The organism is Cupriavidus sp. FW305-26 (assembly GCF_058787975.1).
On the sequence record NZ_JBYTAH010000041.1, the window covers coordinates 1 to 54,845 of the forward strand.

The 54,845-nt window shown below is 66.7% G+C and carries 56 protein-coding genes (1 of these 56 running past the window's edge); 30 read left to right on the plus strand and 26 right to left on the minus strand.

Features of this window, described 5'->3' with window-relative positions; genetic code table 11:
• Positions 1-146: 146 nt before the first annotated feature.
• The 8 genes from ccmC to selB form a co-directional block, all read right to left on the minus strand.
• Positions 147-884 (minus strand): heme ABC transporter permease CcmC, encoded by a 738-nt coding sequence (gene ccmC / locus AC3WQZ_RS21175; protein WP_010809673.1) that lies wholly within the window; start codon positions 882-884, stop codon positions 147-149.
• Positions 884-1,555: a heme exporter protein CcmB gene (ccmB, locus tag AC3WQZ_RS21180; protein WP_010809672.1), complete on the minus strand. Its 672-nt coding sequence runs from the start codon at positions 1,553-1,555 to the stop codon at positions 884-886. The genes ccmC and ccmB overlap by 1 nt, the downstream gene beginning before the upstream one ends.
• Entirely contained in the window at positions 1,537-2,193 is a 657-nt protein-coding gene (gene ccmA / locus AC3WQZ_RS21185) for a cytochrome c biogenesis heme-transporting ATPase CcmA (RefSeq protein ID WP_010809671.1), read from the minus strand. The genes ccmB and ccmA overlap by 19 nt, the downstream gene beginning before the upstream one ends.
• A gap of 18 nt (positions 2,194-2,211) precedes the next feature.
• Positions 2,212-2,628: a globin family protein gene (locus AC3WQZ_RS21190; RefSeq protein WP_010809670.1), complete on the minus strand. Its 417-nt coding sequence runs from the start codon at positions 2,626-2,628 to the stop codon at positions 2,212-2,214.
• An 80-nt stretch (positions 2,629-2,708) separates the two neighbouring features.
• Positions 2,709-3,284 carry a Tll0287-like domain-containing protein gene (locus tag AC3WQZ_RS21195; RefSeq protein WP_011616907.1) on the minus strand — a complete coding sequence of 192 codons (576 nt, stop codon included), beginning with the start codon at positions 3,282-3,284 and terminating at the stop codon, positions 2,709-2,711.
• Positions 3,285-3,338: 54 nt separating this feature from the next.
• A complete protein-coding gene (locus tag AC3WQZ_RS21200; protein ID WP_492301221.1) occupies positions 3,339-4,703 on the minus strand; it encodes an ammonia-forming cytochrome c nitrite reductase subunit c552 in 1,365 nt (454 codons plus the stop codon).
• Between the two features lie 69 nt (positions 4,704-4,772).
• Complete coding sequence (locus AC3WQZ_RS21205; RefSeq protein ID WP_492301195.1) at positions 4,773-6,743, minus strand: FAD-dependent oxidoreductase; 1,971 nt, start codon at positions 6,741-6,743, stop codon at positions 4,773-4,775.
• A gap of 583 nt (positions 6,744-7,326) precedes the next feature.
• Positions 7,327-9,237 carry a selenocysteine-specific translation elongation factor gene (gene selB / locus AC3WQZ_RS21210; RefSeq protein WP_010809666.1) on the minus strand — a complete coding sequence of 637 codons (1,911 nt, stop codon included), beginning with the start codon at positions 9,235-9,237 and terminating at the stop codon, positions 7,327-7,329.
• A gap of 532 nt (positions 9,238-9,769) precedes the next feature.
• Here selB and AC3WQZ_RS21215 point away from each other — a divergent pair.
• Positions 9,770-10,726 (plus strand): Dyp-type peroxidase, encoded by a 957-nt coding sequence (locus AC3WQZ_RS21215; RefSeq protein ID WP_010809665.1) that lies wholly within the window; start codon positions 9,770-9,772, stop codon positions 10,724-10,726.
• On the opposite strand, the gene AC3WQZ_RS21220 is transcribed toward AC3WQZ_RS21215, so the two are convergent.
• Positions 10,723-12,255, minus strand: coding sequence for an FAD-dependent oxidoreductase (locus AC3WQZ_RS21220; RefSeq protein ID WP_010809664.1), 1,533 nt, complete (start codon positions 12,253-12,255; stop codon positions 10,723-10,725). The genes AC3WQZ_RS21215 and AC3WQZ_RS21220 overlap by 4 nt on opposite strands.
• Before the next feature lie 56 nt (positions 12,256-12,311).
• Between AC3WQZ_RS21220 and AC3WQZ_RS21225 the strand changes: the two genes are divergently transcribed.
• The 5 genes from AC3WQZ_RS21225 (at position 12,312) to AC3WQZ_RS21245 (ending at position 16,555) form a co-directional block, all read left to right on the plus strand.
• Entirely contained in the window at positions 12,312-13,064 is a 753-nt protein-coding gene (locus AC3WQZ_RS21225; protein WP_492301197.1) for a DUF1345 domain-containing protein, read from the plus strand.
• A gap of 107 nt (positions 13,065-13,171) precedes the next feature.
• Positions 13,172-13,456 carry a CppA family protein gene (locus AC3WQZ_RS21230; RefSeq protein WP_011616901.1) on the plus strand — a complete coding sequence of 95 codons (285 nt, stop codon included), beginning with the start codon at positions 13,172-13,174 and terminating at the stop codon, positions 13,454-13,456.
• A 113-nt stretch (positions 13,457-13,569) separates the two neighbouring features.
• Positions 13,570-14,673 (plus strand): malate/lactate/ureidoglycolate dehydrogenase, encoded by a 1,104-nt coding sequence (locus AC3WQZ_RS21235; RefSeq protein ID WP_058698619.1) that lies wholly within the window; start codon positions 13,570-13,572, stop codon positions 14,671-14,673.
• Positions 14,674-14,748: 75 nt separating this feature from the next.
• Positions 14,749-15,657: a 2-hydroxy-3-oxopropionate reductase gene (locus AC3WQZ_RS21240; protein ID WP_492301199.1), complete on the plus strand. Its 909-nt coding sequence runs from the start codon at positions 14,749-14,751 to the stop codon at positions 15,655-15,657.
• A 31-nt stretch (positions 15,658-15,688) separates the two neighbouring features.
• Positions 15,689-16,555: a DMT family transporter gene (locus AC3WQZ_RS21245; protein ID WP_010809659.1), complete on the plus strand. Its 867-nt coding sequence runs from the start codon at positions 15,689-15,691 to the stop codon at positions 16,553-16,555.
• Here the strand turns inward: AC3WQZ_RS21245 and AC3WQZ_RS21250 are convergent.
• Entirely contained in the window at positions 16,552-17,115 is a 564-nt protein-coding gene (locus tag AC3WQZ_RS21250) for a flavin reductase family protein (protein ID WP_010809658.1), read from the minus strand. The two genes, AC3WQZ_RS21245 and AC3WQZ_RS21250, sit on opposite strands and share 4 nt — an antisense overlap.
• A complete protein-coding gene (locus AC3WQZ_RS21255; RefSeq protein ID WP_439672583.1) occupies positions 17,112-18,290 on the minus strand; it encodes an acyl-CoA dehydrogenase family protein in 1,179 nt (392 codons plus the stop codon). Before AC3WQZ_RS21255 ends, AC3WQZ_RS21250 begins: the two co-directional genes overlap by 4 nt.
• Before the next feature lie 146 nt (positions 18,291-18,436).
• On the opposite strand from AC3WQZ_RS21255, the gene AC3WQZ_RS21260 reads away from it, so the two are divergent.
• Complete coding sequence (locus tag AC3WQZ_RS21260) at positions 18,437-19,441, plus strand: AraC family transcriptional regulator (protein WP_010809656.1); 1,005 nt, start codon at positions 18,437-18,439, stop codon at positions 19,439-19,441.
• A 76-nt stretch (positions 19,442-19,517) separates the two neighbouring features.
• On the opposite strand, the gene AC3WQZ_RS21265 is transcribed toward AC3WQZ_RS21260, so the two are convergent.
• Positions 19,518-19,661, minus strand: coding sequence for an entericidin A/B family lipoprotein (locus tag AC3WQZ_RS21265; RefSeq protein WP_010809655.1), 144 nt, complete (start codon positions 19,659-19,661; stop codon positions 19,518-19,520).
• Positions 19,662-19,930: 269 nt separating this feature from the next.
• Here AC3WQZ_RS21265 and AC3WQZ_RS21270 point away from each other — a divergent pair, with 269 nt between their 5' ends.
• The 4 genes from AC3WQZ_RS21270 (at position 19,931) to AC3WQZ_RS21285 (ending at position 23,555) form a co-directional block, all read left to right on the plus strand.
• A complete protein-coding gene (locus AC3WQZ_RS21270) occupies positions 19,931-20,203 on the plus strand; it encodes a DUF2188 domain-containing protein (protein WP_010809654.1) in 273 nt (90 codons plus the stop codon).
• A gap of 196 nt (positions 20,204-20,399) precedes the next feature.
• Entirely contained in the window at positions 20,400-20,597 is a 198-nt protein-coding gene (locus AC3WQZ_RS21275; protein WP_010809653.1) for a hypothetical protein, read from the plus strand.
• Between the two features lie 151 nt (positions 20,598-20,748).
• On the plus strand, positions 20,749-21,087 hold the full coding sequence (locus AC3WQZ_RS21280; protein ID WP_231881494.1) for a hypothetical protein: 339 nt from the start codon (positions 20,749-20,751) through the stop codon (positions 21,085-21,087).
• Positions 21,088-21,293: 206 nt separating this feature from the next.
• Positions 21,294-23,555 carry a VTT domain-containing protein gene (locus AC3WQZ_RS21285; RefSeq protein WP_492301200.1) on the plus strand — a complete coding sequence of 754 codons (2,262 nt, stop codon included), beginning with the start codon at positions 21,294-21,296 and terminating at the stop codon, positions 23,553-23,555.
• Here AC3WQZ_RS21285 and AC3WQZ_RS21290 read toward each other — a convergent pair.
• From AC3WQZ_RS21290 to AC3WQZ_RS21300, 3 genes are all read right to left on the minus strand, one after another.
• Positions 23,552-24,034: a DUF1579 domain-containing protein gene (locus tag AC3WQZ_RS21290; protein WP_010809650.1), complete on the minus strand. Its 483-nt coding sequence runs from the start codon at positions 24,032-24,034 to the stop codon at positions 23,552-23,554. The genes AC3WQZ_RS21285 and AC3WQZ_RS21290 overlap by 4 nt on opposite strands.
• Before the next feature lie 122 nt (positions 24,035-24,156).
• Positions 24,157-24,522, minus strand: coding sequence for a DUF2880 domain-containing protein (locus tag AC3WQZ_RS21295; protein ID WP_010809649.1), 366 nt, complete (start codon positions 24,520-24,522; stop codon positions 24,157-24,159).
• A 113-nt stretch (positions 24,523-24,635) separates the two neighbouring features.
• The gene (locus tag AC3WQZ_RS21300; protein ID WP_492301202.1) at positions 24,636-25,373 is read right to left on the minus strand and encodes a GntR family transcriptional regulator; all 738 of its coding nucleotides are present in this window, start codon (positions 25,371-25,373) and stop codon (positions 24,636-24,638) included.
• 140 nt (positions 25,374-25,513) lie between these two features.
• On the opposite strand from AC3WQZ_RS21300, the gene AC3WQZ_RS21305 reads away from it, so the two are divergent.
• From AC3WQZ_RS21305 to AC3WQZ_RS21325, 5 genes are read left to right on the plus strand one after another with little or no spacing between them, the layout of a single operon-like run.
• Positions 25,514-27,664 carry an acetate--CoA ligase family protein gene (locus AC3WQZ_RS21305; RefSeq protein ID WP_010809647.1) on the plus strand — a complete coding sequence of 717 codons (2,151 nt, stop codon included), beginning with the start codon at positions 25,514-25,516 and terminating at the stop codon, positions 27,662-27,664.
• A gap of 25 nt (positions 27,665-27,689) precedes the next feature.
• Positions 27,690-29,003 (plus strand): DUF1254 domain-containing protein, encoded by a 1,314-nt coding sequence (locus AC3WQZ_RS21310; protein WP_010809646.1) that lies wholly within the window; start codon positions 27,690-27,692, stop codon positions 29,001-29,003.
• An 11-nt stretch (positions 29,004-29,014) separates the two neighbouring features.
• Positions 29,015-30,331 (plus strand): DUF1254 domain-containing protein, encoded by a 1,317-nt coding sequence (locus AC3WQZ_RS21315; RefSeq protein ID WP_492301204.1) that lies wholly within the window; start codon positions 29,015-29,017, stop codon positions 30,329-30,331.
• Positions 30,328-31,308: a Bug family tripartite tricarboxylate transporter substrate binding protein gene (locus tag AC3WQZ_RS21320; RefSeq protein ID WP_011616891.1), complete on the plus strand. Its 981-nt coding sequence runs from the start codon at positions 30,328-30,330 to the stop codon at positions 31,306-31,308. The genes AC3WQZ_RS21315 and AC3WQZ_RS21320 overlap by 4 nt, the downstream gene beginning before the upstream one ends.
• 58 nt (positions 31,309-31,366) lie before the next feature.
• A complete protein-coding gene (locus AC3WQZ_RS21325) occupies positions 31,367-32,380 on the plus strand; it encodes a Bug family tripartite tricarboxylate transporter substrate binding protein (RefSeq protein ID WP_010809643.1) in 1,014 nt (337 codons plus the stop codon).
• Between the two features lie 16 nt (positions 32,381-32,396).
• On the opposite strand, the gene AC3WQZ_RS21330 is transcribed toward AC3WQZ_RS21325, so the two are convergent.
• From AC3WQZ_RS21330 to AC3WQZ_RS21340, 3 genes are all read right to left on the minus strand, one after another.
• Entirely contained in the window at positions 32,397-33,587 is a 1,191-nt protein-coding gene (locus AC3WQZ_RS21330) for a M24 family metallopeptidase (RefSeq protein ID WP_492301206.1), read from the minus strand.
• A gap of 11 nt (positions 33,588-33,598) precedes the next feature.
• Positions 33,599-34,567, minus strand: coding sequence for a Bug family tripartite tricarboxylate transporter substrate binding protein (locus AC3WQZ_RS21335; protein WP_037023981.1), 969 nt, complete (start codon positions 34,565-34,567; stop codon positions 33,599-33,601).
• Positions 34,568-34,686: 119 nt separating this feature from the next.
• A complete protein-coding gene (locus tag AC3WQZ_RS21340) occupies positions 34,687-35,292 on the minus strand; it encodes a TetR/AcrR family transcriptional regulator (RefSeq protein ID WP_492301208.1) in 606 nt (201 codons plus the stop codon).
• Positions 35,293-35,409: 117 nt separating this feature from the next.
• Here AC3WQZ_RS21340 and AC3WQZ_RS21345 point away from each other — a divergent pair, with 117 nt between their 5' ends.
• The gene (locus AC3WQZ_RS21345; protein WP_010809639.1) at positions 35,410-35,901 is read left to right on the plus strand and encodes a flavodoxin family protein; all 492 of its coding nucleotides are present in this window, start codon (positions 35,410-35,412) and stop codon (positions 35,899-35,901) included.
• A gap of 48 nt (positions 35,902-35,949) precedes the next feature.
• Here AC3WQZ_RS21345 and AC3WQZ_RS21350 read toward each other — a convergent pair whose 3' ends face one another.
• The gene (locus tag AC3WQZ_RS21350) at positions 35,950-36,159 is read right to left on the minus strand and encodes a hypothetical protein (protein WP_041688042.1); all 210 of its coding nucleotides are present in this window, start codon (positions 36,157-36,159) and stop codon (positions 35,950-35,952) included.
• A 356-nt stretch (positions 36,160-36,515) separates the two neighbouring features.
• On the opposite strand from AC3WQZ_RS21350, the gene flhC reads away from it, so the two are divergent.
• The 3 genes from flhC to AC3WQZ_RS21365 all read left to right on the plus strand — a co-directional run bounded on the left by flhC (position 36,516) and on the right by AC3WQZ_RS21365 (position 39,029).
• A complete protein-coding gene (gene flhC / locus AC3WQZ_RS21355) occupies positions 36,516-37,127 on the plus strand; it encodes a flagellar transcriptional regulator FlhC (protein ID WP_011616889.1) in 612 nt (203 codons plus the stop codon).
• A gap of 130 nt (positions 37,128-37,257) precedes the next feature.
• Positions 37,258-37,635 carry a hypothetical protein gene (locus AC3WQZ_RS21360; protein ID WP_010809636.1) on the plus strand — a complete coding sequence of 126 codons (378 nt, stop codon included), beginning with the start codon at positions 37,258-37,260 and terminating at the stop codon, positions 37,633-37,635.
• A 515-nt stretch (positions 37,636-38,150) separates the two neighbouring features.
• A complete protein-coding gene (locus AC3WQZ_RS21365) occupies positions 38,151-39,029 on the plus strand; it encodes a lipid A biosynthesis lauroyl acyltransferase (protein WP_010809635.1) in 879 nt (292 codons plus the stop codon).
• A gap of 7 nt (positions 39,030-39,036) precedes the next feature.
• Here the strand turns inward: AC3WQZ_RS21365 and AC3WQZ_RS21370 are convergent, their stop codons facing one another.
• Positions 39,037-39,873, minus strand: a complete 837-nt coding sequence (locus AC3WQZ_RS21370) for an IclR family transcriptional regulator (RefSeq protein WP_010809634.1) — start codon at positions 39,871-39,873, stop codon at positions 39,037-39,039.
• Positions 39,874-39,982: 109 nt separating this feature from the next.
• Between AC3WQZ_RS21370 and AC3WQZ_RS21375 the strand changes: the two genes are divergently transcribed.
• The 4 genes from AC3WQZ_RS21375 to AC3WQZ_RS21390 all read left to right on the plus strand — a co-directional run bounded on the left by AC3WQZ_RS21375 (position 39,983) and on the right by AC3WQZ_RS21390 (position 44,212).
• Complete coding sequence (locus AC3WQZ_RS21375; RefSeq protein ID WP_492301210.1) at positions 39,983-40,753, plus strand: enoyl-CoA hydratase/isomerase family protein; 771 nt, start codon at positions 39,983-39,985, stop codon at positions 40,751-40,753.
• A gap of 13 nt (positions 40,754-40,766) precedes the next feature.
• Positions 40,767-41,957 carry a CaiB/BaiF CoA transferase family protein gene (locus AC3WQZ_RS21380; protein ID WP_010809632.1) on the plus strand — a complete coding sequence of 397 codons (1,191 nt, stop codon included), beginning with the start codon at positions 40,767-40,769 and terminating at the stop codon, positions 41,955-41,957.
• A gap of 21 nt (positions 41,958-41,978) precedes the next feature.
• Positions 41,979-43,145 carry an acyl-CoA dehydrogenase family protein gene (locus AC3WQZ_RS21385; protein ID WP_011616886.1) on the plus strand — a complete coding sequence of 389 codons (1,167 nt, stop codon included), beginning with the start codon at positions 41,979-41,981 and terminating at the stop codon, positions 43,143-43,145.
• Positions 43,146-43,207: 62 nt separating this feature from the next.
• Positions 43,208-44,212 (plus strand): Bug family tripartite tricarboxylate transporter substrate binding protein, encoded by a 1,005-nt coding sequence (locus AC3WQZ_RS21390; protein WP_010809630.1) that lies wholly within the window; start codon positions 43,208-43,210, stop codon positions 44,210-44,212.
• A gap of 21 nt (positions 44,213-44,233) precedes the next feature.
• Here the strand turns inward: AC3WQZ_RS21390 and AC3WQZ_RS21395 are convergent, their stop codons facing one another.
• Complete coding sequence (locus AC3WQZ_RS21395) at positions 44,234-45,127, minus strand: LysR family transcriptional regulator (RefSeq protein WP_492301213.1); 894 nt, start codon at positions 45,125-45,127, stop codon at positions 44,234-44,236.
• Between the two features lie 133 nt (positions 45,128-45,260).
• Here AC3WQZ_RS21395 and AC3WQZ_RS21400 point away from each other — a divergent pair, with 133 nt between their 5' ends.
• The 5 genes from AC3WQZ_RS21400 (at position 45,261) to AC3WQZ_RS21420 (ending at position 50,850) form a co-directional block, all read left to right on the plus strand.
• On the plus strand, positions 45,261-46,814 hold the full coding sequence (locus AC3WQZ_RS21400) for an AMP-binding protein (RefSeq protein ID WP_439669828.1): 1,554 nt from the start codon (positions 45,261-45,263) through the stop codon (positions 46,812-46,814).
• Between the two features lie 11 nt (positions 46,815-46,825).
• Positions 46,826-48,010: an acyl-CoA dehydrogenase family protein gene (locus tag AC3WQZ_RS21405; RefSeq protein ID WP_011616882.1), complete on the plus strand. Its 1,185-nt coding sequence runs from the start codon at positions 46,826-46,828 to the stop codon at positions 48,008-48,010.
• 63 nt (positions 48,011-48,073) lie between these two features.
• A complete protein-coding gene (locus AC3WQZ_RS21410) occupies positions 48,074-49,066 on the plus strand; it encodes a tripartite tricarboxylate transporter substrate binding protein (protein WP_010809626.1) in 993 nt (330 codons plus the stop codon).
• 79 nt (positions 49,067-49,145) lie between these two features.
• On the plus strand, positions 49,146-50,288 hold the full coding sequence (locus AC3WQZ_RS21415) for a CaiB/BaiF CoA transferase family protein (protein WP_010809625.1): 1,143 nt from the start codon (positions 49,146-49,148) through the stop codon (positions 50,286-50,288).
• A 379-nt stretch (positions 50,289-50,667) separates the two neighbouring features.
• Entirely contained in the window at positions 50,668-50,850 is a 183-nt protein-coding gene (locus AC3WQZ_RS21420) for a DUF1484 family protein (protein WP_010809624.1), read from the plus strand.
• 219 nt (positions 50,851-51,069) lie between these two features.
• On the opposite strand, the gene AC3WQZ_RS21425 is transcribed toward AC3WQZ_RS21420, so the two are convergent.
• Both AC3WQZ_RS21425 and AC3WQZ_RS21430 read right to left on the minus strand, forming a co-directional pair.
• Positions 51,070-51,294 carry a DUF2188 domain-containing protein gene (locus AC3WQZ_RS21425; protein ID WP_011616879.1) on the minus strand — a complete coding sequence of 75 codons (225 nt, stop codon included), beginning with the start codon at positions 51,292-51,294 and terminating at the stop codon, positions 51,070-51,072.
• Positions 51,295-51,394: 100 nt separating this feature from the next.
• A complete protein-coding gene (locus tag AC3WQZ_RS21430; protein ID WP_492301223.1) occupies positions 51,395-51,661 on the minus strand; it encodes a GDCCVxC domain-containing (seleno)protein in 267 nt (88 codons plus the stop codon).
• A 151-nt stretch (positions 51,662-51,812) separates the two neighbouring features.
• Between AC3WQZ_RS21430 and AC3WQZ_RS21435 the strand changes: the two genes are divergently transcribed.
• Positions 51,813-52,253 (plus strand): MerR family transcriptional regulator, encoded by a 441-nt coding sequence (locus AC3WQZ_RS21435; protein ID WP_058698628.1) that lies wholly within the window; start codon positions 51,813-51,815, stop codon positions 52,251-52,253.
• A 150-nt stretch (positions 52,254-52,403) separates the two neighbouring features.
• Here AC3WQZ_RS21435 and AC3WQZ_RS21440 read toward each other — a convergent pair whose 3' ends face one another.
• From AC3WQZ_RS21440 to AC3WQZ_RS21450, 3 genes are all read right to left on the minus strand, one after another.
• A complete protein-coding gene (locus AC3WQZ_RS21440; protein WP_492301215.1) occupies positions 52,404-53,720 on the minus strand; it encodes an epoxide hydrolase family protein in 1,317 nt (438 codons plus the stop codon).
• A 12-nt stretch (positions 53,721-53,732) separates the two neighbouring features.
• The gene (locus tag AC3WQZ_RS21445) at positions 53,733-54,158 is read right to left on the minus strand and encodes a cupin domain-containing protein (protein ID WP_492301216.1); all 426 of its coding nucleotides are present in this window, start codon (positions 54,156-54,158) and stop codon (positions 53,733-53,735) included.
• Between the two features lie 137 nt (positions 54,159-54,295).
• On the minus strand, positions 54,296-54,845 hold the 3' portion of the coding sequence (locus tag AC3WQZ_RS21450) for an alpha/beta fold hydrolase (protein ID WP_492301217.1). It continues 407 nt past the right edge of the window; the window shows 550 of its 957 coding nt (coding positions 408-957); its start codon lies beyond the right edge, outside the window — the gene reads right to left on this strand; its stop codon occupies positions 54,296-54,298.

Here is a 54,845-nt window from a genome sequence, read left to right on the forward strand (position 1 = left end):
TCGCAACTCCAAGATAACAGTGGTGGGCTTGTTGGCCCTTTTTGTTTCTAAACGGTCACGCAGATCGGCGATGAACCAAAAAAATCCATTCAGATCCATCATTCCCTCCCTGCTGTTGAGCGCGTTGATCCGAGTGCGCGTCGGTTTCAGATGTCCTCGCCTTGCCGCCACCACCTGCGGCCGGCCTCGCTGCGCGCGATCAGGCAGCGCACCCGCGCCAGCGCGACGGCGATCGCATACATCCAGAAGGCGAAGGTCATGCCCAGCATGGCAACGATCATGATGCCGGCCATCTGCGGCGCCTTGGTCAGACTGACCGATGCCCCCTGATGCAGCGTGTTCCACCAGGTCACGGAGAAATAGATGACCGGCAGGTTGATCAATCCGACCAGCGCCAGCACCCCGCCGGCCCTGGCTGCGCGCCGTGGATCGTCGATCGCGGCCTGCAGCGCGATGAAGCCGAGATAGAGGAACAGCAGCAGCAGCTCGGAGGTCATGCGCGCGTCCCATACCCAGTAGGTGCCCCAGGTCGGCTTGCCCCAAAGTGCGCCGGTCCACAACGTGAGGAAGGTGAACAACGCACCGCTGGGCGCCAGCGCGGTTGCCATCAGCGACGACAGACGGGTGCCGAACACCAGGCCAAGCCCGGCGTAGACGGCCATCACCACGTAGATGAACATCGACATCCAGGCGGCCGCGACATGGATGAACAGGATGCGGTACACCTCGCCCTGGCGGAAATCGGGCGGCGCCACCACCAGGCCAAGGTATAGCGCCATCGCGCCAGACACTGCGGCAGCAGCGCCAAACCATGGCACCAGATGCCCGGCGAGCGGATAGAAGGCTTGGGGCGCGGCGTACTTCCAGATATTCAAGGTGGCCATCAGACAGACTCCAATCCAATCCTGAGCGCCGCGGCGGTGGCCCATGGCGCCGACGCAACGGCAGTCAGCAGGCATGCCCCCAGCAGCGAAAGATTCGCCTGCAATTCCGCCGCAGTGCTGGCGGCGGCGACGCCGCAGCCGAACACCAGTACCGGCGCTGCCAGTGGCAGCACCAGCAATGCCAGCAGCGGGCCGCCGCGCTGCAGCGACAGCGTCAGCGCGGCAGCGATTGCCGCGATCAGGCACAGCGTCGGCGTACCGAGCAGCAGCGACAGTGCCAGTTGTGCCAGCTCGCCGTCAGGCACGCCGAGCTGAACGCCAAGCAGTGGCGTCAGCAACACCAGCGGCAGGCCCGCCCCGAGCCAGAAGCCGGTCACCTTGCCGAGCACCATCAAGGTCAGGGACTGCGGCGCGAGCGCGATGACTTCCAGGCTGCCGTCGCGGAAATCGGATTCGAACAAACGCTCCATGCCCAGCAGCGTCGCCAGCAAGGCGGCGACCCAGATCACACCGGGCGCCAGCCTGGCGAGAAACATCCGCTCCGGGCCAACCGCCAGCGGAAACAGGCTGACCACCGCGACAAAAAAGGCGAGCGGTGTCAGCACCGCCGACGGGCGACGCCACGCCAGCAGCAGCTCACGCGCGATCAGTTTCAGGACCGGATCCAGCATGCCGCCTCCTGCTGCGATCGAGCGGCGATTGCCGGGATGGCAAGCTCGCGCATCCGCGCGGCCACCAGCCGCAGCGGGTAGTGGTTCGCAAACACCAGCATGCCGCCCGACTGCAGATGGTGTTCGCACAATCCCTCAAAGGCCCGGATGCTGGACTGGTCGAGTGCGGTGGTCGGCTCGTCGAGCAGCCATAGCTTCGCGCCACTGGACAGCACACGCGCCAGCGCAACCCGGCGCTGCTGCCCCTGCGACAACAGCCCGAGAGCGGTGTCGGCACCAGCGGCCAGCCCGACTTGTGCCAGCACCCGCTGCAGGTGCGCACGATCCGTGCGGCAACCGTACAGCGCGCAGGCACTGCGCAGGTTCTCCAGCGCGCTCAGCTCCGCTTTCAGGCCGTTGCGGTGACCGAGGTATGCGGAATCGGGCAGCGGCCGGCTCGCCGCCACCGCACACCCGTTCCATCGGATCTCGCCCGATTCCGGGCGCAGCAGGCCAGCCAGGATTCGCAGCAGGGTAGTCTTGCCGCTGCCGTTGGCGCCTGTGACATGCACCGCTTGCCCGGGCTCCACGCGCAGCCCCAGCCTGATGAAAATCGGCCGGTCGCCGCGCGCGGCGGTCAGTGACACTGCTTCCAGCATGGCCTCATTCCTCCTGAGTCAGTCCCAGGCGGTCGCGGCGGCGTCTTTCATGGCCCCGGCCAGGATCACGTAGGCGCTGGTCCAGGCGCCCTTCACCTCATCGGTAAAGGCGTCCCCGAGGCCGGCACCCAGTGTCCACAGCAGGGCGCCGGCCACGGTGTCGTAGTCCTCGTCCTTGACGCCATAGGCGACGTGGCGCCGGCCGAGTTCCTGTACAGCGGGAACGATGTCGTCGAGCTGGTCCAGTTTCGTGACGACGGTATTGATCATCGCCATCAGCTTGCGCCCCTGTTCGACGGTGTCGCCCTTGAACAGTGGCCTCAGCGAGGGATCCATTTCGAACAGCTTGCCGTAGAACAGCTCGGCGGCCTTTTCCTTGATCGGCACCACCTTCTGCCAGGAGCTTTGTACCAGGGTGATCTCTTGCGGTGTCATGGAATATTCCTTTACTTGACAATTGCGATCATGTAATCCGCTACAGCCTTCACGTCGTCATCGCTCAGCTTTTCGCTGGCTCAATTGCTGACAGGGATGCGCAGCACCACGCCACCCATCACGTCGCCAATCTTGAAATTGGTGCGCGGGCTGTCCTTATGGCCGTTGTGGCAAGTGACGCAGGCCGGCGCGATCGCCGTGTCGGCGTACACGGCGGTGAAATAGGTCTTCTTGCCGAGAGTCTCTTCCTTGTAGAAGTTCTTTCCGGGGTTCTTGGCGACGAAGTCCAGCCCTTCCTTCTCCACTGGGGTTTTCGCAGCGTTCTGCTTATTCAGCGGCCACAGGGACAACAGCGAATAGCTGAAATTCGGCTTGCTCTTGGCTACCTCCTCCGCGCCGAAGCGAAACATCTGCGCCGGCAGCACCAATGTCTTCTCATCCTTCCAGTGCTCAGTCGCCTTGATCACCTTCTCTTCGTTCTGCAGGCGGTTGACGATCAGGCGGGTATACACGGTCCGGTCGGCCGCCATCACGGCGTGCAGGGCATCCGCCATTTCCTTTGGACTGATGCCGGATGCGTGTGCGGGAAAGGCGCTAACGGCCAGCGCCGCGCCCATTGCCAGACTGCTTGCCTGCAAGTTCGCATATCGTTTCATTTCTCTCTCCTTCACTGTTGAAAAGAAGCCCGCAAGCGCCAGAACGACGCGCAGCTACGGCGTGCTTCGCTTGCTGCGCGTTTCTGCATCCTTGGCCACAGCCATGTCGATACTCTTCACGTGCCGGGCCGGCATGCCTTTGAAGTTGTTGTCGATCAACGTCTTGTCGGCCAGCGCGTCGATCGAGAAGCCGAGCCCGTGGCAGCTTATGCACGTGGTCCGTATCATTTTTTCGTTCGGCCGCAGGGTATCGTTCTGGTTGTGCTGAACCACGATGCGCGAGCCTTCGTCGGTGGACATCCGCACCCGCGGCATGTGGCAGCTGGCGCATGTCACGCCAGAACCGGGCGGCGCCTGTCCGGCGGTCTCCTTTTGCCACAGCGCGTAGTGCGGCGAACTCTTGTAGGCCAGGGTGTGTTTGTCGTCATGGCAACTCATGCATGACTCCACCGCCGCTGTCCTGGCATCGAAGCGATGGGCAGAATGGCAGGAAGTACAACCAAGTTCCGTGTGGGCAGCCGCTTCCTTCATTGGCAGACGGGCGTCGCCGGGCGTCATCGGCGTCAGGCCTTGCGCCAGTCGCATGCCGTGCTTTCCCGCCAGGAACCCCTTGGCCTCGGCCGCATGGCATCCTTCGCACGCTGCTGGGCTGCCTGGGTGGTCACTCCATTTCGTGGAGCCGTCCTTGCCCTTCGATGCATGGCAACCGGTGCAATTGACGCCAGCCCTGGCATGCGCGGTGCCGAGCCAGTCGGCCTGCAACGCCATACTGCCGCGCTTGCCGTGCGGCGCATCCTGCTCGGCTGCCGAGAGTGTCCGGAACGGATACTTCGCCGCCGGGTAGCCGCTCATCTCACGCACCGCTACGGCAAAATCGCGCTGCGGCAGCAGCGGCTTTTCGTTCAGCTTGCCGCCCTGCGCATGCTTTAGCAGGAAATCTTCGTACAGCGCGCGATTGTCGTGATAGTTATGGCAGCCGGCCGCGGTGCAGCTGTCGAACTTGAAGTCCTTGTGGTCCGACGGCATCTCGTCCGGACCGGCATGACAGTGGTAGCAGACGTCCTGCGGCTGCGTTACGCCCATGGCAAGCGTCGTGCGCGGCTTGTGCTCGGCATGGCAGGTGACGCATGCCTGCGCATCGATCTTTCCCAGCCGCTCGGCATTGCGCGGATCGTCGAACTTGCTGGCCGGATGCGAATCTCTGGCTTCCTTCAGCTCATTCTCATGGCATTTGACGCATGCCTCCTGGATGGCCTCCTGGCCGGCGAACGGCTTGCTGTGGCAGCTCTCGCACGCCAGTTCGATCTGGTAGTGGCCGTGGCTGGTCTGACCCGGCAGGAATGCCATGCGCGCGGATACCAGGAGCGGATGCCTCGCCGCCTCCTTGTAGAACAGCCCAATCGAGAAATATGCCAGCATCGCCACGCTCAACACACCCCAGTAGACCCACAGAACTCTGCGGCTTTTGCTTGCCATCGCTGGTAGGCTCTAGAAATAGTAAGTTTTGAGAATGTGGAACCCGAGCAGCACGGGTACCGGCCAGAACAGCAAGATGTGCACCCAGGTGCTGTTGTCGCGCCAGCGCCGAACCAGTGCCACTGGCAGGCGATGCCCTTGCGCGATCATCAGCCCCGACATGCTGCCCGCCAGAATCAGGCCGGTGAAACTCGCCATCAACAGGAAATTCAGCTGGCTGCCAAGCCTGCCTCCCGTATGCGCATAGAGTCCCGCCAGCACACCCAATCCGAGCACCACATGCAGCACGCGCCAGACGGCAAAATCGCCATAGCCAAGGCGCGACCAGCGCTTCCGGAATGAGAGAAGCAGGGCAAGTACGCTCAACCCGAGAATGGAAAATCCGCTGACCTGCTTATACAAACTCACCAGCCATAGCTCGTCCCAGCGCCACTGCAGCTGCACCGTCTTCGCAAAGGGGATGGCAGGCGCAACGAGTGCCAGCAAGGCGAGCGCCAGTGCCGCCGCGGCCGCGCCCTGGAGCGGACGATGCGCGCGCACCGGTTCTCGCATCACCGTGCCACCGGCCAGCTCAGCCAGCAACGGCTTGCACGAACCGCATACCGTAGAGGCACGCGTGCACGCTGCGAGTTGCTCGATCGAACGGCACCCGGCAGCCGCCGCTTCGCCAAGCTGACCGCGGGTAACGCCGGTGCAGTTGCAGACGACCGCGCTTGCCGGCCAGTTGACGACGCTGGCTTCGCCCTCCTGCCACAGCGAGCCGGTCCTGCGAAACCGCCAAAGCTGCCATGGCAGTATCCGGTGATTGCCGCTGACCGCGTCCTGCAGCCGACGCAGGTCTGCGCCTTCGCCGACCGCCATCGCGCCAATCAGACGACCGCGCTCGACCAGCACCTTGCGGTAGATGCCAGCTTTCCTGTCTTCATAAGCTGCCGTGCTCGCCGAGCCGATACCGTCATGCTCGCCGACGCGGCCCACGCTGAACACCGGCATATCGAGCACTTTCAGGCGCGTTGCCTGTAGCGAACCGGCATAGCTGGCGTCGCCGCCGCATATTGCATGCACGACGACTGCCGCCTGTTCCAGGCCAGGGGCGACGATCCCGTACACTTGTTCGCGATGTTCCGCGCATTCGCCAACGGCGTAGATATGTGGATCGGACGTCTGCATGCGGTCGCTGACGCGAATGCCGCGCCCCACATTCAGGCCGGCCTGCAGGGCCAGGTCGGTGTTCGGCTTGATGCCGGCGGCAATCACGACGGTATCGCATTCGATGACATCGCCGGTGCGCAGGGTGATGCCGGTAACCGCTCCTTCACCATGCACGCGTTTCACTGCGGCGCCCGTCAATACCTGGATTCCGGCCGCCTCGACATGGGCGCGCAGCAGATCCGCGGCGGCCTGGTCCAATTGCTGCATCATCAGCCGGTCGTTGTTCTCGATGACCAGCACCTCGGTGTTGAAGCGCTGCATTGCGCGCGCCGCTTCCAGACCCAGCAGCCCCCCGCCCAGCACCACCGTACGGCGGCTGCGGATACGGCGTGCGAGCAGCCGCTGGGTATCGTTCATGTCACGGAAAACGTAGACATTGGCCTGGCCGATGCCCGGCACGTCCGGGATCCGCGGACGTGATCCGGTGGCCAGCACTAAGTGGGAATAGCGTTGCGTGCGCCCGGCCGAGTCTTCAATCTCCTGCGCGCCGCGATCGACATGCACCACTGCGCAATTGAGCCGCGCTGCGATCGCGGGTCCCTGCGGCAGTGCAAGCCCCTGCGTGAGCGTGGCCCAGCTCGCATCGCCGGCAAGAAAGGAAGACAGGCGCACGCGGTTGTATGGCTCCCATGGTTCGTTGCCGTAGATCACCAGCGGAATGGAAGGATCGCGACGATGCAAGTCCTGCGCAAGCCGCACGCCCACCGGCCCGGTGCCGATCACGACGACCGGCGCTTGGACAGCCTTTGTGTTTGGTATCGATTGCAGCATCACTGACACCCCTGACTCCCCCTGTGCACCACGTACAGACAAAAAAAATGCATCCGGCCCAGCGAGCACCGCTCGCCTGACTCGGACGCCTTTGTCCCGGAATCACGACCACCGTTGGTCGTAACTACTAGTTAATGTTGCGCCGCCGTTGGCGCCTGGACATACCTAGCGCAAGTAGCATGCCAGCACCAAATGCCGTATTCGGGCGATATTCGCTGAATTCTTTTTAAATTCACGCACAGTTTTCGTGCAGTGCATTAAAAATGGGAAAATGATGACTAATCGATGTATTTCAAATTTCAAATGAGCATGATCTTTATATCCAATTTAATTATGATATTTATCTCCTATTCCATCGAAGCCGCGGACGCACGCGCATCGCGTCTGCTGGCGCACAGGATGCCGATTCCGGGATCGCGTGGTGGAGGCTCGTTACGAAAGTGCGAATCGTCGTATTGCTGTCACCGCGATACGGCTTCGAATTTGTGGATAAGGATGTAGTGTGGGGAGGAGGGAGGAGTGGAGAGCCCCGCAACGCTTGAGAATTCCCAGGAATCTCAATGGCGGAAGGCGGTTTTCCCTGTCAGAGCAACTCCAGCCAACGACTGTCCGTGCGCACCAGATGGCGGCCACGGTCGAAGCGCGTATAGCCAACACGGTCAAAAAACTCCAGGACCTGAACCGCACGCTTTCGTCCGAGTCCGGTGGCATTGCGAAATGCCCCGGCGACGACCGTACCGGCGTTCTTGCTGGCGTCGACAGCGGCGAGCAAGGCCAGCTCGCGAATAGCCTCCGGATCATAGAACAGGTCATGCACGACCTGAAACGTCTCGCCATGACGCGCGAGCTTGCGCATCAGTTGCCGCACCTTGTCCTCCGGCACGCCATGCGCGCTCGCCAGCTCGCGCACCCATGGCGGATCGAAGCGCCCCGCTTTCATGTCCTGCTGCAGCGTCGCGGCGAGCGTGCGATCCGCGTCGTCGAGCGTCACGGTGTGCTCAGGCAGGTGCAGCCAGGGGCCGGTCCGGACGATCTCGCCGCGCGCGCAGGCGTCATCGACGAGCGCGCACCACAACGCGTCTTGCGCCAGCGGTGCAGCGATCCTGCGCAAGCGCGCCACCTCCGGGCCAAGCACATCCGGCGAGCGTTGGTGGAATTGCCGGAGCGCAGTGGTCAATCGCCCCGTCAGCGCCCGCCACGCCGCGCCGGACACCAGCAAGGCATCGTTGCCCGGAAGTTCGATCACGCGCGTGTCACACGGCAGCTCGATGGCCGCCGCCGGCATGCCGCTCAGGCGTTCCAGCAATGCGCGCGACAGCCCGTGTGGCGCCTGCTCGAGCAATGCCCCGACCGATCCGGTGTCAAGCATGGCCTGCATCGCGTCGAGCCAAGCCAGCCGCGCCGGGGAACGGCGCTTGCGCGCGGGCGCGAACGGATCCAGTACATCGCCGCCGCCGATGGTGCGGCTGGCCTGCGCGTTCCTCACGACAAAGGGATCGCCAGGCAGCGCGCATACCGGCCGCTCGAACACAAGCTGCACGCGCGCGCGCTGGCCGGGCGCAAGCGTCGGGCCATCGAGCAGCGCGACATGCGCCACCTGGTGCTGCGTGCCCAGGTGAACATGCATGGGCGCCCAGTGCTCCAGCGCAGGGGCGTCCGGCAACAGGGTCAGCATCACATCGATGCGCTCCGACGCCTGCGCCAGGCGCACATCGACCACCCAGTCACCGCGCTCGATCGCGCCCTTGTCGATGCCGGCCAGGTTCAGCGCGCAGCGCTGCCCCGCCCGCCCGACAGCAGCAGGACGATTCTGCGCATGGATGCCGCTCACGCGCACAGACTCGTTCTTCGGCGCGAGCAACACCCTGTCGCCGACATGGATGCGCCCGGACACCACGGTTCCCGTCACGATCGTCCCCTGCCCGGCAAGCGTGAAGACCCGGTCAACCGCAAGGCGGAACAGCCCGTCGTCGCGCTTCGTTCGCGACGCGGCCGCCGCCGCATGCAGGTGCCGCTTCAACGCGCTCACACCCGGGTCGTCGGCGCGCATTGCACAGGTTTCAAAAACCGGTGCGTCTTCCAGCATGCTGCCGCGCCGGAAAGACGCGATCTCCTCACGCACCTGCCGTAGCCGCACGTCATTCACGCGATCTACCTTGGTCAACGCGATCGCGCCGCGCCGGATGCCGAGCAGTTGCACAATGGCCAGGTGCTCGCGCGTTTGCGGCATCACGCCGTCATCGGCGGCGACCACGAGCAGCGCGAAGTCGATGCCGCATGCGCCCGCGGCCATGGTGTGAATCAGCTTTTGATGGCCCGGGACATCGACCAGGCCGAGCACGTCGCCGTTCTCGAGCGGCACGTACGCATAGCCAAGCTCGATCGAGAAGCCGCGCGCCTTCCTTTCCTCCAGTCGGTCGGTATCCATGCCCGACAGCGCCCTGACCAGGCAGGTCTTGCCATGATCGATATGTCCTGCCGTGCCGACGATCATGGCTGCGTCAGGTAGCCCGGCAGACTGACGTGACGGAGACCATCAGGGATGGTCGCCGGGGTATCCTCGTCGTGATCATGCATGGTCTCCCCTATCCTTGTTTGAATGGCCGATGAGGCTTGCTGAAGCGTGCTTCGATGCCGCTTTGCTTAGTGTTCCTGCATCGTTGGAGACAAGATAATTGCCTGGCCACTTAAGGTAAATTCAGCGATTCTTTGCGTGCCTATAAGCGATGCCTTATGTGACAACGGAATGGACAAAATGACCCGCGAGACCTGGCTCAGCATGGACATTTTGTCCGTCGCGGAGGCCGCGCAGCGCTTGCCGCGTGCCCGAACCGCCTGACTACCCAAGGATGCCGTCACAGGCACAGGCCTTGCTCCAGCTGCCTGGATTGACAACTGCAACTGACACTGCCTGGTCAGGAGAAAATGAAAGGTCAGAGGCGCCACTCAATTCGTGTAGGCTTATGCGTTGAATTCTCTTCCGTCAGCCCGCAAACCGAATCGGTATAACCAACATGAAGAGTCCGATGCCTACAAAGATCCCCGAACCACAGGCCGTTTCCGGCACAGTCACCCGCAGCGCCATATTCATCGTTGCGACGCTCACCGACGGCGACGACCACGCCGGCACCGTCCGCGCTTGGTGTGCCGACGTTGCCGCCGTCGTGCGCGCGGTCGGCCATCGTGTGCCGTCAGGCAACCTGTCCTGTGTCTGCGGCTTCGGCGCCGACGCGTGGGACAGGCTGTTCGGCAAGCCCCGTCCCGCGGCGCTGCACCCGTTCCGGGAGTTCGGCACCGGCGATCGCGTCGCCATCGCCACGCCGGGTGACCTGCTGTTGCACATCCGTGCCGAATCGATGGACCTCTGCTTTGAGCTTGCCACGCAACTGCTCGGCAAGCTCGGCGATGCGATCCAGGTTGTCGACGAGGTGCACGGCTTCCGCAACTTCGACATGCGGGCGATGATCGGCTTTGTCGATGGCACGGAGAATCCGGCCGGACGCGAGGCGGTCGATTTCACGGTGATCGGCGACGAGGATGCCGAGTTTGCCGGTGGCAGCTACGTCATCGTGCAGAAGTATCTGCACAATATGACCGCGTGGAACGCCCTTCCCGTGGAGACACAGGAACTGATCATCGGGCGCAAGAAACTGTCCGACATCGAACTGGACGAAGAGGTCAAGCCATCGTCATCGCACAGTTCGCTGACTACGCTGGTCGAGAACGGGCAGGAAGTGAAGATCCTGCGTGACAACATGCCGTTCGGCCGCCCTGGCGCGGGCGAGTTCGGCACCTACTTCATCGGCTACGCCCGTTCGCCCGCGCCGATCGAGAAGATGCTCGAGAACATGTTCGTCGGATTGCCGCCCGGCAATTACGACCGGCTGCTTGACTTCAGCAAGGCGGTCACCGGCAGCCTGTTCTTTGTCCCGTCGGCCGACCTGCTTGAAGGGCTTGCGGACCGCGCACTCGCCCCTGCCTAGTGTCCTGTCGTCTCCTGCTCGAACGCCACCTCCGCGCGAAGGCTCGCCAGGTCGCGCCCGACCGTGGCAACCGCAAGCCTTTTATCCTTGCCCCAATAGGTCACAGTACAGTCATGCGCGGCGGGATCGCCGTCGACATCGAAACGATCCCATTGCTCCGCGTGGCCTACGTAGTTGATGGCCACATCATAGTGCTGGGTCCAGAAGAATGGCACGGCCGCAAAGCGTTGCCGCTGTCCCAGGATATTTCGCGCTGCCACCACGCCCTGGCGCTCGGCGACCACCCAGTGTTCGACGCGGATACGCTGGCCCGTTCCCGGGTCGGGCCAGCGCGCAATATCGCCCGCGGCATAGATGTCAGGTTCGCTGGTCTGGAGGAATTCATCGACCGCCACGCCCTTGTCCAGTGCGAGGCCGGCGTCCTGCGCCAAGGCCACGTCGGGGCGAACGCCGATCCCGGTCACGACCAGGTCGGCGGCCAGCTCCGCGCCGGTCGACAATCTCACCCGATCCGGCTGAATCTCTGCCACCGTGGCCCCGAGATGGAACGTTACCCCGTGCGATTCGTGAAGCGCCTTGATCATGTCGCCGAGCGTCGCGCCCAGGACCCGCTCCATCGGATGCGCTTCGGGCGCGACAACATGCACTTCCAGTCCTCGCGTTCGCAGCGCTGCCGCGACTTCCATCCCGATAAAGCTTGCGCCCACCACGACGCATCGGCGTGCCGTGCCGAGACGCGCGATCAGGGCGTCGCAGTCGGCCAGCGTGCGGAGCACGCTCACGTGCGGCAAGGTTGCGCCAGGAACGTCCAGCCGTATCGGCACGGCACCGACGGCAAGCAGAAGCGCGCCGTAGCTCACGTTGCTGCCGTCCGAGAGCGTGACGGATTTTTGCTCGGGGCTGAGCTTGACGACACGGCTGTCGGAGCGCACGTCGATGTCGTGATCCGCGTAGAACGTCGGTGGCCGCATTGGCAGCCAGTCCGCGTTTGCTGTCCCGGCGAGGTAGTCTTTCGACAGATTCGGCCGATCGTACGGCAATGAGCGATCGGCACTCAGCAGCGTGACGGGGCCGCTATAGCCTTCGCGCCGCAGGGTTTCGACCGCGGCAGTCCCGGCGGCGCCGCCGCCGATGATCACCACTGATTCAGGGAGCCGGGCCGAGGCAAGCCTCGGTGGCCGCACCGCCGGCAGCGCTTCGCGGACGAAGGCCTTCCCGTCTTGCTGTTCCACGCGCCAGCATTTCAGATCGTCCTGGGCGGGCGGCCCGAGGACCTCGCCGGTGCGAAGACTGAAGCAGGCGTGATGCCACGGACATCGGATCGTATCGCCGACCAGCAGGCCGTCCGCCAGTGGCCCGCCATAGTGGGTACAGGTCGCACCGATGGCAAACAGTTCATCAGCCCGACGCACAAGCAAGACCGGTTTGCCGCCAACCTGGCCTGTGACCGTGCCGCCGTCAGCAAGGTCAGCCAGCGGCACGCCTTGGGTGAGATCGGGCTTATCCGTGGAGGAAGAGCTTTTGGTCATGGCGTCTCTCCTTGCCGGTCATGGCACAGGGCCATTATCGACCTCGAGGCCGCCAAATGAAAGGCGCATGCAGCGTAACAAACTGCGCGACGGCACGGATATTATTCACGCATGGCCAGCCTCCTTTCCTGACGAAGGGTCATCCGGATGAATACCCCATGAACAGACCCGCCCGCTTCGCTATCGGCAAGCGCATCGCACCCACACGCTTTCTGCTGTGCGGCGCCATATTGATCGTTGCGACCTTTGCCGCGGGTGCGCTCGGCGCAGAGCCACGCATCGCCCTGCTGATCGGCTTCGATCTCGCGGCCCTTGTCTTCCTTGGCGCCGCGCTGCCGCTGTTGCGCGCCGATGCTGCGGCCATGCGGCGCACGGCGGAACACAACGATGCCAACCGCACAGCGCTGCTCACGATCACCGTGCTGCTCTCGATGGTGATCCTGGTCGCAATCGGCACGCTGATCGCGCGCCCCGAGACACCGCACTGGGCCGACATCGCGCTGATCGTCGCCACGCTTATCCTTTCCTGGCTTTTTGCCAACACCGTTTTCACGCTGCACTATGCGCATCTCTACTACCTCCAGACCGCCACCGGCGACCAGGGCGGGCTGCAGGTGCCGGGCGTGCAGCACCCCAGCTATTGGGACTTCCTCTATTTCAGCTTCACGCTGGGCATGACTTTTCAGACTTCTGACGTGACCATCGCCGGCGCACACATGCGCAGGGTGGTCCTGGGCCACTGCGTGGCCGCGTTCCTTTTCAACATGGGGATTCTGGCGTTCACCGTGAACGCCCTGGGTGGCTTGTAGCCAACTTGGCCTTTCGCCCGAAGTGTTCCTGGACAAACTCCTTGCATCCCTCTGGATACTGTATATATTTACAGTACCTGTATGGATGAACAGTAGGAGTCCCGTCCATGGAACACCTGATCCGTGTGCAAAACGACTATGACCGCCAGGTGCTTGCCTGGCTGCGCGGTCGCATCGGCGATGCCGCGCTACAGACCGCGGCGCTGCGCCTGGGCGGCCAGCGCAAGCCTTATCTGTCAACGATCTGCCGCAGCCTGGGCATCCGCCCGCCCAGCCGGCGCCAGTTCGCGGCCGAGGCGGCGCGCATGCACCGCGCGGTGGGCGATACCTACCTGGCCCGTATCCGCGAAATCCTTGGCCAGTCACCTGCCGAAGCTGCGCTGCGCCAGTAAGCAGTAGCCGATCACCGGCCATGCCGGCGCCACCAAGCTCGCGCCGGCCGTATCATGAAGCCCCGTTGCCGTCACACGGCACGGGGCTTTTTTCATCCCTAGCCAAGGCCGATATGAGCGAGCACCGCATCCCTACCGCCGCCCTGCACCAGTGGGTGGCCGATCTCTGGCTTGCCGCGGGCAGCAGCGCGCAAGAGGCGCGCCTGACGGCCGACCACCTGGTCGGCGCCAACCTGAGCGGGCATGACTCGCACGGCGTCGGCATGATCCCGCGCTATGTGCTGGCCTGGCAGGCCGACGAGCTGCAGCTGAACCAGCAGGTCAGCGTGCTGCACGATGCCGGCAGCATGCTGAGCCTGGACGGCAACCGCGGCATGGGCCAGGCGGTGACGGCGCAGGCCATGAACATGGCCATCGGCCGCGCGCGCGAGCATGGCGTCTGCGTGATGGGCCTGCGGCAGTCGCACCACCTGGGGCGCGTGGGCCACTGGGCCGAGCAGGCCACCGCCGCCGGCATGATCTCGATCCATTTCGTCAACGTGCTGTCCAAGCCCATCGTGGCGCCGCACGGCGGCTACGACGCGCGCTACGGCACCAACCCGTTCACCATCGGCGTGCCGGTGGCGGGCGAGCCGCCGCTGGTGCTGGACTTCGCCACCAGCGCGATTGCGCTGGGCAAGGTGCGTGTGGCCCACAACAAGGGCGTGCCGGTGGCGCCCGGCTGCCTGCTGGACGCGCATGGCGAGCCCAGCGCCGATCCTGCCGTGATGTACCCCGCCGACGGCGCGCCGCAAGGCGCGCTGCGGCCCTTTGGCGAACACAAGGGCCATGTGCTGGCCGTGATGTGCGAGTTGCTGGGTGCCGCGGTCACCGGCGGCCACACCATCCGCCCCGAAACGCTGCGGCATGAGCACGCGGTCTGGAACAACATGCTGGCGATCGTGTTCGATCCCGCGCGCCTGGGCAACAGCACGTCTTTCGGGCATGAGGTGGCGGCGTTCGCCGACTGGATGAAGGCCTCGCGGGTGCAGCCGGGGCAGGATGGCATCCGCCTGCCGGGCGAGCCCGAACGGGCCTGGCGCGCCGCCCGCGCCACTCATATGCCGGTCGACGCCGGCACGCTGGCGCAGCTGGACGACGCCGCGGCGCGGGTGGCGGCCGCGCGCGCCGGCGCGCAGCCTGCGCCGGGGCCGCTGTCTGCGCTGGCGTGCGACTGACTATCATCAGAGATGAACCCGGCGTCGTGCGCGACGCACGGCCGGCCTGGCGCCTGACCACTACCGGACACTGACATGAGCAAGATCGGCTTTATCGGACTTGGCGTGATGGGCAAGCCCATGGTGCAGCACCTTGTCGACGGCGGGCATACCGTGTTCGCCCATACGCGCAGCGGCGTGCCGCAGGACCTTCAGGATGCCGGCGTGAAAGCCTGCGCCAGCGCCGAGGAGGTGGCGAAGCAGTCGGAAACCATCATCCTGATGCTGCCTGACACGCCCGACGTGGAGCGGGTGCTGTTTGGCGAGAAGGGGGTCGCTGACGGCCTTGCCGACACGGCAGGCGGCATTACCGTGATCGACATGAGCTCGATCTCGCCGATCGCCACGCGCGAGTTCGCGCGCTGCATCGAAGCGCTCGGGGTCGACTATATCGATGCGCCGGTCTCCGGCGGCGAGGTCGGGGCCAAGGCGGGCACGCTGTCGATCATGGCCGGCGGCAAGCAGGAAGTATTCGACCGCGTGCTGCCGATCCTGCAGCTGATGGGCAAGAACATCACGCGCGTGGGCGAGGCCGGCGACGGCCAGGTGGCCAAGGTGGCCAACCAGGTGATCGTGGCGCTGACCATCGAGGCGGTCTGCGAAGCGCTGGTGCTGGCCGCCCGCGCCGGCGCCGATCCCGCGCGCGTGCGCGAGGCGCTGATGGGCGGCTTTGCCAGCTCGCGCATCCTGGAAGTGCATGGCGAACGCATGATCAAGCGCACCTTCGACCCGGGCTTCCGCATCGCGCTGCACCAGAAGGACCTGGAACTGGCGCTGTCCACCGCGCGCCAGCTCGGCGTGGGCCTGCCCAACACGGCGTCGTGCCAGCAGCTGTTCAATGTCTGCAGCGGGCTGGGCGGCGCGGGCTGGGATCATTCCGGACTGGTCAGGGCGATCGAGCACCTGTCCTCGTTCGCCATCGGCGACGAACCGCCCGCAGCCTGAACCACGCGGCGCCCACCGCCCACCCCGCCGCATGCCGCGCGCGAACACCGTGGTGCTGACCGCACTGGCGATGCTCGCCTTTGCCGGCAATTCACTGCTGTGCCGGCTCGCGCTGAAGGGCACCACCATCGACGCGGCCAGCTTTACGCTGGCCCGCGTCGCCGCGGCGGCGCTGGTGCTGTGGGTCATCGTCGTGGCGCGGCACCAGTTGGTGCGCACGGTCGTGGCGCAACGGCTGCCGCCGGTGGAAGGCAACTGGATTTCCGCGCTTGCACTGTTCTGCTATGCCGCGGCCTTTTCCTTTGCCTATGTGCGCCTCACCGCGGGGACCGGCGCGCTGCTGCTGTTCGCGGCGGTGCAGGCCACCATGACCGGCTATGGCCTCTATGCCGGCGAGCCCATGCGCCTGCAGCAATGGATTGGCCTGGCCCTGGCGCTGGCCGGGCTGGTGTGGCTGTTGCTGCCAGGGCTGGCCACGCCGCCGCTGCCGTCCTCGCTGCTGATGATCGCGGCCGGCATCGCATGGGGCGTTTATTCGCTGCGCGGCAGGCGCGCCGCGGATCCCGCTTCCACCACCGCGGGCAACTTCCTGCGCGCGGTGCCGATGGCGCTGGCGCTGGGTGCGGTGATGCAGGCGCAGCGTTCACTGGACGGCGCGGGGCTGGCCTATGCGCTGTTGTCCGGCGCCATCACCTCCGGGCTGGGCTATGTCATCTGGTATGCCGTGGTGCCGCAGCTGAAGGCCGCCATCGCCGCCACCGTGCAACTGAGCGTGCCGGTCATTACGGCGGCAGGCGGCATCGCGCTGCTCGGTGAAGCCCTGAGCCTGCGGCTGGCATTGAGCGCGGCCGCGGTGCTGGGCGGCATTGCGCTGGTGATCGCGGGCAAGCGCGGCTAAGGCGCTGGTACCTCAAACCCGCCTGCGTGGAACACCAGCGGCGCGCCCGGCGTCGATCCATAGGCCACCACCTCCACGACAAAGATCACGTGGTCGCCCACCACGCGCACCGAGTGGTGCCGGCAGATAAAGTACGCCAGCGTGCCGCCGATCAGCACCGTGCCAAACGGCCCGGGGCGGCAATCGACGCCCGCGAAGCGGTCAGCACCGCGCGCGGCGAAGCGCCGGCACAAGGCCTGCTGCCCGCTCCCCAGCACATTGATCGCGTGGCACGGCGCCGCACGCAGCGCCGCCAGGCTGCCGGAGCTGCGTGCCAGGCACCACAACAGCAACGGCGGTGCGAGCGACACCGAGGTAAAGGCATTGATCGTGACGCCGACCGGCTGGCCGTCGGCGTCCGCGGCCGTGACGATGGTAACGCCCGTGGCAAACTGCCCCAGCGCATCGCGCAAGGCCCGCCGTGCCGCGCCATCGTGGCTGATGGCGCGGGCCGGGTCGTCCTGGCCGCTGTCGTTGCAGGCTTGCGTGTCATACGGCAGCGGCGCCAGGGCGGGGATCATTGCGCGGCAGGCCGCACCTCGCCGGGCGGCGCATCGAGATCCAGCCCCAGTGCCATGCGCCCTGCGTACTCCTGCTGGGCACCGGCCTGCAGCGGATGGAAGCGCGCGCCCTGCGCATCGCGAAAGCGCCGCTCCAGCCCGGCATCGCGATAGAAGCCCGCGCCGCCGGCCAGGTCCATCGCCGCCTCGACCGTCGCCAGCACCGCGCGCGCGGCCAGCGTGCGGGCGCACATGATGCGGTTGGTGGTGACCGCGCCCGGCGCCTGCCCCGATGCCGCCGCGAACATCGCATCCAGCGCCAGCTGCGCGGCATCGGCCTCGTTGCACAGGCGCCCGGCGGCTTCCACCGCATGTGCGCTCAGGCGCCGCTGGCGCGCCAGCTGCAGCGCGATATCGCGCGCGGCCTCGGCCACGCCGACGTAGACCGCATAGATCAGCGGCAGCGCGATCATCGCCACCGTATGCATCATCGGATGCCACACGCCTTGGGGGCGGCGGGCGGCAATGGCGGTATCCGGAACCAGCACGCCTTCAAGCAGCACATCATGCGAGCCGGTGCCGCGCATACCCAGCGTGTGCCAGTTCGACAGCACGCGTACGCCCGGCGACTTCATCGGCAGCGCGAAATGCAGCACCGTGGGCCCGCTCTCCGGATCGTCATGGACGGCGCAGGTCATGAACAGGTCCGCCGCCGGCGCGCCGCTGGCGAAGATCTTGCGCGCATCCACGCGAAAGCCGCCATCCACGCGCGTAGCCTTGCCGCTGCCCTGCAGCCAGTCCGAACCGCCGCTGCCCAGCAGCACCATCTGCTCGCCCGCCACGCGCTTGAGCAGCCCCTCCACCGGCGCTTGCTGATTGCGCCAGCGCCACGCGGCCGTGGCCACCGGGTGGGTGTGCATGGCAAAGGCCAGCGCGGTCGATCCGCAGTACTTGCCCAGCTCGCGCAGCACCGCGCCCAGCTCCTGGTGCGACAGCCCGGCGCCGCCAAGTTCCTGCGGCACGGCCGCGGCAAAGAAGCGGTGCGCGCGCAGGTCGTCGTAGTTGGCGCTGACGAACTGCCCGCTGGCATCGATCTCTGGCGCGCGTGCGTCGAAGGTGCGGCCCAGGGTCGCGGCCAGGCCGAGCCAGTCGGCCTGTGCGCCTGCGCTGGCATCCGCTGCGGAAAGGGTTTCCATGGTGTTGTCTCCGGCTAGTCTGATACGTGCGCTGCGGCGTTGTATGGCGCCAGGCACGGTGCTAGTATCGGAGCCCGGTCCCCTTGCCCGTATGATCGGGCGTCCGGCTTTCTTGCGCGAAACACCGGATCTGGAGGAATGTGACCATGGATGCCTTGTCCGACCTCTTGCGCGCCGTGCAGCTCAGCGGTGCCGTGTTCCTGAACGGCGAGTTCAAGTCGCCGTGGTGCCTGATCAGTGAAGCGGATGCTGAATTGCGCGCCGCCTTCCTGCCCCGCGCCGACCGCGTCGTCTCCTACCACCTGATTACCGAAGGCGTCTGCTGGGCGCGCCTGGTCGACGGCACCGGCCCGGGCCTGCGGGTCGACACCGGCGAACTGCTGGTGGTGCCGCAGGGCGAGCCGCACGTGCTGGGCAGCGACCTGCGTCTGCAGCCGCTGCCGTCCGCTCCGCTGGTGTACGACATGCTGCGCAACAGTCCGGGCGAGGTCATGCGCGTTTCCTACGGCGGCGGCGGCGAGACCACGCGCATGGTGTGCGGCTTCCTGGGGTTCGACGACACCATGGGCAACCCCTTGCTGACGTCGCTGCCGCGGCTGTTCAAGGTAGGGCTGGGCAGCGGGCTGGAATCGGCATGGCTGGCGTCGGCGCTGGCCTTTGCCACGTCTGAAGCGGCGGAACCGCGTGCGGGCACCGCCACGGTGCTGGCCAAGCTGTCTGAGCTGCTGTTCGTGCAGGCAGTGCGGCGCTGCATCGACACCCTGCCTGACAATGAAAGCGGCTGGCTTGCCGCCCTGCGCGACCGCTATGTGGGGCGGGCGCTGTCGCGCATGCACGCGCGGCCCGCCTACCCGTGGACGGTCGATGAGCTGGCGGGCAACGTGGGCCTGTCGCGCTCGGCGCTGGCGCAGCGCTTTACCGACCTGCTGGGGCAGCCACCGATGCAGTACCTGGCGCACTGGCGGCTGCGCTCCGCGGCCGCCGAACTGCGCAGCGGCAACCGTTCCATCAGCGAGGTCGCGGGCGCGGTCGGCTACGATTCCGAGGCCGCGTTCAGCCGCGCGTTCAAGCGCGAGTTCGGCCTGCCGCCCGCCAGCTGGCGCCGCAACCACATCGATGCGGCGCAGGCGCCGGCGGCGGCCGCACATTGAATTCGCCGTGACAAAGACAACGGCCCGCGTCACCAGACGCGGGCCTTAGCAATGCCAGGGCGGCAGGCAGCGGGACTTACATCTTCTGCTTGGTGCTTTCCGCCGCGCCTTGTACCTTCTCGCCGCCGCGCTCGATATCCTTGCCTGCGCCGGCCATGGTATTGCAACCCGTGACCAGCATCACGCCAGCGAGGGCAAACAGTGCAAATAGCTTTCTCATGACGATCTCCTTGCTTCGTGTGGATGCGACATGCGCCGCCAGGATGGAGTGGATCGGAATGGCTTGGGACCGGGCAGCCGCTTGCCCGACCGGCAATTGGATCGTAGCAACGCACCGCAGCGCAAAAAGTCGGCTTTCGTCCTACCGGGATGTCAGCCGACGGCGCGACCGGCCGTCACCGCGTGCGCGCTTGTAGGACATCGACGGATACCCGCGGCGGCGCCGTCGCTTAAAAATCAAATGTCAGCGCACGCCCTCCGGAGAACACCATGACGTCACGCAGCATCCACGTGCTTCCCGCCGCAACCGACAACGCCGAATACGCCGGCGACGGCGGATGGGCACTCACCATCGAAGGCCTGGAGAACGGTGGCGACGACACCGCGCTGCATTTCCCGACCCAGGAAGCCGCGATCGCGGCCGGCTGGATGCGCGCGCGCGCGGATGGCCTGCCGTTGTGCATCCACGGCCGCGATGGCCTGGTGCGCGAACGCAAGATCTATTGCCGGGACGCACGCGGCACCGCCCGCGTCGGCTACTGACCACCCCGGCCACCGTCAACCGCCGGTTCCCCCTGCATCCCCCGGGCCCGCGGCGAACGCGGGCCACAACAATCCATTGCGGGAAACACATTGAGTGAAATCAATGTGTTACGTCTGCGCTCGTGAAAGCTACGGGTCTGTCACCGATACTGGAATCAAGGCAGCACGCCATTATCCAGGACCAACCGAGACCCCCATGCGCCTGTTCCTCAGGTATCGCCCGCTGGACATCTATCCCGACCCGATCGACGCCAGGGTTGCCGAACTGCACGAACTTGCCGAAGACATCCATGCCAGGCACGCGCGCAAGTGGCGCCGGCATGGCACGATGCTGACCCCGCGCGACCGCGCGGATCGCAGATTTCCGACCGGCGACCCGGAAACGCGGCATTAGCCTAGGGACGATTCCTCTCTCTGCGCTAGGAAATGTGAACAAGTGTCATATCCGGTTGGCAAGGATATGACCCCTGCGAAAGAATGGGTACCGTACGCGGCAGGCTCGATTGGCGAGCCCACCGCTGTACCCTTTTTCCTGACGCAGCGAAATGAATCGAACCACCCGGGAATGCGTGATGGCGTTGATTTCCAGCCTGCGTGCCAAGGGGCCCATGCCCCGGCACCAGCTTGCCGCCGCCAGCCGCCTGAACGCCGCGGAACTGACGCGCGCGCTGAAGTCCGCCCGCCAGATGGGCGTAGTGGCCTACGCCGGCGAGCCTGAATCGCCGGCAGAGGCCGATACCCCGCTAGTGCTGACCGGCCGGCCTTTGCCGCCGCCGCGCCGCGTGGCGCCGGCACCGCGCGAAAGCAAACCGCATTTCGAGCCGCTACTGGATGTCTGGGGCATTGCGCGCCCCACGGCGCTGCGGCGCGGCCATCCGTCGTAGCGTCTTCGCCGCATGCCGGGTCTTCCGACCCGCCCGCGCCGGCATGCCGTTCTTACAAAGGGCAGGTAAAGCGCACACGCGCCTGAGCCGCCCACGGCTGGCCCTTATCCCCCGGGGCATTGCCTGCACGCCTGGACCAGCCCGCTTGGCGCACCGGTACGGAACTTGCGCGACGTTTCTGGCTGAACCTCCCCGAAGCGTGCGACATGAGGCAACACAACCCGCCCGGCACCACCGCGTCTCCCGCCACTGGCCCTCCGCATGATCACCAGGCCCCGGCCGCCTTTACGCCGGAGCCGGGGCGCAACTGCTGGCGCGTCGAGCCCTGCCAGCGCTTTGCCATGCTGGTCGACGCCGACGCCTACTTCCGCGCGTTGCGCGAAGCGCTGCCGCGCGCCGAGCACACCATCTTCATCCTGGGCTGGGATATCGACAGCCGCATGGAACTGGTGCCGCAGGGCGCACAAGACGGCCTGCCGGCGGGCCTGCGCGACTTCCTGTGCGCGCTGGCGGACCAGCGCCCTGAGCTGCGCATCTATATCCTGAGCTGGGACTACGCCATGGTGATGGCGATGGAGCGCGAGTGGCTGCCGTCGGCCAGCGCGCACTGGCAGGCGCACCGGCACCTGGCGTTCCGGCTTGACGGCAACCATCCCCCGGGCGCCTCGCACCACCAGAAGGTAGTAGTGATCGACAACAAGCTCGCCTTTGTCGGCGGGCTGGACCTGACGCTGCGCCGCTGGGACGACAACCGCCATGCCCCCGGCGCGCCGTTGCGCATGGCCGAAGGCAAGCCCTACCCGCCCTTCCATGACGTGCAGTGCGCGCTCGACGGCCCCGCCGCCGCGGCGCTGGGCACCCTATGCGCGGCGCGCTGGCTGCGCGCCAGCGGCAGCGAGCCGCGCCCGGTTGCGGCCACCTCGTCAGACCCGTGGCCGCCAGGCCTGGCGCCGGAGCTGACCGATGTGCGCGTCGCCATCGCCCGCACCATGCCCATGTGCGAGGACGAGCCCGGTGTCAGCGAGATCCGCATGCTGCTGCACGATGCCATCGCCTCGGCCCGGCACAGCATCTACATGGAGAACCAGTACTTCAGCTCGCGCGAGATCGCCAACGCGCTGGAGGCACGGCTGGGGCACGAGGACGGCCCCGATATCGTGCTGGTGTCGAGACGCAACGAGAGCGGCTGGCTGGAAGCGCACAGCATGGGCGTGCTGCGCGCTCGCCTGTACCGCCGCCTGCGTGCGGCCGACACGCACGAACGCTTCTGCCTGTACTGCCCGTCGATTCCCGGCCTGATGCCCGAATGTGTCAATGTGCATAGCAAGGTCACGGTGATCGACGACGACCTCATCACCATCGGCTCGTCCAACCTCAGCAACCGCTCGCTGGGGCTGGATACCGAGTGCAATGTGGTGGTGATGTCGGGCGGCGACCCGCGCGTGCAGGCGGCCATTGCCGCCATGCGCGCACGGCTGCTGGGCGAGCACCTGGATGTGGCACCTGAAACCTTCCAGGCCGAGGTCGCCGCCACCCGCAGCGTGCTTGCGGCCATCCGCAACCTGCAGCGCGCGGACGGGCGCTCGCTGGAAGCCTACGAGCCGCCGTTGCCGGACGATGTCGATGCCGCTTCGCCGGCGGCCAACCTGCTGGACCCGATCGAGCCGATCGACAGCGACCAGGTGCTGGCCGAGTTCGTCAGCCATGAGGCACGCCCGCGCGTGCTCGGGCGCGTCGGGATGATGGTGGTGCTGGCGCTGATGCTGGCGGGGCTGGCATTTGCATGGCGCCATACGCCGCTGCGCGAATGGGCGGACTTCCGCGCGCTGCTCGGCGTGGTCGAGCAGCTGGACGAGATGCCGCTGGCACCGCTGGCGATGATGGGCATCTACCTGGCCGGCGCGGTGACAATGCTGCCGGTGACGCTGCTGATCCTGCTGACCGTGGTCATATTCGGCCCGCTCTACGGCGCCGCGCTGGCGCTGTGTGGCACCGTGCTGAGCACCGGCGCAGGCTACCTGGCCGGCCGCTTGCTGGGGCGCAATACTGTGCGCCGCTTTGGCGGCAGACGGCTGAACCGGGTCAGCCAGCAGTTGGGCAAGCACGGACTGGTGGCGATGGTGGTGCTGCGGCTGGTGCCGATTGCACCGTTCGCGCTGGTCAACCTGGTGATCGGCGCATCGCGCATCGGCCTGCGCGATTGCCTGGTCGGCACCGCGCTGGGCATGCTGCCCGGCATCGTGGTCGCTGCCTGCCTGGTGAACCGGGTCGCCGCCGCGGCGCGCGATCCGGGCCTGTTCACGTTCGCCTTGCTGGCGCTGGTGCTGCTGGTGCCGGCGTCGCTGCTGCTGGTGCTCCGCCGCCGGCGCCGGCGCCATGCCGGGGGCAGCGCCGCGCACCCGCACGACGATCCGCCCGGCCCGCGCGGCCGGCTGGCACGGCTCGCGGCCCAGCGCCGCCAGGCTTAACGCTGGCGGCGATAGCTGGCGTTCATGAACTGGGTCCACTCGCCGTTCTCGCCCAGCATGTAGGACGTCAGCGTGCGGTGGTCGTCGTCGGTGAAGGTGATCACGTCGCGGTACTGCGCCATGCGGCCATTGCCGGAGCAATCCGGCCCCTCGGCACGCAGCGTCAGTTGCTGGCCGCCGGCATCGAGGTCGCCTTCATAGATCCACAGGTGCGTCATCATCGAGCCGATGAAGGTCCCGACGAAATGCTTGCGGGCGGGATCGTAGCCCAGCGTCATGACCGTGGTGGACGGGCCGCAGCCGGGCATGTCGCCCTGCGTCACGCACTGGACCCAGACGTCGCCGACGCTGCTCACGCGCTCGGGAATCTCCCACTTCTGCACCGGCTGGTCCGGCCCCATCGATGCCTCGCCTTCGGCGATCCAGTTGCCCACCAGCCGTTGCAGCCAGCGGTGCTCCTTCTGCGCTTCGGTCTTCATTCGCGGTCTCCTTGGATTGCACCCACAGATGTTTGTGGATGCCGTACACATAGCCTAGCAAATGAAATGGACAGCGTCCACTTTTACCTGGGATTTGCTGTGCCGCGCTGGCCTGCCGGGACCTAGTGCTGCGGCAGCCTGACCTTGGGCACCACGAACTGGTTGCCCGGGGCGCGCAGCACGTCGCACTGGACCTTGGCCTTGCGCACGGCGCCGTCCTGCGCCAGGTATTCGACGTCGGCCACCACGCTGTAGGCGTCTTCGGCCACCTTGCGGGCCTTGCCGCTGACCCACTTGAAGCTGGCGGGATTGGGCAGCGCTGCCTTGACCGCCTTCATGCAGGCGACCGGGGCCTCCGGGGCCTCGTCCTTGCCGCGCGGCTTTGGCGCTTCATCCTGCCCCGCGGCCAGCGCCGCCGACGCGCACGTGACCGACAACGCCATCACCAGCGCGGTGGACAGGGAACGCGGGAAAAGCGGCGAAAGCATCTTGGACTCCTGGGCTGGGGCAGAACTGGGCGCCACATTCTAACGCCAGCGCCGATGCCGTTCAGGCCACGGCACCGGCACAAAAGTTCCCCCGGCGCCACTGCCAGGCGACGCTAGCGCCGCACGCAGGCTTTGTAGGTGAACTTGTCGCCACGAAACATGAATTCGGAGAAGGCCAGCGGCTTCTCGTCGATGTCGTGCGGCGTGAACCGGATGCGCAGCAGCGGCTCGCCCGGCGCCACCTTGAGCCGGCGCGCGGTTTCGGCATTGGCAGGGATTGCTGCGCTCTCCGTGTGCAGGTACTTGAGGCGATAACCCAGGCGGGCCTCCACGATCATCAGGGCATCGTGGTTTTCCAGGTCGTGCTCCAGAATCGCGCGCATCAGCGGTTCGGGCGCCATCGTCATGCCGACCGCCACCGGCACGCCGGCCACTGACTTGAGCATGGTCACGCACAGCAGCCTGGTTCCCGGCGGCAGGCGCAGCGCATCGGTGGCGATGGCCGGCGCCGCGATCAGCCGCGTCGACAGCAGCTTGCCGTGCGCTTCGTGCCCGCGCGCGCGCATGTAGTCGAAAAAGCCAGTCAACGGCCCCAGGTCCGCCTGCGCCGCCGGACGGCTGACAAAGCTGCCCTTGCCGTGCACCGTCTCGATCAGCCCTTCGGCAAGCAGCGATGCCAGCGACTGGCGCACGGTGATGCGGCTGACGCCGAATTCAGCCATCAGCTCAGACTCAGACGGCAGCTTGATGCCCGGAGTCCATTCGTTGTTGACGATGCGCTGGCGCAGCGCGCCTTCGATCTGCTTGAAGCGAGGCAGGGAGCTTGTTGTCACGAGATTGGCGGTGTTCACGGCATGTCCGATGCGGGCTTCTACTTATCATAACAACATTGACTCATCATAACATGTCATGACAACATGCTCGGACACACCAATGACAAGATTCGCGGCGCCGTCTTGGAAGTCATGGCGCACGCATACGGAGACAAGCGATGCCAGACCTCTGCGCCCTGTTGCAGCCGCGCACCATCGCCGTGATCGGCGCCTCCACCCAGCCCGACAAGGTGGGCGGCATGCCGGTGCGGCTGCTGAGCGAACTGGGCTACGCCGGCCGCATCATTCCCGTGCATGCCACGGCGCGCGAAGTACAGGGGCTGGCTGCGGTGCCCTCGCTGGATGCGCTGGACACACCGGCCGACCTCGCCATCGTGGCGCTGCCGGTCAGTGCCAGCCTGGACACCATGCGCCAGCTGGCGCGCAACGGCACGCGCGCCGCGGTGTTCTTCACTTCGGGCTTTGCTGAAACCGGCGGCGACGGCATCGCCATGCAGGCGGAACTGGCGGCACTCGCGCAAGCGCACGGCATCACGCTGCTGGGGCCCAACTGCCTGGGTGCGATGAACCTGCGCGAGCGCGTCTTTGCCACTTTCTCGCCGATGCCGCTGAGCGGGCTGCCGCCGCTGGGCGAAGTCGGGCTGGTCAGCCAGAGCGGCGCCTTCGGCGCCTATGCCTTTGGGCTGGCGCGCGAGGCATCGCTGGGGCTGAGTCACTGGGTCACCACCGGCAACGAAGCCGGCCTGCACGTGGCCGACGTGATCGAATGGCTGGCGCACGACGACGCCACCCGCGTGATCCTGGCCTACCTGGAAGGCTGCCGCGACGGCACCCGCCTGCGCCGCGCGCTGGCGGCGGCGCGTGCCGCGGGCAAGCCAGTGGTGGTGACCAAGGTCGGCACCACCGAGGCCGGGGCCCGCTCCGCGCAATCGCACACGGCCAGCCTGGCCGGCGAGGACGCCGTCTACCAGGCGGTCTTCGACGAGTACGGCGTATTCCGCGCCCATACGCTGGATGACTTCTTCCGGCTGGGCTACGTGCTCTCGCGCGGGCGTCGGCCGACGCGCTGGCAGCCCTCGGCGAAAGAGCCGGAAAGCGCCGTCACGCCGGTCGCATTGGTCACGGTTTCGGGCGGCGTCGGCATCATGATGGCCGACCAGGCCGAGGCGCTGGACCTGCCCCTGCCGCCCATGCCGGAAGCCGCGGCCACTGCGCTGCGCAGCGCCATCCCCTTTGCCAGCACGGCCAATCCCATCGATGTCACCGGGCAGATCGTGGCGCAGCCGGAAGTGCTGCTGGACGCGATTGCCGCCGCGGCGCAAAGCCCCGACTACGGCAGTGTCGTCGCCTTCCTGGCGGGCGGCGTTGGTGCGCCGCGCATCTGGCCTGGCCTGCAGGATGCTGTCGAGACCCTGAACAGCAGCGGCACCGCGGCGCCGCTGCTGTTCAGCGGGCTGGTCGATGACGAAAAGCGCCGCTGGCTCGAAGCGCGCGGCGCGCTGGTCTTCCGCGAACCCGCCCAAGCGGTGCAGGCCGTGGCCGTGCTGGCCCGCGCCGCCGCGCAGGCAGCGGCAGCACATGCGAAGCCCGCCGTAGCTGCCGCGGCCCTGGCTGCGCCGGACCTTCCGCGCGACACTACGTCGCTGTCCGAGTTCGAAGCCATGCAGTGGCTCAACGCCTGCGGCATCCCCACCGCACCCCACGGACTGGCGCGCGATGCCGACGAGGCCGTGCGCATCGCCGAAGGCATCGGCTACCCGGTTGCCGTCAAGCTGTGTTCGCCCGACATCCTGCACAAGAGCGACGTAGGCGGCGTGGTGCTGAACGTGGCCGATGCGCAGGCGGTGCGTGCGGCGTTTGCGCAGGTGCAGGCCGCCGCTACCAACCACGGCAGCCCGGCGCGCTTCGAGGGCGCGCTGGTCGCCGGCATGGTGCGCGGCTGGGGCGAGCTGATGGTGGGCGTGCGGCGTGACCCGGTCTTCGGGCTGGTAGCGCTGGCCGGCATCGGCGGCACGGCAGTTGAGATCTTCCGGCAGACCGCGTTCGGCCTGGCCCCGCTGACCCATGCCCGCGCCTGCACCATGCTGCGCGCAAGCCGAGCCGAAGCGCTGCTGTGCGGCCATCGCGGCCATCCCGCGGTCGACGCCGATGCCGTGGCCGAAGTGCTGGTGCGCGTGTCGCAGGCCGCCGCCGCACTCGGGCCGCGGCTGGACACGCTGGAGATCAATCCGCTGATCGTCACCGCCCAGGGCGTGGTCGCGGCCGATGCCGTGGTCACGCTGCATGCCGGGGACGGCATCAACGAGTAAAGCAAAACCCGACGGAGACAACGCCATGAACCAACCCGCTGCGCCCTTCCTTGCCGGCGCACCCATCGACACGCCCCAGGAAGCCCTCACCGCCGCGGCGGCGTTGCCGCTGGTGCTCGCCACCTATCCGCTGTTTGAAAGCCTGCGCACCTGCCGGCTGCAGACCTCCGTAGCCCAGGCCACCGGCTACGGCCGTGCCCCCGTCAACGTGCTGTCGGCCAGCACCCACCAGTGGACACACAAGGACCGCGACATCGTCACCCCGGCCAATGACCTGCTCTACTTCTGCGCCTGGGTCAACCTGGCCGACGGCCCGGTCACGCTGCACGTGCCGGCGCTGCCGGACGCCAGCCGCTATTACGTGGTGGAGCTGCTGGACGCCTGGACCAACAACTTCGAGAACCTGGGCCCGCGCAACGTTCCCGCGGCCGGCGCCGACATCGTGCTGGCCGGCCCCGGGCAGCAGGCCGAAGGCGACCACGTGGTGCGCTGCCCCACCGCACTGGTCTGGCTGCTGGGCCGCGTGCTGGTGACGGGTGCCGACGATCTGCCGGCGGCGAGCGCCTTCGAGAACGGCTTCTACCTGTCCGGCGGCGCCAGGATGCAGCCCGCCTGCGTGCGCGACTGGCAGGAGGGCGGCGAGCCCGCGCTGGACTTCTTCGCCAACATCTTCAACGCCCTGCGCGAGTATCCCGCCGAGCCTTCCGCCGCCGGCCTGCTGTCGCTGCTGCGCAAATGCGGCATCCGCGCCGGCGACGCCGTCGATGTGGGCGCGCTGCGGCCTGCGGTGCAACAGGGCCTGGTCCGCGCCTGGCACGAAGGCATGGCCCTGATCGAAGCCAACACCCGCAGCCATGCGCGCAAGAGCTGGACCTACAGCCTGCTGCTGGGCCGCTATGGCGACGACTGGATGCAGCGCGCGGTCACCGCCATGAAGGGCCTGGGCGCACTGCGCGCCGACGAGGCCGTCTATGCCGCTGCCGACTACGACGCCGACGGCGAACTGCTGCACGGCCGCCACGCCTACGCCCTGCACTTCCCCGCGGGACACCTGCCGCCGGCGCAGGCGTTCTGGTCGGTCTCGCTCTACGGCGCCGACCGCTTCTTCACCGACAACGCCATCGGGCGCTATGCGCTGGGCGACCGCAGTCCCGGTCTGCAATACGATGTCGACGGTGGCCTCACGCTGACCATCTCGCACCAGCGCCCCACGCAGGCGCAGGACAACTGGCTGCCGGCACCGGACGGCCCGTTCTACCTGATCCTGCGGCTCTACCACCCGACCGATGGCTTCATGGCCGGCGGCTACGTGATCCCGCCCTTGCGGCGCATTGCCTGATGGAGCGCGCCATGGAACACCACGACAACCTGCTCGGCACGCTGGCGTGCGACGCGGTGCGCTACACGCTGCCGCTGTACGAGATGGCGCGCATGCGCGCCGCCACCTGCCCGCGGCGCGATGGCACCGGGGTCTTTGCCGGCGACGGGCCCGACACAACGCTGCGCTGGATCAACACGGTCACGCACGTGCGCACGCTGCTCGGCCCGCAGCACCGGCAGGTCGTCACGCCGAACAACGACACGCTCTACACCAACGCGTGGCTCGACCTGTCCGGCGGCCCGCTGCTGCTCGACGTGCCCGACTGCCACGGCCGCTACTACGTGCTAGGCCTGCTCGACGCCTATACCAACCCGTTCGGCTATATCGGCACCCGCACCACCGGCACGCAAGGCGGCACCTGGCTGCTGTATGGGCCAGCCTGGCGGGGCGAGGTGCCGGCCGGCGCAACGCCGCTGCCCTGCCCCACCAACGCGGTCTGGATCATCGGCCGCATCCTGGCCGATGGCGAAGCCGATTTGCCGGGTGCACATGCCCTGCAGGACGGCATCCGCCTGCGCCGGCCAGACGGCACCAGCGCAGCAACCGTGTTCGATGCTGGCATGCAAGCCGGCGAGCGGCCGGCCGATCCCGACCGCTACGCCGCCGTCGTCACCCGCATGCTGCGCGAGAACCCGCCACCCGCGGCCGAAGCGGAACTGGTCCGCAGCTTTGCCCCGGCCGGCATCGGCAGCAACGCGCCGCTGACCGGGGCACAGCGCGCGGCGCTGGCCACCGCGCTGACGCAGGTCGACGCGGAACTGGCCGCGCCCAGGGTCTCCGCGCTGGGCGGCGGCTGGTTCCTGCCGGTGGAAATCCGCACCTCGTTCGGCACCCACTACGCTCTGCGCGCCGAAGTGGCGCGCAACTACATCGGTGCGCTGGGCGTTGAGGAAGCCATGTACCTGATGGCCGATTGCGATGGCGACGGCTTGCCGCTGGACGGCAGGCGCCAGTATGAACTGGTGTTTCCCCGGCAAGGACTACCCCAAGTGGGCGCATTCTGGTCGCTGACCATGTACCGTAAATCGGACTGCATGCTGGTCGAGAACCCCCTGCAGCGCTACTCGCTGGGCGACCGCTCGCCGGCCCTGCGCCCGGCGCCCGATGGCAGCCTGTGCATCGTGCTGGGCGCGCAGCCACCTACGGAGAACGCCCTCGCCGGCAACTGGCTGCCGGCCCCCGCTGAGCCGTTCTATGTAGCGTTGCGCCTCTACGTGCCCGGCGCCACGCACCTGGAACGCACCTTCCGCTATCCACCCATCCGCCGCATGAAGGAAGCATCATGAATCGGACCACAATCTTCGCCCGGGCCGTGCTGACGGCCGGCCTGGCGATGCTGTGCCTGGCCAGCCCGGCGCAGGCGCAAACGTATCCGTCGCGGCCGGTCAAGCTGGTGTCGCCATATGGCGCCGGCGGCTCCAATGACATCTCTGCCCGCATCCTTGCCGAGGCACTTGGCCACAAGCTGGGCCAACAGGTGGTGGTGGAGAACAAGCCTGGCGCCGGCACGCGCCTGGCCACCGAGCAGGTGGCCCGTGCCGCGCCGGACGGCTACACGCTGCTGTGGGCTGCCGCGCCCTTCGCCATCAATACCGCGGCAGGCATCGCCCAGCGCTACGACGTCCACAAGGACTTCGTGCCGGTGGGACCGCGCGTGCTGGGCCCGGTCTTCCTGATCGTCAATGCCAGCTCGCCGGCCCGCACCGTGTCCGACTTCGTGCGCATGGCCCGGGACAAGCCGGATGGCGTGACGCTGGCCTCCCCGGGCGCAGGCTCCGGCCCGCACCTGACCGCCGAGCTATTCGGGCAGGTCGGCAAGTTCCAGCTGCTGAATGTCCATTACCGCGGCGACGCCACCGCCTATACCGAACTGCTGGCCGGCCGCGCGGACGCCACCCTGACCGCCATCACCTCGGCGCTGCCCTTTATCAAGGCCGGCAAGCTGCGCGTGCTGGCAGTGGCCTCGGAACAGCGTTCGCCGGTCTATCCGGATGCGCCCACCTTTGCCGAGCAGGGTTACCCGGGCATGGTCGGCTACGGCTGGTTCGGCCTGGTCGCGCCGGCCGGCACGCCGCCCGCCGTCTCCGAGCGCCTGAACCGCGAGGCATCGGCCGTGCTGGCCGATGCCGAGATCCGCAAAAAGCTGCTGGGGCTGGGGCTCGAGCCGCAGCCAGAGCCGGGCAGCGCGTTTTCCGCCTTCATCGACCAGGAGATCGGCAAATGGGGCAAGCTGATCAAGGCGCGCGGCATCAAGCTGGAGTGAGACTTCCCCTTCGACGTAGGGCAACACGGACCATCCATCCCAAGGAGACAACGCCATCATGACGACCGCTGCCCACCTGCTGCGCGGCCCGCTGCTGCAAGCCGCCCTGCCCCTGCTCACCGTGCTGGCCCTGGCCGCCGCGCCCGCCCCGGCCGGCGCACAGGGCGCCTACCCGGCCAAGCCCATCCACCTGATCGTCGCCTACCCGCCGGGCGGGCTGACCGACACGCTGGCGCGCACCATCGGCGATGGCCTGTCGCGCCAGCTCGGCAAGACGGTGGTGGTGGAGAACAAGGGCGGTGCCGGCGGCATCATCGGCACCGACTACGTCGCCAAGTCGGCGCCTGACGGCTATACGCTGCTGATGACCATTCCCGGCCCGATCACGTCCAACCTGGCGCTGTACAAGAAGCTGCCCTACGATCCGCGCACTGAGCTGCGCCCGATCTCCGACATCGCCACCGCGCGCACCGTGCTGGCGGTCAACAGCAGCGTGCCGGCCAAGACCGTTGCCGAACTGCTGGCCTATGCCAAGGCATCGCCGGGCAAGCTGCGCATGGGGTCGTGGGGCGCGGGCACGCAGCCGCATACGATCCAGACCTACATCGCCAGGCAGTACCAGGCTGACATGCTGCATGTGCCCTACCGCGGCGAAGGACCCATGGTGACCGACCTGCTCGCCGGCCAGGTCAACGTGACGGTGGGCTCCGTGACCGCGCTCAAGCAACACTTCGCCACCGGCAAGCTGCGGCCCCTCGCTGTCACCGGCACGCGCCGCGCACAGGGCCTGCCAGACGTGCCGACCTTCGCCGAGGCCGGCTACGCCGACGAACCGTTCCGGCTGACCGGCCCGATCACGCTGATGGCGCCCGCGAAGACGCCGCAGGACATCATCGACCGCCTGGGCCGCGAGACCGCCAGCCTGGTCGCCAGCGCCGACATGCAGCGGCGCATCGTGGACATGGGCGCGGAACCGCTCGGCAATACCCCGGCACAGGCAGAGGCGGCGTACAAGGCGTACCTGCCGGTGGTGCTCAAGCTGACGGCGGATACGGGGGTGACACTCGACTGAGCTACGCTGCGGGCGCCTAGTCCACGGTTGCGTATTCCAGCGCCTTCGGCGTCTTGATGATGACCTCCGGCTGGTCGCCAACCACCACGGTATCGTCCAGCCGGAAGCCGCCAAGGCCGTAGACATAGAGGCCCGGCTCCGCCGAATACACCTCTCCCGCAAGCAGCGAGCGGGTATTGAAGGCCATGTCCTCCGGGTATTCATGCAGCATCAGACCGACCGCGTGGCCGGTGCGATGAAAGACATAGTCCCCGCAGCCGGCCTGCTCGATCACAGCCTGCGCGGCCGCATCCATGTCGCAGACGCGCTTGCCGACCACCGCCGCGGCAACGGCAGCGTCGGTGGCCTTTGCCGCAACCTGGTAGAACCGCGCCTGCTCGTCGCCGGGCCGGCCGCAAAACCAGGTGCGCTCATTCTCGACATAGAGCCCGTTCAGGCGCGGCAGCACCAGGTTGACGATGGTGTCGCCGGCGGAAATCCGTGCGCCGCATCCGGCGCCATCGCCATGCGGCGATGCCGAAGCTGGCCCGGTCAGCGTCCAGCATTTGAGGATGTCGAAGTCCTCGCCCGGAAAGCGCCGCGCCGCCTCCTCCGACATCAGCGCCGCCATGGCGTGGTCAAGCTCCTGCACCAGCCGGCCTGGCCGGAAGTTCTCGCGGTAGCGATCCTGCACCCAGTCCGTCAGCGCACCTAGCTCGCGCATGACCTGCAGCTCCTCCGCATGCTTGACCCAGCGCAGGCTGCGCATCTCCGCCATGGCGGGCCGCAGCGTGAGTTCAGGCAGGCAGCGCTGCGCACCGGCCAGGATCGGATGCTGGACGTCGACCGCAATCCGCGACATGCCGAGCCCCCTGGCCCCCAGCAGCGCGGCAACCACTTCCGGCAGCTGCGCAGGCAGCGGCAGGCGATTCGAGACACGGGGATGCTCGGCGTAGTAGGTGACATCGGCAAGCCAGACCGAGCCCTTCCCGGTCGCAAAGCGCATATGGTTGGTCGACAGCTCGTTCATGACCGCGAAGGTGTCGCCATTGCGCGGCACCACCACGAACACCGGGCGCTCCCACGGCCAGACATCGAGCTGGAAATTGGTCGCGTACTGGAAGAAGTCAGGCGTGCCGAACACCAGCGCATCGACGCGCAGCTTGTCCATCAGCCTGTGCATCGCCGCCAGGCGATAGCCTTGTACGGCCTTGGTGAGATGTGCCATGGCAGCGGTCCTCAGAGAGAAATGGCAAGGTTGCGGATGATCGGGCCCCAGGTATCGGCGTCGCGCTTCATATAGCGCTCCACCTCGGACGGCGGCCCCTTGATTGCATCCAGGAACTGGAAGGCAAGCTTCTCCTGGAACTGCGGGTCGTCCAGGATCTGGTTGATGTCGGCATTGACCTTGCGGATAACGCCTGCAGGCGTGCCTGTGCGGGCCACGATCGCGTACCACCCGGGTACCTGCACGTCATAGCCAAGCTCCTTGAAGGTGGGCACCGCGGGCAAGGCCGGCTGCCGCTTGTCGCCGGTGACCGCCAGCGGTATCAGCTTCTTGCCGGCGATGTAAGGCTGCACGCCCGCGAGCACATTCATCATCACCGGGGTCTGCCCGTTCATCAGGCTGGTCGAGCCGCCGCTGCCATTGAACGGCACGTGCTGCAGCCGGACTCCGGTGCGTTGCGCGACCAGTTCCATCGCCAGGTGGGTGGAGTTGCCGATGCCGCCCGACGCGAAGCTGATCTCGCCGGGGCGAGCCTTGGCCATCCGCACGAAATCCTGGAACGTATCAGCCTTGAGCGACGGCGCCGCGACAAAGACAAAGGGCGAGTTGGCGAGCATCGCCACGCCAGTCAGGTCCCGACCCGGGTTATAGGGCAGCTTCGGATACAGGAAGGGATTGAAGCTCAGGTTGGAAACGCCGGCGAAGAACAGCGTGTAGCCATCGGCGGGCTGCCCGATCACATAGCTGATCGCCAGCGTCCCGTTGGCCCCGGGCTTGTTCTCCACCACCACCGGCTGGTTCCAGGCACGGCTGAGCTTTTCCGCGAGCGCGCGCGCCAGCACATCATTGCCGGTGCCGCCGGCCTGCGGCACCACCAGCCGTACGGGCTTCGAAGGGAAGGTTTGCGCCTGCCCGGTCCCTGGCAGCGCCATCGCCACCGCAGTCCCGGCCACCCAGGCCAGTAGTTGTCGCCGATCCATATTGCACCCTGTTGGTTTGCCACGATTCGCCTCGTTCGCAAGGCGTGGGATGCAATGTACCACGTGGTACACGAATGGGAAAAATCGGGGTTTACGCGGATTTCCGGGGAAAAAAACCGTTACTTGCCGGTTTGGGGAAGCGCCGCCATCCTGGCGGCGAAGTACTTCAGCGCGGCCGTCGTGCCCTTGCGGTCACCCGTGGTGACCAGGTCCAGCAGCAGCCCGCGCATGGTGGCAAGTTCCACGCGCGCGCGCAGCCCGGCCTCGGCCGGGGCGCGGCCGAGGTCGCGCTGCAGGCGCGTCGCCAACGTGGTTGTCCAGCTGCCGACCACGTCTTCCAGAAAGCCGCTGAAGCGCTCGCGGTCGCGGATGGCCTTGCCGTAGATCTCGAACATCAGCTGCATGATCGGCAGGTAGCCTGGGGCGGAATAGCGCTCCCACGCCGCTTCCATCGCGGCTTCGGGAGCCATGCCTTCCACCATCACGCGCTCGCGGGCGGCCTGCTCCGCATGGCGGATGCGATGCAACAGTGCCTGCCAGAAGCCATCCCCGGAGCCGAAGTAGTAGATCAGCATGCGGTGGCTCGTGCCGAGCGCATCCGCCACGCTGCGCAAGGACAGATCGCCCAGGCCATTGGCGAGAACATGATCGGTGGCGGCATCCAGCAACTGGATGGCCTGCTCGCTGGCGGAGCGGTCAAGAGCGGGGGCTTTGGCTTTCGGCATGACGGGGTGGCACGTGCGCCGGGCGCGCAGGATGGCTGCCCCGGATTCTACGATAACTGTCGTCGCCGGCCTGCGTGATACAGTCTTCAGCGTACGGCACACCGCCACCACGCAAGCATGAAAACGCTGCTGATCGTCTATCACACCATGACCGGAGGCACCCGGCAGATGGCCGAGGCCGCCGCTGGCGCGGCCCGCCAGCAGCCCGGCATCACGGTCGTACTCAAGACCGCTGCCGAGGCAGGCCCGGACGATGTCCTTGGCGCCGACGGCTATCTCTTCGCCACGCCGGAGAACCTGGCCGCCATGGCAGGGATGATGAAGGACTTCTTCGATCGCTGCTATTACGCCGCGCTGGACCGCATCAACGGCCGCCCCTACGCCACCATGATCTGCGCCGGCAGCGATGGCCAGAATGCGCTGCGCCAGATCGAGCGCATCGCCACCGGCTGGCGGCTCAACGCCGTGGCGCCGGGGCTGATCGTCTGTACGCATGCGCAGACACCGGAGCGCATCCTTGCGCCCAAGCAGATCGAAGCCGGGGACCTGGCGCGTTGCGCGGAGTTGGGTGAGGGGTTGGCAGCGGGATTGGGGCTTGGGGTGTTCTGATGGCACGCCAGGTGCCGTACCGCGCTATCGGGCGGGGCGGGCCTGTTCTCAGGCAGCCAGTGGTGTGATGCCGCTCGGGGTGTCATTGCCGCCCCCTTCCTCTTGCACGATCAGCGCGACGCCACGCCGCCTGGCCGCAGCCATGCCGATACTGACGGCGATTTCGCGATCCTCGCAGTGCACCAGGCCCTTGCGGGCACTTTCGACCGCCAGTTCCCAGCCTTGCGCCGTCTGCCTGATCAGGAAGTTCGCAGCCATGGGTCGCTCCGTCGTTGGTGTTCTTGCAGCGTAGTCCATTGGCCTGCCAATGAAATCGGCGTCAGTCCGATAGCGTGCGGGCACTTCTCCTACACCAGGGTGGGGACGGTTAAATCCAGGCGCCGTACCTGACACACAATAATCGCGGAAATATGATTGTTGATGCATGTCATGGTTATAACGCCCCGATCGATCCAAAAATCCTCCTCGACTACGAGAAACCTGAGCCCCGGACCCGCGAGGAGCCGTGCCGCGCACGGTGACACGCCGGGTCATGATTATCGGTGACAGGCCCGGGCAAGCCGGATCAGCAACCGGCTTGCCCGCGCCCATTCCCGATATATCGGAGGAGAACAATGGATGTACACGATATCGCCGGCACGGCTGTGGCCGGCTCACCGGCCCCGGTTCCGCGCGCCAGGCCCCCGCGTCCCGGCAAGAGCATGCTGCAGGATGTTGAGCAGATCCGCCTGGCAATCGAGATGATCGGCCTGGGCGCCCGCCTGCAGGTGCTGGAGTCCGAAGTGTCTCTGCCACGCGTGCGCCTGATCCGGCTGTACAAGGAGCTGTGCGGGGTGTCGCCGCCCAAGGGCATGCTGCCGTTCTCCACGGACTGGTTTGTCTCCTGGCGCCCGAATGCCCATGCCTCGATGCTGCTTGGCGCCTACCGCTTCATGACCAGCCGCGGCAGCCTGGACGGGATCCGCGCGGTCTTGTCCAGCTACCGCATGTACCGCGAACAACTGTGCGCCACCGGCGAGGCCTCGCAGCTCAGCTTTACCCGCGCCTGGACGCTGGTGCGCTTCTATGAGCGCGGCATGCTGCGGCTGGCGCGCTGCAGGGACTGCCGGGGCGAGTATGTCGTGCAGGCCGACGATGCGCGCCACCGCTACGTCTGCGGACTGTGCCTGCCGCCTGCGCGCGCAGGCAAGGGCCGCAAACCCGCGCCGGCGGCGTTGGCCGGCTGACGCCGCGCAAGGCGTCCCAGTGTCTGCCGCCGCACTGTCCGGTGCACGGCAGGCTTCCATGATGAGTGCTACTGCCATCCAGGCCGCCGGCGTTTCAGGCCGGCCCCGCTTGTACCAGGGAGCCTCGCCCATGTTCAGGATCACCATGCTTGGAAAAAAGACCGGCGCGGCCGCGCCCGACAACAATGACCACAACACCGCCGAATCTCCCGCTCCGGGTGCGCCTGGCGAGCCGGGCAAGACGATGCCGGAACAGCTGGCGCAAAACCTCAAGACACAAGGCGATGCCATGATCCAGTATGGCGCGCGCCTGCTGGTGATGCGCGAGCTGCTGTGCTCGCTGACCACAGGCCTGCCGCCGGCGGCGCGCGCCAGCGCCGAGCAGCGCTTCCGCCAGCGCATCAACCAGTTGATGTCGCTGACCGACGACCATGTCCTGCCGGCGGAATTCCACCGCGCCCTGCTGGCCGAGGTCAATTACTACCTGGGCGAATTGAAAAAACCCTGAGCAATTCCTGCCCGATAATCCCGCCGGTCATTATTGCAGGCGTGACGACGCCGCCTGCGCGTATTATTCAGCGCCATTTTCCCTTCCCCGGATCGCACCCCGGCACAGTCGGAAATGCCCTGCCCCGGCCCGAGCATTTCCGCTGAATCCCAGGCGCTGCAATAATCTCCCCCTGTTTGCTACTGGTAGTAACCGTCATCGCCGGGCAGCTGCCATCGTGCTACAGTGCGCCCTTCAGAGAAAGCCTGCGCAGCGACGCATAGCGCACCCACGCCGCCCTTCGGCCCGCGCGCCGTGCCGGGGGCGCCGCCCTGGCGTCCCGCCTTGCTTTGTCAGCCTCCGACGCGCACACCGTGCCGCGCCAGGCGCCGGGCATATGCCGGGGGCCGGCCCTCGCTCTTCCCGTTCGTTCGGGTGCATCCCGTTCGCCACCAGCCAGTGGCGCCGAATTATTGCCGCGCAGCCGCCTGCCCGGGGCCTTTGCCCGAGCCGCCGCTGCCGCTCCTAGGATCTACATGAAACACCGGCTCCAGGCTGCGCTCACCATCGCAGTCTTCAAGCTCGTCGCCGCCCTGCCGTACGGTGTCACCGCACGCCTGGGCGACGCGATCGGCAAGCTGCTGTATCGCATCCCCAGCCGCCGCCGGCGCATTGTCCATACCAACCTGTCCCTGTGCTTCCCGGACATGGATGCAGACACGCGCGACAAGCTGGCACGGAACCACTTCGGCCACGTCCTGCGCAGCTACCTGGAGCGCGGCGTGCAGTGGTTCGGCAGCGCCGAGCGCCTGGGCAAGCTGGTGGAACTGGACTCGCGCATCGACCTGGCCTCGTGCGCGGAGCATCCGACCATCTTCATGGGCTTCCATTTCGTCGGCATCGAGGCCGGCTGCATGTTCTATTCGATGCGCCACCCGGTGGCCTCGCTGTACACCAGGATGTCCAGCCAGATGCTGGAAGACATCTCGCGCACGCAGCGCGGGCGCTTTGGCGCCGAGATGATCCCGCGCAGCGGCAGCGGCAAGCAGGTGGTGCGCACGCTGCGCGCCGGCTGCCCGGTAATGCTGGCGTCGGACATGGATTTCGGCATCAACGATTCGGTGTTCGTGCCGTTCTTTGGCGTGCCGGCCTGCACGCTGACCTCGGCCTCGCGCCTGGCCAGCATGACCGGCGCGCGCGTGGTGCCCTTCACCACCGAAGTGCTGCCCGACTACCGCGGCTACCGGCTGCGCATATTCGACCCGCTGGAAGGCTTCCCCTCGGGCAGCGTCGAGGAAGATTCGCGCCGCATGAACGCCTTCCTCGAAGCCCAGATCGCCACCATGCCGGAGCAGTATTACTGGATCCACCGGCGCTTCAAGAACCGGCCCGCAGGCATGCCGTCGGTGTACTGAGCCCGGATTATCCGGCGGCGCGGCGCCAGGCCTCCTGGATGTCCGCCACCAGCCGCTCCAGCTGGGCCGCATAGCGGGCATTGTCGCGGCTGCGCTCGCTCTCGTTGAACGGGAAGCTGATATTGAGCCCGTAAAGCTGCTGGTCCGGCCCGGAAAATGCGGCCCCCACGGCCAGCAGGTGCCCGGGCTGGTAGGCCGCGGTGCAATAGCCGTGCCGCTGCGCCTGCGCGATGCCGCGCAGCACCTTGGCCCGCATGTTGATCCAGTCCTCGCCCTGGCGCGCGGCGATGCCGGCCAGCAGGTCCTCCCTCACCCCCTCAGGCTGCGCCGCCAGCCATGACAGCCCGATCGCCGTCATCTCCATCGGCACGCGGGTTCCCGGCACCACGCGCCGCGTGCGCGACACGCTGTCGCGGCTGTGCCGGATCGACGCCAGGTACACCATCTCCAGCTGGTCGCCCACGGCCAGCCCCACGTTGACCTTGCCGGCCTCGGCCACCTTGCGCATCAGCGGCAAGGCAATGTCCGGCGCGCGGCTGGACTGGTGGAAGGCATCGGCCAGGCTCAGCACCACCGGCGCCAGCCGGTAGGCGCGTTCGTTCACGTCATAGCGCAGGAAGCCGGCATCCACCAGCGAGCGCGTCAGCCGGCTGACGGTGGGGCGCGGCAGGCTGGTGCGCACCGCCAGCTCGGCATTGGTCAGGCTGGTGGTGCCAACACGGAAGGCCCGCAGCAGCACCAGCCCGCGCTCCAGCGACTGGCTGCCCGCGGTGTCGCGGGTAAAGCGGCCGGTCTGGTGCGTGACGCGGCGGGTGGAGGGCTCTGGCAGCACGGCGTCCGGCATCGCCAATAATTTCAGTTAGTGAAATTAGAGTATAGCGGTACGGCCGCGCGGCGCGAATACTGTGTCCATCCCGGCCCCCGAGCCGATCCACCACAGAGGAACGCCCCGCATGTCAGCCGACGCCAATATCCAGGTCACCCATGAAGGCCACGTCGCCCGCATCGTCCTGTCCCGCCCACCGCACAATTTTGTCGATGCCGACATCATGCGGCGCCTGGCCGACACCCTGCAGGCGCTGGACGACAACGAGAACTGCCGCGCCATCGTGCTGGCGTCCGGCGTCAGCGCCTTCTGCGCCGGGGCCGACTTCAGCGGCGCCGACCAGGGCGCGATAGCCAACGACCCGGGCGGCTTCTACGCGCATGCGATGAGGCTTTACCGCAACCGCAAGCCGATCGTGGCCGCGGTGGAAGGCGCCGCCATCGGCGCCGGCATGGGGCTGGCGCTGGTGGCGGACTTCCGCGTGACCTGCGCCGAGGCACGCTTCAGCGCCAACTTCAACCGGCTGGGCTTTCACCCCGGTTTCGGCATGAGCCTGACGCTGCCGCGGCTGGTGGGCGAGCAGCAGGCCGCGCTGCTGTTCTATACCGGCCGGCGCATCACCGGCACCGACGCGGCCGAGATCGGCCTGGCCGATGAACTGGTGGAAAAGGCGCAGGTCAATGCCCGCGCCATGGCCCTGGCGCAAGAGATCGCCGCCTCTGCCCCGCTGGCCGTGGAATCCACGCGCGCCACGCTGCGCGAAGGGCTGGCCGACCGCATCGCCGAGATCAACCAGCGCGAACTGGCAATCCAGCACGGACAGTTCCGCAGCGAAGACTTCCGCGAGGGCGTCGCCGCCATGGCCGCGCGCCGCGCCCCTGTTTTCAAGCGCCGTTGAAGGAGTGGCCCCGATGAGCGAACAAGACACCCGCGCCACGCCGGCCGGCCCGCTGGACGGCATCCGCGTGCTCGACCTCACCGCGGTCGTGCTCGGGCCGCTGGCCACGCAGGTGCTGGCCGACTTTGGCGCCGACGTGATCAAGATCGAAGGGCCCGAGGGCGACCTGATGCGCGCCAACGGCGTCTCGCAGCACGCCGGCATGAGCTCGATCTACCTGGCGCTGAACCGCAACAAGCGCTCGGTCGTGCTCGACCTGAAGACCCCCGAGGGCGCCGAGGCGCTGCGCGGGCTGATCGCCAGCGCCGACGTGCTGGTGCACAACATGCGCGTAGCCGCGATCGAGCGGCTGGGCTTCGGCTATGCCGAAGTGGCGCGCATCAATCCGCGCATCGTCTACTGCGTGGCCACCGGCTTCGGCCAGGACGGTCCGCACCGCGACAAGCCGGCCTTCGACGACATCATCCAGGCCGGCTGCGGGCTGGTCGCGCTGGGTTCCACCACCGGCGATCGCCCGGAGTACGTGCCCAGCCTGATCGCCGACAAGACTACCGGGCTGGCCCTGGCCAACGCCGTGCTGGCAGCCCTGCTGTACCGCGAGCGCCACGGCGTCGGCCAGTCGGTGGAGGTGCCGATGCTGGAGACCATGACCGCGTTCGTGATGGCCGAGCACCTGGGCGGCCTGACCTTCGAGCCCGCACCCACAGGCGCCGGCTACGCCCGCCTGCTGCAGGGCGGGCGCCGACCCGCGCCGACCCGCGACGGCTGGATCTGCGCCCTGCCCTACACCGAGCGCCACTGGCAAGCCTTCTTCCGCGCCGTGGGCCGCGACGACCTGGCCGAGCGCTACGAGGTGGCCGACCGCGCGCAGCGCAACGCCAATATCCGCGCGCTGTACGGTCACCTGGCCGAGTTGACGCCGGCGCGCACCACCGATGAATGGATGGCGCTGTTCGAGTCGCTCGACATCCCCGCCACGCCGATCTACGGCCTGGACGCGCTGGTCGACCACCCGCACCTGCGCGCCGTCGGCCTGTTCCAGGAAACGCAGCACCCCACCGAAGGCCCGCTGCGCGAAGTGCGCCCCGCCGCGCGCTTCTCGGCCACGCCGCTGTCGCTGCGCCGCCATGCGCCGGGACTGGGCGAACACACCGCCGAAGTCCTGCAGGAGCTGGGCCTCGCGCAAGGCGTCAGCCAACCATAACGAATCAGCAGGAGACAGGGCATGAACTTTGAACTGGACGACGAACACCGGATGCTCAAGGACCTGGTCGCGCGCTTTGTGCGCGAGCAGCTGATCCCGCTGGAACCCGCGGTGCTGGCGCGCGAAGCCGCCGGCGGGCAGATGACGCTGCTGCCGGAAGAGCATGCGCGGCTTGACGCGATGTCGCGCGAACTGGGCCTGTGGGGCCTGGATGCGCCCACGGAGATGGGCGGCGCCGACCTGCCCACTGTGGCCATGGTGGGTGTCAACGAAGAACTGGGCAAGACCATCACGCCCTACGAATTGCCGCCGGACTCGCCCAACCTGCGCATGCTGATGCTGAGCGCCAGCGAGGCCCAGCGTGAGCGCTACCTGGCCCCTTACGCGCGCGGCGAGACCGTGTCGGCCATCGCCATTTCCGAACCGGGCGCCGGCGGCGACCCCGCCATGATGACCACGCGCGCCGAACGCGACGGCGAGCACTGGGTGCTCAATGGGCGCAAGATCTGGATCAGCCGCGCGGCGCGCGCCGACTGGACCATCGTCATGGCCGTGACCGACAAGGCCAAGGGCGCGCGCGGCGGCATCTCGGCCTTTATCGTCGAGCGCGGCACGCCGGGCTTCCGGGTGGAGCGCCGCATCCCGATGATCGGCGGCGCATCGACTTACGAGGTGGTGCTGGAAGACTGCCGCATCCCCGCCTCGCAGCTGCTGGGCACCGAGGGCCAGGGCTTTGCGCCGATGCAGGCGCGGCTGTCCACGCGCCGCGTGCAGATGGCCGCGTGGTGCATCGGCCGGGCGCAGCGGGCGCTGGACATGATCTGCGAGTACGCGCCGCAGCGCCAGACCTTCGGCGCGCCGCTGGCGCAGCGCCAGGCGATCCAGTGGTGGGTGGCCGACGCCGCCACGCGCATCCACGCGTGCCGCCTGATGACCTACGAAGCCGCCAGCCGCATCGACGCCGGCGACGAGGCCCGCACGCAGGTATCGATGATCAAGGTATTCGCCACCGAGATGGCGTGGGACGTGATCGACCACGCCATGCAGACCTTCGGCGCGATGGGCATGACCAAGGAACTGCCGCTGCAGCAGATGGCCAACGAGACCCGTCTGATGCGCATCTACGAAGGGCCCAGCGAGGTGCACCGCTGGGTCATCGCACGCGACCTGCTCGGCTTGCGCCGTTAGGCCCCCGCTTATCCCCTTGCACCGGCGGGAACACGCCGGGCATTCCACGCTCAGGAGACACCATGCAACAGGTTTTCCGTTCCCGCCGCCGCTTCCTTGGACTGGCTGCCGCCGCACTGGCGGCCATCGGCACCGCCACGCCGCTGGCGGCGCCCGCCGCCGAGTCCGCCGACGCCTTCCCGTCCCGCCCGATCCGCTTTGTCGTGCCCTTCCCTTCCGGCAGCGGCACCGACACCACCGCGCGCATGTTCGCCAAGAAGATCGGCGAGCTGACCGGCCAGGGCGTGGTGGTGGAGAACAAGCCCGGCGGCAACGGCTTCATTGGCGTGCAGACCGCGCTGAACGCGCCGCCAGACGGCTACACCGTCTTTATCGGCAGCAATTCCACGCTGTCGACCAACGCCGCCACCTTCCGCAAGCTGCCGTATGACCCGCTGACCGACTTTGCGCCGATCACGCTGCTGTCGCGCGGGCCATGCGTGATCATCGTGCCGGCAAGCTCGCCCTACCGCACGCTGACGGAACTGCTGGAAGATGCCCGCAAGCGCCCCGGCGCGCTCAATTACGGCTCGGGCTCGATCTCCTACACGCTCTACTCCGAGTGGCTCAACGAACTGGCCCGCATCAAGACCACCGCCGTGCCGTACAAGGGCGCTGGCGATGCCATCAACGGCGTGATGGCGGCCAATGTCGACTTCGCCGTGGTGGATGCCACCGGCGCCATCGAACTGGTCCGCGGCGGCAAGGTCCGCGCGCTGGCCTACACCGCACCGCAGCGCTCGCCGCTGCTGCCGGACGTGCCCTCCATCGCCGAAGCCGGCCTGCCGGACTTCCTGGCCTACAACTGGGTAGCCGCGGCGGTCTCGGCAAAGACGCCGCCGGCAGTGGTGAAACGGCTGCAGGACCTGTTTGCGCAGGCCGGCAGGGCCCCGGATGTGCGCGAGTACTACACGCGCCAGTCGACCAAGCTGATCCTGTCATCGCCTGCCGAAATGCTGCAGTACCAGAAGGACGAGATCCAGCGCTGGAAGCGGCTGGCGGAGGTGGCCAAGATCCCGCTGCAATAACCGCGTGGCCCTGCCGCTGCCTCAGCGGCTGTGCTCGCTCAGCAGCACCGTCAGGCGCTGCGCCAGCGGCGACAGGTAGGCGCCCTCGCGCGAGATCACGCCGATGTTCCGGCGCAGGTCCAGCTCCTCCACGCCCAGCGGCAGCACGCGCAGGCCGTGCTGCATGGCATCGCCGCCTTCATTGGCGATGCTCAGCATCTGCGTGCCCTGCATCAGCGCAAACAGCGAACTGCTGCCAAAGTCGATCTCGATGCGCGGCTGCGGCTCCGGCAGGCCGCGCTGGCGGAACGCCGCGTCCACCTGCTGGCGCAGCGTGATATGCCCTTCGGGCAGCAGCCATTCCTGGTTCGCCAGGTCCGCCAACCGCAGCTTGCGCCGCTGCAGCAAGGCATGGCCCTCGTCCGCCACCACCACCAGCCGGTCGTCAAAGAGCGGCTGCACCGTCAGGCCGGTCGATGAGGCTGCCAACGGCGCCGGTGCTACCGCCACATCCAGTTCCCCCGCCGCCAGCAGGTCCAGCAGGTCGCGCGCCAGCCTGCGGCGCAGCCGCAGCCGTGCCACGGGCCGCTCGCGCACCAGTTGCCGGCAAGCGCCCAGGATCACGTTGCCCGGGATCGACGGCGAATAGCCCACGCGCAGGATGCCCTGCTCGCCGGTGCGGATGCCCAGCATCTCCTTGATGCCGTCCTCGTATTCCAGCTGGATGCGCCGCGCCCGCTCCAGGAAGCGCGTGCCGGCGTAGGTGGCGGTCATGCCGTTGGCGGTGCGCTCGAACAGCGGCAGCCCGGCCTGGGTCTCCACCCGCTGCACCGCCTTGGTCAGCGCCGGCTGGCTGATTCCCAGCGTGTCGGCGGCACGGCCGATGCCGCCGTGCGCCGCCACGGCGAGGATGTATTCGATATCCCGCGTCTCCATTGCCTCACATTCCCGATGGTTATGGCTTTATAGCCAATGCTTCATTGTGGTGATGCCAGCCATCTTACAGACTACGGCGCACGAGCACACGTAAAAGCGCTCACCGGGATCAACAGGCATCAACGGAGACAGCATGGGTTTCGCGTATTTCCTGCGCCGCGCCGCGCGCTACTGGGGCGACCAGCCCGCCATCCTCTACCAGGACCGGGTGGTGACCTATCGCCAGCTGGACCAACGCTCAACGCGCCTGGCCAATGCGCTGCTGGCACTGGGCCTGCAGCCCGGCGACCGCGTCGCGGTGCAGTCGCGCAACCGGCCCGAGCTGGTCGAACTGGAATGCGCGCTGTACAAGGCGGGCCTGGTCAAGGCGGCGCTCAACCCGCGCTTCACCGCGGCCGAGGCCAGCGACGTGGTCGGGAACTGCACCCCGCGCGTGCTGATCGCCGGCCCCGGCTACACCGGCTATGCGCGCACCACGGCCGGCTTCGGCAGCATCGAGACCTTTATTGCCATCGGCGATGCGCCGGCGGGCTATGTCGAGTATGAAGCGCTGCTGGCCAATGCCGGCACCACGCCGCCTGACATCACCCCCGCCCCCGACGACCTGGCCGTGCTGCACTTCTCGTCCGGCTCCACCGGCAAGATCAAGGCTGCCATGCAGAGCTACGGCAACCGCATGGCGGCGCTGCGCAAGATGGTGTCCGGCATGGACCGCCCGGCCCGCCCCGGCGACCAGCTGGCGCTGATCGGGCCGGTCACGCACGCCTCCGGCATGCTGATGCAGCCCTACCTGTACCAGGGCGCCACGCTGGTGCTGTTCGAGAAATTCGAGCCCGCGCACTTCCTGGCCGAGGTGGCGCGGCTACGCATCACCCACGTGTTCATGGTCCCGGCCATGATCAACATGCTGCTGGCCGAGCCCACGCTGGCCCAGGCCGATCTGTCCAGCCTGAAGACCCTGGCCTACGGTGCCGCGCCAATGGCGCCGGCACGCATCCGCGAGGCCTGGGAGCGCATCGGCCCGATCCTGTCGCAGGGCTATGGCGCCAGCGAATCGACCTCGGGCGTCACACGTCTGTCCACCACCGACCATGCCGACGCCATTGCCAACCACCCTGAGCGCCTGGCCTCCTGCGGCCGCGCCCTGGGCGAGACCGAAGTGCGCGTGGTCGACGAGCAAGGCAAGGAGGTCGCCGTGGGCGAGATCGGCGAGCTGGTGATCCGCGGCGAAGACGTGTTCCACGGCTACTTCAACGAGCCCGCGCTGACGCGCGAGACCATCATCGATGGCTGGCTGCACACCGGCGACATGGCGCGCGTGGACGAGGCCGGCTACCTGTACCTGGTCGACCGCAAGAAGGACATGATCATCTCCGGCGGCTTCAACGTCTATCCGACCGAAGTGGAAGCCACGCTGTACCAGCACCCCGACGTACTGGAAGCCTGCGTCATCAGCGTGCCGGACGACACCTGGGGCGAAAGCGTCAAGGCCGTGGTCACGCTGCGCCCCGGGCGCGAGGCCACCGCGCAGCAGCTGATCGCGCATTGCCGCGAGCGCATTGCCGACTACAAGTCGCCGCGCTCGGTGGACTTCGTCGCCGAGCTGCCCAAGAACGCCAGCGGCAAGCTGGCCCGCAAGATCGTGCGCGAACGCTACTGGCAAGGCGTCGGGCGCCGTGTGAATTGAAGGAGCCCGCCATGTTCGATCACCTGACCAATCCCGTACTGCTGGAAACCCGCGCCGGCATCCGCCGCTTTATCGACGAAGAACTGCGCCCGCTGGAACAGGAACTCGGCCTGGGCTCTGAAGACCCGTGGCCGCGCGAGACCCTGCGCAAGGTCTGGCGCCGCTCCAGCGAGCTGGGCTTCTACGCCGCGTGCCTGCCGACATCGCTCGGCGGCAAGGGCCTGAACATCCAGGAGCAATGCGCGCTCAAGGCCGACCTGGCCGCCAGCGGCTCCACCCTGGCCGCGCACGTGCTGGGCGACCTGGGCGGCCCGCCGCGCGTGGGCAACATGCTCAAGTACGCCACGCCGGACCAGCTCAAGCGCTACTTCGAGCCCGTGATCCGCGGCGAGAAGTCGACCTGCTTCGCACTGACGGAAACGCATTCCGGCTCCGACGCACAAAGCATCAGGACCTCGGCCGTGGCCGATGGCGACGAGCTGGTCATCAACGGCGGCAAGCACTACATCAGCGGCGCGCCGTTCGCCGACTTTGCCATCGTCATGTGCGTGACCGACGCCACCACCACGCCGCCGGCCATCACCGCGGTGCTGGTCGACCTGGACCTGCCGGGCGTGACGGTAAGCAACGAGTACGTGCCGATGTCGGGCCAGCATATCGACGGCGACATCCGCTTCGAGAACGTGCGCGTGCCGCGCGCCAATATCTTTGGCGGCGAAGGCAACGGCTTCAAGCTGGGCATGTCGCGCATCAACGTGAACCGCCTGCTGCACTGCCCCAGCATGCTGGGGCTGGCCACCAGGGCATATGAGTCGTCGGTGGCATATGCCGGCCAGCGCCGCCAGTTCGGCGGGCCGATCGCGCGCTTCCAGGCGATCCAGCACATGCTGGCCGACATGGCCGCCGCGCTGTGGGCCTGCGAGAGCATGATCACGCATACCGCCGCGCTGGCCGATGCCGGCGCCGACCTGCGCATGAAGGCTGCGGCGTGCAAGCTCTTTGTCTCGGAGCGCTGCTTCGAGGTGGCGGACAAGGCCGTGCAGATCCACGGCAACGTCGGCGTCACGCGCGGCCATCCGGTGGAGCAGACCTTCCGCAAGCTGCGCATGTTCCGCATCTTCACCGGCACCAGCGAGATCCAGCGCAACACCATTGCGCGCGCTATCCTTGAACCGCTGCAGCAGCAGAAGGCCTGACCGTGCCGGCGGCACGGTCGCCGCCGGCATGAACACCATAAGACAAGACCACGGAGACCAAGCATGAACCGCCGAAACTGGCTTGCCACCGCCGGCGCCGCCGCGCTGGGCAGCCTGCTGCTGCCGGCCCGCGCCGCCAGCGCTTCATCCAGCTACCCCAGCCGCCCGATCCGGCTGATCGTTCCGTTTATCGCCGGCAGCACGCCCGACAACGTGGCCCGCACGCTGTCGGCGGAGCTGGGCAAGAAGCTCGGCCAGCCGCTGGTGGTCGAGAACATGCCCGGCGCCGGCGGCATCATCGGCGCCAGCGCGCTGCGCCGGGCCGCGCCCGATGGCTATACGCTGGGCATCCTGGCCAATGCGCACGTGATCAACGTGCACATGTACCGCAAGATGCCATACGATCCGATCCACGACTTCACGCCGATCACGGCCCTGTCCGGCGGACCGTCCGCGCTGGTGGTGCCGGTCTCGTCGCCCTACAAGACCGCTGCCGAACTGATCGCCGCCATGAAGAAAGCGCCGGGCAAGTTCAACTACGGCTCCGGCGGCAAGGGCAGCATCGCCCATCTTGCGGTGGAAACCATGCTGCACCAGACCGGCTGTGACGCCGTGCATATCCCTTACAAGGGTGCGCCGGAAATCATCACCGCCATGCTGACCGGACAAACCCAGTTCGGCATGCCGGTGCTCGGCACCGCAACGCAATACGTGCGCAATAACCAGGTCAGGGTGCTTGCCGTCACTGCGGCCACCCGTTCGCCGTTCTTCCCGGACGTGCCAACCATGGCCGAAGCCCTGCCCCCGGGCTTTGTCATCGACAACTGGAGCGGCCTGTTCGCACCGGCCAACTTCCCGGCCGAACTGACCCAGAAGCTGCATGCCGCCGTCGGCGCCCTGCAGACGGCCGGCGTGTTTGATGCCCAGCTCAAGGCCAATGCCGGCGAACTGCGCCGCAGCGCCTCGCCCGCGCAGTTCGGCACCATTGTCGCCAGCGACAACGCGCGCTACGGCGACCTGATGAAGTCGATCGGCATGGTCGGCGACCTGGGCTGAGCGTCCTGTCCGCCCCGCGCCGCACGCCACCTTCCGCGCGTGCGGCACCCCTTCTTTCGTTCTCCCCCCAGGGCGCTGTATGAAGCCAGAATGGTCCTGCCTCAAGGACGTCACCATCATCGACGTCAGCCAGTTGCTGCCCGGTCCGCACGCATGCAGCCTGCTGCGGCAACTGGGTGCCGATGTCATCAAGGTAGAGCAGCCCGGCACCGGCGACACTGCGCGGCAGCTTGGTCCGACGGTGTTTGCACAGTTCAATCGCGGCAAACGCTCGGTAGCGCTGGACTTGAAGACCGATGCTGGCCGCGAAGCCTTCCTTGACCTGGTCCGCAATGCCGATGCCGTGGTGGAAGGCTTCCGCCCCGGCGTGATGGCGCGACTCGGGCTGGGCTATGAAGCACTGGCGGCGGTCAATCCGGCCATCGTGCTGTGTTCGGTCTCGGGCTTCGGCCAGACTGGCCCCTATGCCAGCCACGCCGGACATGACCTGAACTACCTGGCGCTGGCCGGCTATTGGGCGACGCCGGTGCAGGTGCACGACAAGGTCTCGCGCCCGCGCGTGCGGGTGTCGGATTACGCCGCATCCGGCTACGCGGCGCTGTCGCTTGCAGTGGCGATCATGAGTGCGCACCAGAACGGGCAGGGGCAACATCTGGATGTCTCGATCCATGACGCGATCCTGTCGTGGACCGCCCATGGCGCCTGGGCCGCCCGCGGGCATGAGGCATCGCCGCAGGCATCCCCTACCGTGATGCCGGAGAACGATCTCTTCGAGACGCGCGATGGCCTGCATCTGGCGATGGGCATCCTCGAGAACAAGTTCTGGGTCAACCTGTGCGAGGCGCTGGGTGATGAGTTCCCGGCCCTGCGCGATCCGCGTTTTGCCACGCGTGCCGGACGGTACGGGCACAAGGTGGAGGTCAATGACCTGATGGCGGCGGTGTTCCGCACGCGCGACCTGGCCGAGTGGGAGGCGTTCTTCGGGCCGCTGGATATTCCGTTCTCGCCATTGCTGGGGGCGACGGCGCTGTTTGAGGATCCGCATGTGCAGGCGCGGGAGGTGGTGCGGTCCGTACCCGCGGAAGGCGGGATTGCTGTGAATTTTCCGGTGAAGTTTTCGTTGGGGTTGCCGGAGGGGGAGGATTTTGTGGCTCAGGTGGGGGAGCATAGTGTGGACGGATCCCTGCCAAAGATCTTCGCTGGCGGGATCGGGAACGCATAATTTGGCTTAGTTCCATGCCGCGACCACCTCGCATTCCAAGACTCAACGATTTCCGACTCGCCTGAGTTGCCGCAAGCTTCGCCCGCCTCTTCCGAATGCGACATCTCTTATCGCCTGCATGACTCTGGCAGGAAATACTGGTTGCGTCATCGGATCGCCGGTGACCGGGCGTGGAAACCCGAGGTGTCTCCGGGCAGGAGAGTCGCATCCCATACGGCACTCCTGCGTGCTCGCATGAACGCATCGTTCCATGGCGGGCCAGGCGAGGCAGCCGCAAGGCTGGCTGGTTTTCCCGGAGACTGGTTTCCACCCTCGCTGTCTGGCCCGCCACCTTCACCTTCAAATGAGTGGCGCGCCTTAACCTGCAAAGGAGTCAGTAATGGTCGATGCAATCGAAACCAACGCGTGCCTGCATGAAGTGCGTGCCGGCATTGATGGCGTACTCGTACTGCTGGAGCAGCAAAGCGTGCGCTCGGAAGCGTGCTTCAGCGCGCTCTGCCTGCTTGAAATGGTGAAGGCAAAGCTGGATGCCTTGATGGCGGCCGGGCCGCTTGCGGGATAGCAATGCCTCTGGTCTGGCGGTGCTTCGGCACCGCCAGACAGTCCTCGTGGAAGCCGCATCAAGCGTGGCCGTTCGAGCGGATCTGCCGGACAGTATCTCCCCTCAAGGAATTTGGCAGGCACTGCCTGGCAAATGTGCGCCCAAAACATCACTTGAGCTCACCACCCTTTCCCAGGCGTTCTCCTTGCCCTTTTTCGCCGCTTCACAGCTAGTACGGCGTCACCGCCGCGCCTCCTGTTGCTCGTCGCCGCACGCGTTGCGCAATTGCACGTCCCCGTCGTGACGATGTATGTGCAATTCGGCGTTCTCTCGTCTGGCCACCCCCCAACCCGCAGCGATTGCCGCCTCCATGGTCGGAAATTTCTGGGCCTTTATATTGAGGCCGCCGAACTCCAATGCCCAACCATCTTCTGCGGGCAGAACGCGAATGATCCGCGATTGCATAATGACCCCTCTCTGAATTCCCCGCGACGTATAACGGGCGTCGCGTAATGTCGAGCAAAAACATGTTCCGCTGGCAAGCGGAGCTGGGTAAGAGGCGGGATCATCCGGGGGGAACCGAATCGAGGGTACGTCGTGCATCGCTGTACCTGCGTCGGCGAACACACGAGCAGGAATGCTGCTGCATGGGCGGGCACCTTTCGCTGCCGTATGAGCAGAAGACGCAGCAATCACCGGCCTTGGGCCTTAGCATCGCGTGGCAGCACTCGCACTCATAGCACCACTGGCAGGCATCGAAGGGCATGGTTTCTTCTTTTGCATGCGCGCACTTGGGGCAGGTGATGATTGACTGCAGCTTGACGGCGCTCATCATTTCTCTTTGCCTCACGGCCGATGGGCAGCAGACGGTCACCGTGCCTGGCGCTCCGATCCCTGTCGTTACCCATCGAAACGCAATCCTCCCTTCCCGTATGTGCGGTTTAGGCGTAGCGTAGGTCCGTACCAAGGTACGGAGTCAAGCGATGGAGCACACACTAACAATCGGGAAGCTGGCCAAGGCGGCTGGTGTTGGCGTGGAGACGGTACGCTACTACCATCGGTGCGGCCTGCTGCCGGTGCCGGAGCGTGCCTATGGCGCCATTCGACAGTATTCGCAGCAGAGCTTGCAGCGGCTTCATTTCATTCGCCAGGCCCAGTCGCTCGGGTTCACCCTGGATGAAATCCGGGTACTGCTGCGACAGAACGATGGCAGCACGTGCAGCACAGCCCGCGCACTGGCCGAGCAAAAGCTCAGTCTTGTTGAGGAAAGAATGAAGGATCTGCGACGAATGCGAGCGGAACTGAAGAATCTCATTGGGCAATGCCACGCCAATGGCAATGAGGCTTCTTGTCCCTTGATTGACACCTTGTCTGCCGACATGAGAGCAGAGAACGCTCGTGACGCTCCATTTCGGCATCGGTGAACGAGGTACCCGCTGAGTCCGTCCGGTACACCGCTCGATGTGCCGGCGGTGTACATAGGAACGGTTGTGCCGGCCAAACGGCAAGCAGCGTGACGCGAGATGCGCAACGTCCACCGTGGGCCGACACCGTTCCTGCACAGCGTCTTCCGCTCAGCGCAACGATCGGAACGCAGATCGTAGCTCCGCGCTGAACAGCTCCGGTTCTTCCCAAGCCGCGAAGTGACCGCCTTTGGCAACGCGGTTGTAGTAGATCAGGTTTGGATAGGCTCGTGCCAACCACTGCCTCGGTGGCCGGTAGACCTCGCCAGGGAAGACGGTCACTGCCACTGGAACGGTGATGGGGGAATTCCTTGCCGGGGCGGCACTGGTTTCCCAGTAGGTCCGTCCGCTCGACCCGCCTGTATTTGTGAGCCAGTAGAGCGAGATGTTGTCAAGGATCGCGTCACGGTCCAGTGACCGCTCAGGATCGCCACGCGTGAATACCCAGTCGGCCTGCTTGTCATAGATCCACGCTGCCAGCCCCACTGGCGAATCGGCCAGGCCAAAGCCGATGGTCTGCGGCCGCGTTTGCATGATGGCCGCGTAACCGAATCCCTTGTTGAGGAAATCCCTCGCCTCATCGAACACCTGCTTTTCTTCGGTGGTCAGGTTTGCCGGCGCAGGCTCCCCGCTTTTCAGCGCCATGGCTATTGCCGGTGGCAACGTCGTGGCGCGCTCGATGCGGTTGACGTGGATGCCAAGCAGTCCTTCAGGCGCCAGACGGCCAAGTGCGTCGGAGATGATGGCGCCCCAGTCGCCTCCCTGCGAAACGTAGCGCGCATATCCGAGCCGCTTCATCAGCACGTCCCAGGTGCGTGCGATGCGATCCGGATTCCAGCCAGTGTCTGCGGGCTTCTGTGAAAAGCCGAAGCCGGGAATCGACGGAATCACCAGATGAAACGCGTCGTTCGCAGTGCCGCCGTGCGCGGTGGGGTCCGTCAGCGGGCCAATGACATTAAGCAACTCGAAGACCGACCCTGGCCAGCCGTGGGTCATGATGAGCGGCATCGCGTTTGCATGGCGCGAGCGGACATGGATGAAATGAATGTCCAGGCCGTCGATGTTCGTCACAAACTGCGGCCAGGCATTTAGTTTTGCCTCGGCCTTGCGCCAGTCATAGCCCGTTGCCCAGTAGCGCATGAGCGGCTGAAATCTTTCAAGCTGTACGCCCTGGGACCGATCGCCGACTGTTTCCGGATCGGGCCAGCGCGTAGCGACAAGGCGGCGGCGCAGATCGACCAAGGCCGCTTGCGGGACGTGCGCACGGAATGGGCGGATCGCATCTGATGCCACGGGAAGCCCGGATTTTTCCTGCGCAGCGGTAGTCAGGGGCGGGTAAAGCATGGAGAGCGCTACCGTCGCCACGCCGCCCAATAGTAAAGTTCGGCGCGACGGGTCGGGAGCCTGGTTGGACCATTCCGTGTTCATTGCAAGCCTCCCTTATTCTGCGGTGGCCGATCCAGGTTGCCTGGCGGGCACCGCCAGAGGCACACCCTTCCTGACGATGTAAGTTGCCAGTTCAGACGCCTTGCCGCTGCCGACATTCCGCGCCGAATGGGCACTCCCGGCCGGAATGAACAGCGCGTCACCGGCCTTCAGCGTGACAGGCGGCTTGTCGTCGAGCTGGTATTCCAGCGTCCCTTGCAGGACATAGGCGATTTCTTCCCCGGGGTGCGAATGTTTCGGTGCGAATGCGCCGGGATCAAAGTCGACGCGTACCTGTACGCCCTCACGACCGGGCACGCTGAGTTCGCGCCGGACCAGATCGGTGCGGTGGACTCCCTGCGTTTGCGCTTGAGCCGTTGGCAGAAGCAAACCATTGCCGGCGATAAGCAGGGCCACGGCGAAGATTCGGGTCATTTTCATGGGCAGGTTTCCTTGTCGTGCTTGACGACGGATGGGAATATTGGGAAGGTCCGTGGCAGAGGGGCGCTCATGTGTCGTGCGGGATCCCGTCGTCCTCAGACGAGGTCGGCTGCCCGGGCCCCGCTCGCAATGCGGGCTTACCGGAATGAAGCGCGAATCTCTGCCACGGTTTGCTGGGGGTCCTGCAGGTGCGGGTAGTGCCCAACCCCGTGAAGCAGGGTGAACGCTGCATGGGCCTTCTCGGCGAACTCGATGCCCATGTCCTTATTGATGTAGATGTCTTTCTCACCCCAGACTACCTTCACGGGCGTCTTGAGCCGGCCCAGGTTCGCCTCGAAATACTCCTGGTCCCGCGTGAAGTGCAAGTAGTAGTGATAGAAGGCGTCCGCTGACGTCATCTCCCCATGGCTCCATCCGCGTGACATGTCGTCCTTGAGTTCGCCGGATATGTCGAACTGCGCTTCCCTGGCCAAGCCGCGCCTGTAGGCATTCTGGAGAACATCCTCGCGATTCTTGTTCAACTGAACACGAGCCAGCTCGGCCGAAGGTTGCGACTTCAGGCTCTGCAGGCTTTCGTACATGTAACGAGGTCTGTTGAACGGGGCGAAGTCGCCCACGATGATCGTCCTGGCAATGTCCGGCTCCTCGAGAGCCAGGAGTAGGGCAGGCAAGGCTCCGATATCCGTT

Coding starts and splice junctions, on each gene's coding strand:
- ccmC (WP_010809673.1), bottom strand. CDS start 884: ATGGCCACCTTGAATATCTGGAAGTACGCCGCGCCCCAAGCCTTCTAT.
- ccmB (WP_010809672.1), bottom strand. CDS start 1,555: ATGCTGGATCCGGTCCTGAAACTGATCGCGCGTGAGCTGCTGCTGGCG.
- ccmA (WP_010809671.1), bottom strand. CDS start 2,193: ATGCTGGAAGCAGTGTCACTGACCGCCGCGCGCGGCGACCGGCCGATT.
- AC3WQZ_RS21190 (WP_010809670.1), bottom strand. CDS start 2,628: ATGACACCGCAAGAGATCACCCTGGTACAAAGCTCCTGGCAGAAGGTG.
- AC3WQZ_RS21195 (WP_011616907.1), bottom strand. CDS start 3,284: ATGAAACGATATGCGAACTTGCAGGCAAGCAGTCTGGCAATGGGCGCG.
- AC3WQZ_RS21200 (WP_492301221.1), bottom strand. CDS start 4,703: ATGCTGGCATATTTCTCGATTGGGCTGTTCTACAAGGAGGCGGCGAGG.
- AC3WQZ_RS21205 (WP_492301195.1), bottom strand. CDS start 6,743: ATGCTGCAATCGATACCAAACACAAAGGCTGTCCAAGCGCCGGTCGTC.
- selB (WP_010809666.1), bottom strand. CDS start 9,237: ATGATCGTCGGCACGGCAGGACATATCGATCATGGCAAGACCTGCCTG.
- AC3WQZ_RS21215 (WP_010809665.1), top strand. CDS start 9,770: ATGCCTACAAAGATCCCCGAACCACAGGCCGTTTCCGGCACAGTCACC.
- AC3WQZ_RS21220 (WP_010809664.1), bottom strand. CDS start 12,255: ATGACCAAAAGCTCTTCCTCCACGGATAAGCCCGATCTCACCCAAGGC.
- AC3WQZ_RS21225 (WP_492301197.1), top strand. CDS start 12,312: ATGAAAGGCGCATGCAGCGTAACAAACTGCGCGACGGCACGGATATTA.
- AC3WQZ_RS21230 (WP_011616901.1), top strand. CDS start 13,172: ATGGAACACCTGATCCGTGTGCAAAACGACTATGACCGCCAGGTGCTT.
- AC3WQZ_RS21235 (WP_058698619.1), top strand. CDS start 13,570: ATGAGCGAGCACCGCATCCCTACCGCCGCCCTGCACCAGTGGGTGGCC.
- AC3WQZ_RS21240 (WP_492301199.1), top strand. CDS start 14,749: ATGAGCAAGATCGGCTTTATCGGACTTGGCGTGATGGGCAAGCCCATG.
- AC3WQZ_RS21245 (WP_010809659.1), top strand. CDS start 15,689: ATGCCGCGCGCGAACACCGTGGTGCTGACCGCACTGGCGATGCTCGCC.
- AC3WQZ_RS21250 (WP_010809658.1), bottom strand. CDS start 17,115: ATGATCCCCGCCCTGGCGCCGCTGCCGTATGACACGCAAGCCTGCAAC.
- AC3WQZ_RS21255 (WP_439672583.1), bottom strand. CDS start 18,290: ATGGAAACCCTTTCCGCAGCGGATGCCAGCGCAGGCGCACAGGCCGAC.
- AC3WQZ_RS21260 (WP_010809656.1), top strand. CDS start 18,437: ATGGATGCCTTGTCCGACCTCTTGCGCGCCGTGCAGCTCAGCGGTGCC.
- AC3WQZ_RS21265 (WP_010809655.1), bottom strand. CDS start 19,661: ATGAGAAAGCTATTTGCACTGTTTGCCCTCGCTGGCGTGATGCTGGTC.
- AC3WQZ_RS21270 (WP_010809654.1), top strand. CDS start 19,931: ATGACGTCACGCAGCATCCACGTGCTTCCCGCCGCAACCGACAACGCC.
- AC3WQZ_RS21275 (WP_010809653.1), top strand. CDS start 20,400: ATGCGCCTGTTCCTCAGGTATCGCCCGCTGGACATCTATCCCGACCCG.
- AC3WQZ_RS21280 (WP_231881494.1), top strand. CDS start 20,749: ATGAATCGAACCACCCGGGAATGCGTGATGGCGTTGATTTCCAGCCTG.
- AC3WQZ_RS21285 (WP_492301200.1), top strand. CDS start 21,294: ATGAGGCAACACAACCCGCCCGGCACCACCGCGTCTCCCGCCACTGGC.
- AC3WQZ_RS21290 (WP_010809650.1), bottom strand. CDS start 24,034: ATGAAGACCGAAGCGCAGAAGGAGCACCGCTGGCTGCAACGGCTGGTG.
- AC3WQZ_RS21295 (WP_010809649.1), bottom strand. CDS start 24,522: ATGCTTTCGCCGCTTTTCCCGCGTTCCCTGTCCACCGCGCTGGTGATG.
- AC3WQZ_RS21305 (WP_010809647.1), top strand. CDS start 25,514: ATGCCAGACCTCTGCGCCCTGTTGCAGCCGCGCACCATCGCCGTGATC.
- AC3WQZ_RS21310 (WP_010809646.1), top strand. CDS start 27,690: ATGAACCAACCCGCTGCGCCCTTCCTTGCCGGCGCACCCATCGACACG.
- AC3WQZ_RS21315 (WP_492301204.1), top strand. CDS start 29,015: ATGGAACACCACGACAACCTGCTCGGCACGCTGGCGTGCGACGCGGTG.
- AC3WQZ_RS21320 (WP_011616891.1), top strand. CDS start 30,328: ATGAATCGGACCACAATCTTCGCCCGGGCCGTGCTGACGGCCGGCCTG.
- AC3WQZ_RS21325 (WP_010809643.1), top strand. CDS start 31,367: ATGACGACCGCTGCCCACCTGCTGCGCGGCCCGCTGCTGCAAGCCGCC.
- AC3WQZ_RS21330 (WP_492301206.1), bottom strand. CDS start 33,587: ATGGCACATCTCACCAAGGCCGTACAAGGCTATCGCCTGGCGGCGATG.
- AC3WQZ_RS21335 (WP_037023981.1), bottom strand. CDS start 34,567: ATGGATCGGCGACAACTACTGGCCTGGGTGGCCGGGACTGCGGTGGCG.
- AC3WQZ_RS21340 (WP_492301208.1), bottom strand. CDS start 35,292: ATGCCGAAAGCCAAAGCCCCCGCTCTTGACCGCTCCGCCAGCGAGCAG.
- AC3WQZ_RS21345 (WP_010809639.1), top strand. CDS start 35,410: ATGAAAACGCTGCTGATCGTCTATCACACCATGACCGGAGGCACCCGG.
- AC3WQZ_RS21350 (WP_041688042.1), bottom strand. CDS start 36,159: ATGGCTGCGAACTTCCTGATCAGGCAGACGGCGCAAGGCTGGGAACTG.
- flhC (WP_011616889.1), top strand. CDS start 36,516: ATGGATGTACACGATATCGCCGGCACGGCTGTGGCCGGCTCACCGGCC.
- AC3WQZ_RS21360 (WP_010809636.1), top strand. CDS start 37,258: ATGTTCAGGATCACCATGCTTGGAAAAAAGACCGGCGCGGCCGCGCCC.
- AC3WQZ_RS21365 (WP_010809635.1), top strand. CDS start 38,151: ATGAAACACCGGCTCCAGGCTGCGCTCACCATCGCAGTCTTCAAGCTC.
- AC3WQZ_RS21370 (WP_010809634.1), bottom strand. CDS start 39,873: ATGCCGGACGCCGTGCTGCCAGAGCCCTCCACCCGCCGCGTCACGCAC.
- AC3WQZ_RS21375 (WP_492301210.1), top strand. CDS start 39,983: ATGTCAGCCGACGCCAATATCCAGGTCACCCATGAAGGCCACGTCGCC.
- AC3WQZ_RS21380 (WP_010809632.1), top strand. CDS start 40,767: ATGAGCGAACAAGACACCCGCGCCACGCCGGCCGGCCCGCTGGACGGC.
- AC3WQZ_RS21385 (WP_011616886.1), top strand. CDS start 41,979: ATGAACTTTGAACTGGACGACGAACACCGGATGCTCAAGGACCTGGTC.
- AC3WQZ_RS21390 (WP_010809630.1), top strand. CDS start 43,208: ATGCAACAGGTTTTCCGTTCCCGCCGCCGCTTCCTTGGACTGGCTGCC.
- AC3WQZ_RS21395 (WP_492301213.1), bottom strand. CDS start 45,127: ATGGAGACGCGGGATATCGAATACATCCTCGCCGTGGCGGCGCACGGC.
- AC3WQZ_RS21400 (WP_439669828.1), top strand. CDS start 45,261: ATGGGTTTCGCGTATTTCCTGCGCCGCGCCGCGCGCTACTGGGGCGAC.
- AC3WQZ_RS21405 (WP_011616882.1), top strand. CDS start 46,826: ATGTTCGATCACCTGACCAATCCCGTACTGCTGGAAACCCGCGCCGGC.
- AC3WQZ_RS21410 (WP_010809626.1), top strand. CDS start 48,074: ATGAACCGCCGAAACTGGCTTGCCACCGCCGGCGCCGCCGCGCTGGGC.
- AC3WQZ_RS21415 (WP_010809625.1), top strand. CDS start 49,146: ATGAAGCCAGAATGGTCCTGCCTCAAGGACGTCACCATCATCGACGTC.
- AC3WQZ_RS21420 (WP_010809624.1), top strand. CDS start 50,668: ATGGTCGATGCAATCGAAACCAACGCGTGCCTGCATGAAGTGCGTGCC.
- AC3WQZ_RS21425 (WP_011616879.1), bottom strand. CDS start 51,294: ATGCAATCGCGGATCATTCGCGTTCTGCCCGCAGAAGATGGTTGGGCA.
- AC3WQZ_RS21430 (WP_492301223.1), bottom strand. CDS start 51,661: ATGAGCGCCGTCAAGCTGCAGTCAATCATCACCTGCCCCAAGTGCGCG.
- AC3WQZ_RS21435 (WP_058698628.1), top strand. CDS start 51,813: ATGGAGCACACACTAACAATCGGGAAGCTGGCCAAGGCGGCTGGTGTT.
- AC3WQZ_RS21440 (WP_492301215.1), bottom strand. CDS start 53,720: ATGAACACGGAATGGTCCAACCAGGCTCCCGACCCGTCGCGCCGAACT.
- AC3WQZ_RS21445 (WP_492301216.1), bottom strand. CDS start 54,158: ATGAAAATGACCCGAATCTTCGCCGTGGCCCTGCTTATCGCCGGCAAT.